Annotated in this window: 62 protein-coding genes (2 of these 62 running past the window's edge); 37 read left to right on the forward strand and 25 right to left on the reverse strand. The window is 72.4% G+C overall.

Going from position 1 to position 52,347, the window contains the following annotated elements:
* From ACZ6C1_RS07440 to ACZ6C1_RS07485, 10 genes are all read left to right on the forward strand, one after another.
* Window positions 1-222, forward strand: partial view of a DUF6284 family protein gene (locus tag ACZ6C1_RS07440; RefSeq protein ID WP_469238735.1) — the 3' portion only. The gene continues 45 nt to the left of window position 1, outside the view; only the last 222 of its 267 coding nucleotides appear in the window; the start codon falls outside the window, past its left edge; its stop codon occupies window positions 220-222.
* 20 nt (window positions 223-242) lie between these two features.
* Complete coding sequence (locus tag ACZ6C1_RS07445; RefSeq protein WP_469239079.1) at window positions 243-665, forward strand: Pycsar system effector family protein; 423 nt, start codon at window positions 243-245, stop codon at window positions 663-665.
* Window positions 662-1,510 (forward strand): protein spdB, encoded by an 849-nt coding sequence (locus tag ACZ6C1_RS07450; RefSeq protein ID WP_469238737.1) that lies wholly within the window; start codon window positions 662-664, stop codon window positions 1,508-1,510. Before ACZ6C1_RS07445 ends, ACZ6C1_RS07450 begins: the two co-directional genes overlap by 4 nt.
* The gene (locus tag ACZ6C1_RS07455) at window positions 1,510-1,845 is read left to right on the forward strand and encodes an RRQRL motif-containing zinc-binding protein (RefSeq protein WP_469238739.1); all 336 of its coding nucleotides are present in this window, start codon (window positions 1,510-1,512) and stop codon (window positions 1,843-1,845) included. The genes ACZ6C1_RS07450 and ACZ6C1_RS07455 overlap by 1 nt, the downstream gene beginning before the upstream one ends.
* Window positions 1,846-1,862: 17 nt before the next feature.
* Window positions 1,863-2,240 carry a DUF6251 family protein gene (locus ACZ6C1_RS07460; protein WP_469238741.1) on the forward strand — a complete coding sequence of 126 codons (378 nt, stop codon included), beginning with the start codon at window positions 1,863-1,865 and terminating at the stop codon, window positions 2,238-2,240.
* A 75-nt stretch (window positions 2,241-2,315) separates the two neighbouring features.
* The gene (locus ACZ6C1_RS07465; RefSeq protein WP_469238742.1) at window positions 2,316-2,513 is read left to right on the forward strand and encodes a hypothetical protein; all 198 of its coding nucleotides are present in this window, start codon (window positions 2,316-2,318) and stop codon (window positions 2,511-2,513) included.
* A 6-nt stretch (window positions 2,514-2,519) separates the two neighbouring features.
* Window positions 2,520-2,693, forward strand: coding sequence for a DUF6257 family protein (locus ACZ6C1_RS07470; protein ID WP_469238743.1), 174 nt, complete (start codon window positions 2,520-2,522; stop codon window positions 2,691-2,693).
* Between the two features lie 24 nt (window positions 2,694-2,717).
* A complete protein-coding gene (locus tag ACZ6C1_RS07475) occupies window positions 2,718-2,879 on the forward strand; it encodes a hypothetical protein (RefSeq protein ID WP_469238744.1) in 162 nt (53 codons plus the stop codon).
* A gap of 93 nt (window positions 2,880-2,972) precedes the next feature.
* Window positions 2,973-5,045 (forward strand): cell division protein FtsK, encoded by a 2,073-nt coding sequence (locus ACZ6C1_RS07480; RefSeq protein WP_469238746.1) that lies wholly within the window; start codon window positions 2,973-2,975, stop codon window positions 5,043-5,045.
* Between the two features lie 151 nt (window positions 5,046-5,196).
* On the forward strand, window positions 5,197-5,421 hold the full coding sequence (locus ACZ6C1_RS07485; RefSeq protein WP_469238748.1) for a hypothetical protein: 225 nt from the start codon (window positions 5,197-5,199) through the stop codon (window positions 5,419-5,421).
* A 149-nt stretch (window positions 5,422-5,570) separates the two neighbouring features.
* Here ACZ6C1_RS07485 and ACZ6C1_RS07490 read toward each other — a convergent pair whose 3' ends face one another.
* The gene (locus ACZ6C1_RS07490) at window positions 5,571-5,861 is read right to left on the reverse strand and encodes a hypothetical protein (protein ID WP_469238750.1); all 291 of its coding nucleotides are present in this window, start codon (window positions 5,859-5,861) and stop codon (window positions 5,571-5,573) included.
* On the opposite strand from ACZ6C1_RS07490, the gene ACZ6C1_RS07495 reads away from it, so the two are divergent.
* The 6 genes from ACZ6C1_RS07495 to ACZ6C1_RS07520 all read left to right on the forward strand — a co-directional run bounded on the left by ACZ6C1_RS07495 (window position 5,860) and on the right by ACZ6C1_RS07520 (window position 10,631).
* Window positions 5,860-6,540: a class I SAM-dependent methyltransferase gene (locus ACZ6C1_RS07495; RefSeq protein WP_469238752.1), complete on the forward strand. Its 681-nt coding sequence runs from the start codon at window positions 5,860-5,862 to the stop codon at window positions 6,538-6,540. The genes ACZ6C1_RS07490 and ACZ6C1_RS07495 overlap by 2 nt on opposite strands.
* Before the next feature lie 20 nt (window positions 6,541-6,560).
* A complete protein-coding gene (locus tag ACZ6C1_RS07500; protein WP_469239083.1) occupies window positions 6,561-7,430 on the forward strand; it encodes a bifunctional DNA primase/polymerase in 870 nt (289 codons plus the stop codon).
* On the forward strand, window positions 7,427-7,783 hold the full coding sequence (locus ACZ6C1_RS07505) for a hypothetical protein (protein ID WP_469238754.1): 357 nt from the start codon (window positions 7,427-7,429) through the stop codon (window positions 7,781-7,783). Before ACZ6C1_RS07500 ends, ACZ6C1_RS07505 begins: the two co-directional genes overlap by 4 nt.
* Entirely contained in the window at window positions 7,780-8,979 is a 1,200-nt protein-coding gene (locus ACZ6C1_RS07510; protein WP_469238756.1) for a DUF3631 domain-containing protein, read from the forward strand. The genes ACZ6C1_RS07505 and ACZ6C1_RS07510 overlap by 4 nt, the downstream gene beginning before the upstream one ends.
* 176 nt (window positions 8,980-9,155) lie before the next feature.
* Complete coding sequence (locus ACZ6C1_RS07515; protein WP_469238758.1) at window positions 9,156-9,368, forward strand: helix-turn-helix domain-containing protein; 213 nt, start codon at window positions 9,156-9,158, stop codon at window positions 9,366-9,368.
* Window positions 9,369-9,437: 69 nt separating this feature from the next.
* On the forward strand, window positions 9,438-10,631 hold the full coding sequence (locus tag ACZ6C1_RS07520) for a site-specific integrase (protein WP_469238763.1): 1,194 nt from the start codon (window positions 9,438-9,440) through the stop codon (window positions 10,629-10,631).
* A gap of 370 nt (window positions 10,632-11,001) precedes the next feature.
* Here the strand turns inward: ACZ6C1_RS07520 and ACZ6C1_RS07525 are convergent, their stop codons facing one another.
* Window positions 11,002-11,625 carry a histone deacetylase gene (locus tag ACZ6C1_RS07525; RefSeq protein WP_469238765.1) on the reverse strand — a complete coding sequence of 208 codons (624 nt, stop codon included), beginning with the start codon at window positions 11,623-11,625 and terminating at the stop codon, window positions 11,002-11,004.
* A gap of 141 nt (window positions 11,626-11,766) precedes the next feature.
* Here ACZ6C1_RS07525 and tdh point away from each other — a divergent pair, with 141 nt between their 5' ends.
* Genes tdh through ACZ6C1_RS07540 form a run of 3 tightly spaced genes read left to right on the forward strand, consistent with a single transcriptional unit; the run spans window position 11,767 to window position 14,941 of the window.
* A complete protein-coding gene (gene tdh, locus ACZ6C1_RS07530; protein WP_469238767.1) occupies window positions 11,767-12,795 on the forward strand; it encodes an L-threonine 3-dehydrogenase in 1,029 nt (342 codons plus the stop codon).
* 22 nt (window positions 12,796-12,817) lie between these two features.
* Window positions 12,818-13,999 (forward strand): glycine C-acetyltransferase, encoded by a 1,182-nt coding sequence (locus ACZ6C1_RS07535; RefSeq protein WP_469238769.1) that lies wholly within the window; start codon window positions 12,818-12,820, stop codon window positions 13,997-13,999.
* A gap of 21 nt (window positions 14,000-14,020) precedes the next feature.
* Entirely contained in the window at window positions 14,021-14,941 is a 921-nt protein-coding gene (locus ACZ6C1_RS07540) for a LysR substrate-binding domain-containing protein (protein WP_469238771.1), read from the forward strand.
* A 103-nt stretch (window positions 14,942-15,044) separates the two neighbouring features.
* Here the strand turns inward: ACZ6C1_RS07540 and ACZ6C1_RS07545 are convergent, their stop codons facing one another.
* The 5 genes from ACZ6C1_RS07545 to ACZ6C1_RS07565 form a co-directional block, all read right to left on the reverse strand.
* A complete protein-coding gene (locus ACZ6C1_RS07545) occupies window positions 15,045-16,847 on the reverse strand; it encodes a vWA domain-containing protein (protein WP_469238772.1) in 1,803 nt (600 codons plus the stop codon).
* On the reverse strand, window positions 16,844-17,905 hold the full coding sequence (locus ACZ6C1_RS07550; protein WP_469239085.1) for an ATP-binding protein: 1,062 nt from the start codon (window positions 17,903-17,905) through the stop codon (window positions 16,844-16,846). Before ACZ6C1_RS07550 ends, ACZ6C1_RS07545 begins: the two co-directional genes overlap by 4 nt.
* A 146-nt stretch (window positions 17,906-18,051) precedes the next feature.
* The gene (locus ACZ6C1_RS07555; protein ID WP_469238774.1) at window positions 18,052-19,404 is read right to left on the reverse strand and encodes an amino acid permease; all 1,353 of its coding nucleotides are present in this window, start codon (window positions 19,402-19,404) and stop codon (window positions 18,052-18,054) included.
* A 66-nt stretch (window positions 19,405-19,470) separates the two neighbouring features.
* Entirely contained in the window at window positions 19,471-21,573 is a 2,103-nt protein-coding gene (locus tag ACZ6C1_RS07560) for a phage holin family protein (protein WP_469238776.1), read from the reverse strand.
* 19 nt (window positions 21,574-21,592) lie between these two features.
* The gene (locus tag ACZ6C1_RS07565; protein ID WP_469238778.1) at window positions 21,593-21,997 is read right to left on the reverse strand and encodes a hypothetical protein; all 405 of its coding nucleotides are present in this window, start codon (window positions 21,995-21,997) and stop codon (window positions 21,593-21,595) included.
* Between the two features lie 95 nt (window positions 21,998-22,092).
* Between ACZ6C1_RS07565 and ACZ6C1_RS07570 the strand changes: the two genes are divergently transcribed.
* Together ACZ6C1_RS07570 and ACZ6C1_RS07575 are read left to right on the forward strand one after the other, a co-directional pair.
* A complete protein-coding gene (locus ACZ6C1_RS07570; protein ID WP_469238780.1) occupies window positions 22,093-22,875 on the forward strand; it encodes an MBL fold metallo-hydrolase in 783 nt (260 codons plus the stop codon).
* Window positions 22,872-23,501, forward strand: a complete 630-nt coding sequence (locus tag ACZ6C1_RS07575; protein ID WP_469238782.1) for a DedA family protein — start codon at window positions 22,872-22,874, stop codon at window positions 23,499-23,501. The genes ACZ6C1_RS07570 and ACZ6C1_RS07575 overlap by 4 nt, the downstream gene beginning before the upstream one ends.
* Before the next feature lie 49 nt (window positions 23,502-23,550).
* Here the strand turns inward: ACZ6C1_RS07575 and ACZ6C1_RS07580 are convergent, their stop codons facing one another.
* From ACZ6C1_RS07580 to ACZ6C1_RS07590, 3 genes are all read right to left on the reverse strand, one after another.
* Window positions 23,551-24,630: an MBL fold metallo-hydrolase gene (locus ACZ6C1_RS07580; protein WP_469238784.1), complete on the reverse strand. Its 1,080-nt coding sequence runs from the start codon at window positions 24,628-24,630 to the stop codon at window positions 23,551-23,553.
* Between the two features lie 13 nt (window positions 24,631-24,643).
* Entirely contained in the window at window positions 24,644-25,879 is a 1,236-nt protein-coding gene (locus ACZ6C1_RS07585; protein ID WP_469238786.1) for an aminotransferase class I/II-fold pyridoxal phosphate-dependent enzyme, read from the reverse strand.
* Window positions 25,880-25,991: 112 nt separating this feature from the next.
* The gene (locus ACZ6C1_RS07590; protein WP_469238788.1) at window positions 25,992-26,714 is read right to left on the reverse strand and encodes an ANTAR domain-containing response regulator; all 723 of its coding nucleotides are present in this window, start codon (window positions 26,712-26,714) and stop codon (window positions 25,992-25,994) included.
* A 92-nt stretch (window positions 26,715-26,806) separates the two neighbouring features.
* On the opposite strand from ACZ6C1_RS07590, the gene ACZ6C1_RS07595 reads away from it, so the two are divergent.
* The gene (locus tag ACZ6C1_RS07595) at window positions 26,807-27,955 is read left to right on the forward strand and encodes a PAS domain-containing protein (RefSeq protein ID WP_469238790.1); all 1,149 of its coding nucleotides are present in this window, start codon (window positions 26,807-26,809) and stop codon (window positions 27,953-27,955) included.
* Here the strand turns inward: ACZ6C1_RS07595 and ACZ6C1_RS07600 are convergent.
* Window positions 27,933-28,727: an RNA polymerase sigma factor SigF gene (locus ACZ6C1_RS07600; RefSeq protein ID WP_469238791.1), complete on the reverse strand. Its 795-nt coding sequence runs from the start codon at window positions 28,725-28,727 to the stop codon at window positions 27,933-27,935. The two genes, ACZ6C1_RS07595 and ACZ6C1_RS07600, sit on opposite strands and share 23 nt — an antisense overlap.
* A 288-nt stretch (window positions 28,728-29,015) precedes the next feature.
* Between ACZ6C1_RS07600 and ACZ6C1_RS07605 the strand changes: the two genes are divergently transcribed.
* The 4 genes from ACZ6C1_RS07605 to ACZ6C1_RS07620 all read left to right on the forward strand — a co-directional run bounded on the left by ACZ6C1_RS07605 (window position 29,016) and on the right by ACZ6C1_RS07620 (window position 32,781).
* Window positions 29,016-30,818 carry a thiamine pyrophosphate-requiring protein gene (locus ACZ6C1_RS07605; protein ID WP_469238793.1) on the forward strand — a complete coding sequence of 601 codons (1,803 nt, stop codon included), beginning with the start codon at window positions 29,016-29,018 and terminating at the stop codon, window positions 30,816-30,818.
* 505 nt (window positions 30,819-31,323) lie between these two features.
* Window positions 31,324-31,698, forward strand: a complete 375-nt coding sequence (locus ACZ6C1_RS07610; protein WP_469238795.1) for a DUF2795 domain-containing protein — start codon at window positions 31,324-31,326, stop codon at window positions 31,696-31,698.
* An 86-nt stretch (window positions 31,699-31,784) separates the two neighbouring features.
* A complete protein-coding gene (locus ACZ6C1_RS07615; protein ID WP_469238797.1) occupies window positions 31,785-32,219 on the forward strand; it encodes a CBS domain-containing protein in 435 nt (144 codons plus the stop codon).
* Window positions 32,220-32,238: 19 nt separating this feature from the next.
* Window positions 32,239-32,781 (forward strand): type 1 glutamine amidotransferase domain-containing protein, encoded by a 543-nt coding sequence (locus ACZ6C1_RS07620; protein WP_469238799.1) that lies wholly within the window; start codon window positions 32,239-32,241, stop codon window positions 32,779-32,781.
* Between the two features lie 98 nt (window positions 32,782-32,879).
* On the opposite strand, the gene ACZ6C1_RS07625 is transcribed toward ACZ6C1_RS07620, so the two are convergent.
* A complete protein-coding gene (locus tag ACZ6C1_RS07625; protein WP_469238801.1) occupies window positions 32,880-33,467 on the reverse strand; it encodes a TIGR03086 family metal-binding protein in 588 nt (195 codons plus the stop codon).
* A gap of 144 nt (window positions 33,468-33,611) precedes the next feature.
* Here ACZ6C1_RS07625 and ACZ6C1_RS07630 point away from each other — a divergent pair, with 144 nt between their 5' ends.
* A complete protein-coding gene (locus tag ACZ6C1_RS07630) occupies window positions 33,612-34,772 on the forward strand; it encodes a baeRF2 domain-containing protein (protein ID WP_469238803.1) in 1,161 nt (386 codons plus the stop codon).
* 374 nt (window positions 34,773-35,146) lie between these two features.
* The gene (locus tag ACZ6C1_RS07635; protein WP_469238805.1) at window positions 35,147-36,655 is read left to right on the forward strand and encodes a phosphatase PAP2 family protein; all 1,509 of its coding nucleotides are present in this window, start codon (window positions 35,147-35,149) and stop codon (window positions 36,653-36,655) included.
* A 10-nt stretch (window positions 36,656-36,665) separates the two neighbouring features.
* On the opposite strand, the gene ACZ6C1_RS07640 is transcribed toward ACZ6C1_RS07635, so the two are convergent.
* The 10 genes from ACZ6C1_RS07640 to ligD all read right to left on the reverse strand — a co-directional run bounded on the left by ACZ6C1_RS07640 (window position 36,666) and on the right by ligD (window position 41,891).
* Complete coding sequence (locus tag ACZ6C1_RS07640) at window positions 36,666-37,427, reverse strand: hypothetical protein (protein WP_469238807.1); 762 nt, start codon at window positions 37,425-37,427, stop codon at window positions 36,666-36,668.
* A gap of 144 nt (window positions 37,428-37,571) precedes the next feature.
* Window positions 37,572-37,847: a gas vesicle protein K gene (locus ACZ6C1_RS07645; protein WP_344365240.1), complete on the reverse strand. Its 276-nt coding sequence runs from the start codon at window positions 37,845-37,847 to the stop codon at window positions 37,572-37,574.
* Window positions 37,844-38,071, reverse strand: coding sequence for a gas vesicle protein (locus ACZ6C1_RS07650; RefSeq protein WP_469238809.1), 228 nt, complete (start codon window positions 38,069-38,071; stop codon window positions 37,844-37,846). Before ACZ6C1_RS07650 ends, ACZ6C1_RS07645 begins: the two co-directional genes overlap by 4 nt.
* Window positions 38,068-38,865 carry a GvpL/GvpF family gas vesicle protein gene (locus ACZ6C1_RS07655; RefSeq protein WP_469238810.1) on the reverse strand — a complete coding sequence of 266 codons (798 nt, stop codon included), beginning with the start codon at window positions 38,863-38,865 and terminating at the stop codon, window positions 38,068-38,070. Before ACZ6C1_RS07655 ends, ACZ6C1_RS07650 begins: the two co-directional genes overlap by 4 nt.
* A complete protein-coding gene (locus tag ACZ6C1_RS07660) occupies window positions 38,862-39,182 on the reverse strand; it encodes a gas vesicle protein (RefSeq protein ID WP_469238813.1) in 321 nt (106 codons plus the stop codon). The genes ACZ6C1_RS07655 and ACZ6C1_RS07660 overlap by 4 nt, the downstream gene beginning before the upstream one ends.
* Complete coding sequence (locus ACZ6C1_RS07665; protein ID WP_469238815.1) at window positions 39,179-39,415, reverse strand: gas vesicle protein GvpG; 237 nt, start codon at window positions 39,413-39,415, stop codon at window positions 39,179-39,181. The genes ACZ6C1_RS07660 and ACZ6C1_RS07665 overlap by 4 nt, the downstream gene beginning before the upstream one ends.
* 14 nt (window positions 39,416-39,429) lie before the next feature.
* Window positions 39,430-40,146, reverse strand: a complete 717-nt coding sequence (locus ACZ6C1_RS07670; RefSeq protein ID WP_469238817.1) for a GvpL/GvpF family gas vesicle protein — start codon at window positions 40,144-40,146, stop codon at window positions 39,430-39,432.
* Entirely contained in the window at window positions 40,143-40,553 is a 411-nt protein-coding gene (locus ACZ6C1_RS07675) for a gas vesicle structural protein GvpA (RefSeq protein ID WP_469238819.1), read from the reverse strand. The genes ACZ6C1_RS07670 and ACZ6C1_RS07675 overlap by 4 nt, the downstream gene beginning before the upstream one ends.
* A gap of 18 nt (window positions 40,554-40,571) precedes the next feature.
* A complete protein-coding gene (locus ACZ6C1_RS07680; RefSeq protein ID WP_469238821.1) occupies window positions 40,572-40,913 on the reverse strand; it encodes a gas vesicle protein GvpO in 342 nt (113 codons plus the stop codon).
* Between the two features lie 66 nt (window positions 40,914-40,979).
* Window positions 40,980-41,891: a non-homologous end-joining DNA ligase gene (ligD, locus tag ACZ6C1_RS07685; protein ID WP_469238823.1), complete on the reverse strand. Its 912-nt coding sequence runs from the start codon at window positions 41,889-41,891 to the stop codon at window positions 40,980-40,982.
* 82 nt (window positions 41,892-41,973) lie between these two features.
* Here ligD and ACZ6C1_RS07690 point away from each other — a divergent pair, with 82 nt between their 5' ends.
* Window positions 41,974-42,534, forward strand: a complete 561-nt coding sequence (locus tag ACZ6C1_RS07690) for a GNAT family N-acetyltransferase (RefSeq protein WP_469238824.1) — start codon at window positions 41,974-41,976, stop codon at window positions 42,532-42,534.
* Window positions 42,535-42,781: 247 nt separating this feature from the next.
* Here the strand turns inward: ACZ6C1_RS07690 and ACZ6C1_RS07695 are convergent, their stop codons facing one another.
* The 3 genes from ACZ6C1_RS07695 to ACZ6C1_RS07705 all read right to left on the reverse strand — a co-directional run bounded on the left by ACZ6C1_RS07695 (window position 42,782) and on the right by ACZ6C1_RS07705 (window position 47,246).
* Window positions 42,782-44,653: a transketolase gene (locus ACZ6C1_RS07695; RefSeq protein WP_469238826.1), complete on the reverse strand. Its 1,872-nt coding sequence runs from the start codon at window positions 44,651-44,653 to the stop codon at window positions 42,782-42,784.
* A gap of 1 nt (window position 44,654) precedes the next feature.
* The gene (locus ACZ6C1_RS07700) at window positions 44,655-45,977 is read right to left on the reverse strand and encodes an NAD(P)/FAD-dependent oxidoreductase (protein WP_469239087.1); all 1,323 of its coding nucleotides are present in this window, start codon (window positions 45,975-45,977) and stop codon (window positions 44,655-44,657) included.
* 222 nt (window positions 45,978-46,199) lie between these two features.
* On the reverse strand, window positions 46,200-47,246 hold the full coding sequence (locus ACZ6C1_RS07705) for an SDR family oxidoreductase (protein ID WP_469238828.1): 1,047 nt from the start codon (window positions 47,244-47,246) through the stop codon (window positions 46,200-46,202).
* A 156-nt stretch (window positions 47,247-47,402) separates the two neighbouring features.
* On the opposite strand from ACZ6C1_RS07705, the gene ACZ6C1_RS07710 reads away from it, so the two are divergent.
* The 8 genes from ACZ6C1_RS07710 to ACZ6C1_RS07745 all read left to right on the forward strand — a co-directional run.
* Window positions 47,403-48,209 (forward strand): class I SAM-dependent methyltransferase, encoded by an 807-nt coding sequence (locus ACZ6C1_RS07710; protein ID WP_469238831.1) that lies wholly within the window; start codon window positions 47,403-47,405, stop codon window positions 48,207-48,209.
* A gap of 268 nt (window positions 48,210-48,477) precedes the next feature.
* Entirely contained in the window at window positions 48,478-48,825 is a 348-nt protein-coding gene (locus tag ACZ6C1_RS07715) for a VOC family protein (RefSeq protein WP_469238832.1), read from the forward strand.
* 96 nt (window positions 48,826-48,921) lie between these two features.
* The gene (locus tag ACZ6C1_RS07720; protein WP_469238834.1) at window positions 48,922-49,251 is read left to right on the forward strand and encodes a gas vesicle protein GvpO; all 330 of its coding nucleotides are present in this window, start codon (window positions 48,922-48,924) and stop codon (window positions 49,249-49,251) included.
* A gap of 44 nt (window positions 49,252-49,295) precedes the next feature.
* Complete coding sequence (locus ACZ6C1_RS07725; RefSeq protein ID WP_469238835.1) at window positions 49,296-49,751, forward strand: gas vesicle structural protein GvpA; 456 nt, start codon at window positions 49,296-49,298, stop codon at window positions 49,749-49,751.
* Window positions 49,752-49,757: 6 nt separating this feature from the next.
* Window positions 49,758-50,471: a GvpL/GvpF family gas vesicle protein gene (locus tag ACZ6C1_RS07730; protein ID WP_469238836.1), complete on the forward strand. Its 714-nt coding sequence runs from the start codon at window positions 49,758-49,760 to the stop codon at window positions 50,469-50,471.
* A gap of 14 nt (window positions 50,472-50,485) precedes the next feature.
* Window positions 50,486-50,737 (forward strand): gas vesicle protein GvpG, encoded by a 252-nt coding sequence (locus ACZ6C1_RS07735; protein ID WP_469238837.1) that lies wholly within the window; start codon window positions 50,486-50,488, stop codon window positions 50,735-50,737.
* A gap of 22 nt (window positions 50,738-50,759) precedes the next feature.
* Complete coding sequence (locus tag ACZ6C1_RS07740) at window positions 50,760-51,401, forward strand: hypothetical protein (RefSeq protein WP_469238838.1); 642 nt, start codon at window positions 50,760-50,762, stop codon at window positions 51,399-51,401.
* A protein-coding gene (locus ACZ6C1_RS07745; protein ID WP_469238839.1) for an SRPBCC family protein crosses the window boundary here: on the forward strand, window positions 51,398-52,347 show its 5' portion. Its footprint extends 265 nt past the window's final position; only the first 950 of its 1,215 coding nucleotides appear in the window; its start codon is at window positions 51,398-51,400; its stop codon lies off the right edge, out of view. Before ACZ6C1_RS07740 ends, ACZ6C1_RS07745 begins: the two co-directional genes overlap by 4 nt.

Consider the following 52,347-nt stretch of genomic DNA (forward strand, 5'->3'; position numbering starts at 1 on the left):
GACTGGATCGAGCCGACGAACGCGGAGCTGGACGCGATCGAGCTGGAGATGCCCGCGATCCTCGCGGACGTGGACCTGATCGACGCGCAGATCGTCACGCTGGACCGCACGCCGTGCGAGCTGGACGCCCGCCGGATCCGCCGGGCCCGCCGCCGGGTGCTCGCGGAGCGGCTGGCGTTGGCCAACCGCACCGCCGCAGTACTGCCTGGGGGTGTCGCGTGAGCACCATCGACCGGAACCTGATGGCCGCGCACGCCGAGGTGAAGGCGGAGATCGCGCGGACCGACACGAAAACCGCGCTGCTGCTGGCGTTCGTCGGCGCGGTGCTCGTCGGCGCGTGGTCGCTTGCTCGCGACCTGCCCATGAACCCGGCCGCCTACGTTGTGGGCGGGTTCGGGTTGGGGCTGTTGGTGGCGGCGGCCGGGCTGCTGTTGCGGTCGACGCGGCCGAACCTGAGAGGTCGGCACGGCTTCCCTCTGTGGGCAACTCTCACTCCCGAGGAGGTCACCGCCGCTGTGGCGGTGGACCTGGCTGCCGACGTCGCCGGCCTGTCCCGGCTGGCGGTCGCCAAGTTCACCGGTCTGCGCCGCGCGGTGGACCTGACCTGCGCCGGTGGGGCGCTGCTCATCGTGGCTGTCCTGCTCGCCGTGGGCGGTGCGGTATGAAGGCGAAGACTGTGCTGCCCGCTGTGGCGATGACGGCCGTGTCCATGGTCCTGACCCTGGCCGTGGTCGTGATGTGGCTGGGGGCAGCGGTGCCCTGGCCCATCGCGCTGGTCGTCGGTCTGGGCATCGACGGGGGATGGCTGGCCACCCTCGCCTACGAACGCCGCCTAGCCGCCCAAGGCGACCACAACCCTGCGGTGACCGGTGTCGGCTGGTGCTTCGGCCTCATCGCAGCCGCCGTCCTGTTCGCTCACGCGCTGACATCCGAGGAGTCGGCCGGGGCGTGGCTGGCTGTGGCGTGGCTGCCGGTGGCGGCCAAGGCCCTGTGGCTGGTGCACGGCCTGTGGGAGCGGACCGCGCTCACCCCCGGCGCGCTCGGCGCGATCCGGGGGATTCAGCAGGAGGCGCGGGATGAGGCGGCTGTGGCCCGCGCCCGGCTGCGGGCTGAAGCTGTCACGGAGGAGACGCGGTTGACGGCCGTCACGGCGGCCGGGGCGCGGGTCGCACGCGTCCAGGCCAAGACCGCCCGGACTCTGTCCAGGGCGTGGTCGACGCTGGAGACGGCACGGCAGGGCGAGGGGGCGCTGACCAGCGTGACGAACCGCGTCACGCCCGGGGTCACACCCCGCTGGGAGCTCCCCGTCTGGGGCCCCACCGAGCCCGTCCCGGCCCTGGAGTCGGCCCCCGCCCTCACCGACACCGAGCTCGACACGCTGGTCGACCGGATCCGACACAGCGAGACACCGGCCCTGTCCTACCGGGAGATGGCCACCCGCTTCCGGGCCGCCGGTCACTCCGCCTCTGAAGTCCGGCTGCGGGCCGCGTGGAAGCGCGTGGCGGCCTGATGGGGGCGCTGCCGGTCTTCCGGTGGCGCCTGGCCCCGGACGGCTACGCCACCCGCCGCCAACTCCGCACCCGAAGTCTGCGGCCCGGCGGTCAGGACGTGGCGGCTCAACTCGAACGGCCACGCCGCCGCCGTGAACCGCTCATCGCCTACCTGTACCGCGTCGACCTGGCCAAGCCGGTCCGGCCGATGACACCGGCGAAATGGGCGGCACTGGCCAAGGCCAACACCGCCCGCCGCACCTGCCCCGAATGCGAGCGCGACGCCGGATACGTCATCCCGCCCTCGCTCGGCATGTGCCCCACGTGCGCCTACCCGGACCAGGCCGCTGCCTGACCTTCAAGGAGTCCGCCATGGAATCTCTGTCTGAGCTGCCTCGTGTGGTGCAGCTCCCGGATGGCCGCTACGTCTACGCCGATGCGGCCAGCATCCTCCCCCCTCAGCAGGCCGGCCCGCAGATCGTGCACCAGCACATTCACCAGGCGCCGCCGGACCGCACGGTGCAGCGGGTCGCGCTCGGCTCCGGTGTCGGTGCCGGTGCGGTGGCCGCCGGGGTCTACTTCGGCCCGCTGCTGGTCGGCGCACTCACCGCCATCGCCGCCAATCTGGCGATCCTCGCCTTCCTCGCTGTCGCGCTGACCTGGGGGGTCGTGAACGTCGTCCGGTCGGTCGGCGGCGCCGATGGGGCCAGGGCGGCGAAGAGCGTGCGTCGGGGGCGCCGTCGGCGTTGACGGCTGCCTGTCCACCCGGGCCAAAAGCCGGGGCGGGTGGGGAGCCGGACAGACCGGCCCCAGAAGGGACCCGTCATGGGCCTGTTCACCAAGAAGCCCGAACCCGGTGCCGCACGTCAGTCCGCCGCCTTCGGCATGCACCGGGCTGGCGAGAAGGTCGCCGGCTGTACCGGCGTCAAGCTCGCCAACGCCCTGTCGGACCTGCTCTTGGGCGGCCACTGGGAGGTACGTGACGGCTGCCCCGACTACGACGACCAGACCAGGAAGGGCTGACCGCCCATGAGTGACCCGAAGCTCACCGCCGCTGAAAAGGCCAAGGTCGCGTACTACGTGGCCCGGATGTGCAAGCGCAGCATCGCCGGCGAGGCCGTCCACCAGGCCGACCTGAAGCGCAAGGTCGACCGCGTCATCGACGGCGCCCGCAAGCGCGAGGCGAAGAACCGCAGCAAGTGACCCGACCCGAAGGGACCACTCCCCATGCCGAACATCTTCCGCATCAAGCACCGCATCGCCGTGGACGGCACCTACGGCAACTACACCGGCTGGCGCTGCACCTGTGGCGTGCGGGGCCGCGCTTACGGCGGCGCGTACGAGGCCAAGCGGCGCGGTGAGGAGCACGCGCGCAAGTACCGCGCCTGACTTCGCCCCGGGGCGGCCGTCACCCGGCCAAGGAAGCCGGCCGCCCCGGGTCCATCCCCGTCCAGCACCAGGCCAGACAGGAGTACCCCCAGCTTGACCGACCCCTCCCGCCCTACGCACCTGCACCCGGTGCCCGACGTCGACGACGACGCCCCGGCCGTCCCGGTACCGGTGGACAACCCGAACCTTCCCGAGCCGAAGGTGACCGTTGAGAAGCGCAAGCCGGTGCTCGCCGGGTGGCTGACCAACCGGCGTGACTTCCTGGCCACCGCCCGCCACGCCGGCGCCAATCTCGGCTACGCCAGCCTGTATCACGGCGTGCGCTTGCCGGTGTATGCCGGACGCCTGGCCCTGATGTCCCCGCGGGGCGCGTGCCGGTTCATCGCCTCCACCAACCGGTGGGTGTGGGACCGGGAAGCCGCGCCCTTGCGGGAGTTCGCCGTCCGTACCGAGGACGTTGAGGAGTACATGCGCCTGGCCCGGCTGCGGGCCGGCCGTATCCGGTTGCGCGGCCTGGTCACCCTGGTGGCGGCCGTGTTCGGGCTCGGGTTCGCCCTGTGGCTCTACGTCCTCGCGCCCGCCTACCTGTACGCGTTCGCCGCGGGCGGCGTACTGCTGCTGGGGTTCGCCGGCCAGCAGCCCGACGCGCCGGTTGTCGGCCCCGCCGTGCTGAAGACCGAAGTCCAGAAGCTCACCGGCAGCATCGTGCTGCGGGGGCTGGACTCGATCGGCAACGCGAAGATCTCCGCCGCCATCAAGAAAGGCGGCGACATGAACGGTCTGCGGTTCGTCTCCGAAATCGTCCGGGACGGGCCCGGCTACCGCGCCGACCTCGACCTGCCGTACGGGGTGACGCCGGAGGACATCATGGAGGCCCGCAAGCCCCTGGCCTCCGGTCTGCGCCGGAAGGTCGGCTGCGTATGGCCCTCGCCCGACCCGACCGAGCATGAGGGGCGGCTGATCCTGTGGGTGGGGGACAAGCCGATGAACGAGACGACGAAACCGGCGTGGCCGCTGCTGAAGTCGGGGCAGGTCGACCTGTTCAAGCCGGTCGTATTCGGCAACGACCAGCGCATGCGCGACGTCGCGGTGACGCTGATGTTCGCGGCCGTCGTCGTCGGCTCCATCCCCCGCATGGGCAAGACCTTCCTCATGCGGCTCCTCCTCCTGATCGCCGCACTCGACCCGCGCGCCGAGCTGCACGCGTTCGACTTCAAGGGCACCGGCGACTTCGGCGCCCTGGAACCGGTCTGCCACCGCTACCGCGCCGGCGAAGACCCCGAGGACATCACCTACGTCCTGGACGCCCTGCGGGAACTGAAAGAGGAACTGCGCCGGCGGGCGAAGGTGATCCGGGAGCTCCCGCGCACGCGCTGCCCGGAGTCGAAGGTCACGCCCGAGCTGGCGAGTGACAAGAGCCTGGGGCTGCACCCGATCGTGGTCGGGCTGGACGAATGCCAGGTCGCCTTCGAGCACGACGAGCACGGAGATGAGATCGAGGCCATCTGCACCGACCTGGTCAAGCGCGGCCCCGCGCTCGGCATCGTCGCCATGTTCGGCACCCAGCGCCCCGACGCCAAGTCCCTGCCCACCGGCATCAGCGCGAACGCGGTCCTGCGGTTCTGCCTCAAGGTCATGGGCCAGCCCGCCAACGACATGGTGCTGGGCACCTCGATGTACAAGGCGGGATACCGGGCCACCATGTTCTCCCGCTCCGACCGGGGCATCTGCTGGATGGCCGGCGAAGGCGACGACCCGCGCATCGTTGCCTCCGCGTTCGTCGACGCGGTCGCCGCCGCCCAGGTCGTCGCCCGGGCGCGGAAACTGCGCGAGGAGTACGGCAACGTCACCGGCCACGCCATCGGCAAGGGCCCGGAGAAGACCACCAGCACCGACATCCTCGCCGACGTCCTGGACGTCATCCCCGCCAGCGAGAAGGCCGTGTGGTGCGAGCGGATCGCCACCCGTCTCGCCGCGCTGCGGCCCGAGACGTACGCGGGCTGGAAGGGCGAGAACGTCACCGCCGCACTCAAGCCCTGGGGCATCAAGCCCGGACAGGTCTGGGGCCAGACCGACACCGGCGAGGGCAAGAACCGGCGCGGCATCGAACGCACCGCGATCACCACCGCCATCACACGCCGTGACGCCGACCGGGCCGCCGCCTGACCCGAGCAGCGCTGCTAGACCTAGCACCCACGACTGCTAGGTCTAGCAGCCCCGCTAGCAACCGAAACAGCCACTGATCAGCCAACTAGCGTCTAGCGGCCCACCTGCAACCACCCCCGAAAACCACCCTGGAAGGGGAGGTCACCCCGTCATGCTCACCACTAGCGCCCTCATCCTCGCCACGCTCGCCGGTTACGCACTGTTGTGTGCCGTCAAGCCGTTCGGACCGTGCCGCAAGTGCCAGGGCACCGGCATCCGGGAGGTCCGCAAGGGCATCAAGGCCTGCCGCCGCTGCCACGGCGACCGCTACCGGCTGCGCGTCGGCCGCCGGCTGCTCAACGCCAGTCGCGAGATCCACCGCACCGGCAACCGCTGATCAATGTCATGGGACCGGTGATCACCCGCCTAACGGCAGCCTCGCCGTGCAAGGGCTCGCCAGCGCAACCACCGGTCCGTGTCCCCAAGCTTGCGAGCACCCGGGGCCCGCGCAGCCTACCCAGCCGCCTCACCCAGCCGTCAAAGGAGTTACGGCATGGCCGTGACCGTCTCGCTCGTCGCCCTCTTCGGACTCGTCATGTTCTTCCTGCTGCGCTCCCACAGCCTCAGCGCCGGCAGCGCCTTCACCGCAGCCGGATTCGGCTTCTTCCTCGCGGCGCGGCCGAACCCATCAACCGGCTCGTCGCCGCACTCGTCGACGCCATCCCGGACATCTGAGGCACCGACTACCAGCAACGCCAAGGGCGGCCCGCTTCTCGCCAAAGTCCCGGGCCGCCCTGCTCTCCAGTCCACGAGTAGACCTATGGAGGTCTCCAGCATGACTCATCCCATCCCCATCCGGCGAGACGGCGCCCGGCCGCGTCTGCTGGACGCGTTCTGCTGCCAGGGCGGCGCCGGCATGGGCTACCACCTTGCCGGGTTCGACGTGACCGGCATCGACACCAGCCCCCAGCCCCGCTACCCCTTCACCTTTGTCCAGGGTGACGCGGTCGACTTCATCCGTGAGCACGGCGCGGAGTTCGACTTCATCCACGCCTCCCCGCCCTGCCAGTTCTACAGCGACACCCAGCGCCTGATGGGCAACGCTCACCCGGACCTGATCGCCCCCACCCGGGCTGCCCTGGAGTCCACGGGCCGCCCGTACGTCATCGAGAACGTACGGGGCGCTGTGCCTCACCTGAAGGCGCCGGTCATGCTGTGCGGCGGCATGTTCGGCATGGCGACCTACCGGCACCGCTGGTTCGAGGCCGGGCTGTGGACGCTCACCATCCCCGAGCACCCGGTGCATGCCGCGCCGGTCGCCAAGATGGGGCGCCCCATCCCGCCCGGCCACTTCGGGCAGTTCGTCGGCAACTTCTCCGGAGTCGCCCACGCCCGCCGCGTCATGGGCGTGGAGTGGATGAACCGCGACGGCATCCGCGAGTGCATCCCCCCGGCCTACACCCAGCACATCGGCGCTCAGTTCCTCGCCCGCATCCACGTGGCGGTGGCAGCGTGAACGACCTGCTGAACGCCGCCATGGACGCAGCCTCACGCGGCTGGCACGTCTTTCCACTCCGTCCCGCCGGCAAGCGACCTGCCCTCCACGGCGAGGACAACTGCCCCCGCACAGGGCAGTGCGCTGACGGCCACAGCAAGTGGGAACAGCGCGCCACCACCGACCCCCACCGCATCCACCAGGCGTGGGACAACCGGCCGTTCAACATCGGGATCGCCACCGGCCCCAGCAGACTGCTGGTCGTCGACCTCGACATGCCCAAGGCAGAAGACAAGAGCAGTACGGACACGCCTAGCGGCGTGACGACCTTCGAGGCGCTCTGCGAGCGCACCGGGCAGGCCATCCCCACCACCCGCACCGTGCGGACTGCGAGCGGCGGCAGGCATCTCTACTTCGCCGCCCCGCCCGGGGTTCGGCTGACGAACACGGCGGGCGCCCTCGCCCCGCTGGTCGACACCCGAGCCTGGGGCGGGTACGTCGTCGCCCCGGGCAGCATCACACCCACGGGCGCCTACGACGTCCTGGACCCCGCGCCGGTAGCTCAAGCCCCGGGATGGCTGCTGGAGGCCCTCAAGCCCACACAGCGCCCCGCACCACCCCTCTCCCTCCCCGTGCCCGGATGTGCCACCCGCCGAGCCCAAGTCGTCCTCGAACGCGAGACGGCGGCCGTCGCATCGGCTCAAAAGGGCAGGCGTGAGGCGGAGTTGTTCCGGGCGGCACGCGCCATGGGGCGGTTCGTCGCGTGGGGCGACATCCCCCGCCACGTGGTCGAGGAGGCCTTTCAGGCAGCGGGGGCGGCAGCCGGACTCAAGCCGTACGAGTGCCGCTCCACCCTCCGCAGCGCCCTGAACTGGTCCATCCGCACCTGCCGGCCCCGGGAGGCAGCATGACCACCCCCGGCCGCCCCAGCCTGAAAAGCCACACCAGGTCCAGCGACCAGCCGCACACCGCCACCCCGCCCGCGCTCCACACGGCTGTGGGCGGCCGAAAGAGCGTCACCGAAGGCGTCCCTTCTGCTCTTCGCCCTGACCCGCACCCGGACGACGGACGGCGGCCGGTCGGCTGGCTCCACATCACCGCACCCGGACGCGGCGCCATCCCTTCCGCCCGCTCCTGGTGCGCATGCGGCCGCGACCGCTTCACCACCGGACAGCAGCGTGTCTTGGCCCTGATCGCCGACCACACCACCCACCGCACCCACTGCCCCCAGCACACGGCCAGCCAGGAAGGACAGGCAGCATGACCAACCCGACACTGCCCACCAACGGGCCCGCCCTGCTCGCCGAGGTGGAAGCCTTCCACCGCCGGTTCAACGTCTTCCCTCGCGAAGCCGCCTACGTCGCCGTCGCCCTGTGGGACGCCCACACCCACCTCCTGGACGCGTTCGACTCCACCCCGCGTCTCGCGTTCCTGTCCCCCGAACCGGGGTCAGGCAAGTCGCGGGCCCTCGAGGTCGTGGAAACCCTCGTCCCGCGCCCGATGCTGGCGGTGAACGCCCGTGCCGCCGCGCTGTTCCGGTCCGTCTCCGACCCGGCCGGCAGGCCCACGATCCTCTTCGACGAAATCGACACCGTCTTTGGTCCCAAGGCCGGGGACAACGAGGAACTGCGCGGCTTCCTCAACGCCGGCCACCGCCGCTCCGGGGTCACCTACCGGTGCATCGGGGACGGCGGGAACCAGACCGTGGTGGAGTTCCCCTCCTACACCGCCGTCGCCGTTGCCGGACTCGGATACCTCCCCGACACCATCACCACCCGCTCGATCATCATCCGCATGCGCCGCCGCGCCAGGAACGAGAAGGTCGAGCCGTTCCGGGCCCGGCTGCACGAGGCGGAAGGCAACAAGCTGCGCGACCAGCTCGCCCAGTGGGCCGACCAGGTCCGCGATGACGTGACGGGCCGGTGGCCCGAGATGCCCGAAGGCGTCACCGACCGCCCCGCCGACGTGTGGGAACCGCTTCTCGCCGTCGCGGACGCCGCCGGCGGTGCTTGGCCCGAGCGCGCCCGCCAGGCGTGCGTGGAGCTGGTCAACGCCTCCCGAGCGGACGACAAGGGCAGCCTCGGTATCCGGTTGCTCACCGATCTGCGAGACCACGTCCTGGGCGGCATCGACCGCCTGCCGACCGTCGCCGTCCTGGACCGGCTGTGCGCACTGGACGAAGCACCATGGGCAGACATGAGCGGCCGGCCGCTGGACTCCCGCACCCTGGCCAAGATGCTCGCCGAGTACATGACCAGCGACAACACCCCCATCAAGGCCCGCAACATCAAGACCGCCGGGACCGTCCTGAAGGGCTACTACGCGACCGATCTGCACGACGCCTGGCAGCGGTACTGCCCCCCACCCCCCTCCAGGGCCGCTACCTCCGCTACCTCCGCTACCTCCCAGGTCAGCGAGCCGGAAACGGTAGCGGAAGGGCTCTTCACGTCTGCTACCTGAGCGCTACCGGCCCCGCGCCCGCAACGGCCGGGGCCGGTAGCGGCTGCATCCGCTACCGCTACCCCCATCCGCTACCTCAATCCTGCCCTTGACCAGGGCGGTAGCGGAGGTAGCGGAGGTAGCGGACCTGACAGCAAGGGGCCTACCCCTCCGTTTACGACGAAGGAGACACAGGCATGGACACGCCACCGGCCTCCGCGGCACAGCGCCGCCTCCACCGCGTCGAAGCCGCCGCCGAGCTCCTGGGAGTGAAGCGGTCTACGGCATACGAAGAGATCCGTCTCGGACGGCTCCGTACCGTCCGCATCGGGCGGCGCCGCCTCGTACCGACCGAATACATCAACGACTACGTCGAACTGCTCAAGTCCGAGGCTGAGTCAGCGGCATAACAGCAGCAGAACGTCAGCGGAGTCACGCCAACGCACCGGCGTGACTCCGCTGTTCTTTGGAAGGCACATATGACCGAGGAGACCGCGCGTTCCCGCAAGGCGGCAAACGGAGAAGACTCGATCTACTGGGACAAGTCCAAGAACAGGTACATCGGCGCCGTATCACTCGGATACACACCCTCCGGAAAACGCAACCGCGTGAAGGTTTCCGGCAAGACGAAGACTGAGGTTCGGCAGAAGCTGCGAGAGGTCAAGAGAGAGCTCGAAGTCGGAGTCAGGAGGCCAGCCAACTACACGGTGGAGTTGGCAGTCCAAGACTGGCTGACCCGAGGGTTGCGAGGCCGGGACGTCGAGAGCCTGAAGACCTATCGCAGCCTGGCAAAGAACCACGTCATCGCTGACCTAGGCAGGGCCAAGCTACGTGACCTACAGGCGGAAGACCTCGACGACTGGCTACAGGGGAAGGCCCAGGTACTTTCTCATCAATCGTTGAGGATGGTTCGCTCGATCCTCCGTCGTTCCATTAAGCGTGCTCAGCAGACGGGCAAGGTCACACGCAACGTCGCCGAACTCGTCGAACTGCCTGAAGGCCGGCCCGGGCGACCGAGCAAGTCACTGACGCTGGAGCAGGCTGAGAGAGTCCTCCGCGCGAAGGAAGGAACGTGGATCCACACCTACGTCGTGCTGGCTCTACTAGTCGGCATCCGCACAGAAGAGGAGCGGGCGCTGACCTGGCCGCACGTGCACACTTCAACGGAGGATGGGACGCGGCCGCACCTGGATGTGTGGCGATCAGTACGTCGCAGAGGTGAGACAAAGACCAGGCTCAGCCGTCGCTCGCTCGCCATGCCCCAGCAAGCAGCGGCCGTGCTCGATGCCCATCGAACCCGACAGCAGCAGGCGTGTGCCGCTGCCGGCATCGACTGGCCCAAGGATGGGCTGGTCTTCCCAGACGACAACGGTGAGCAGCGGACGTCGCCGAACGTACTGCACCACCTGAGATTGCTTCTGAAGGAGGCCGGATGCGAGAACCCGAGGCACTGGACGACCAGAGAGCTGCGAACCAGCTTCGTCTCCCTACTCTCGGACCATGGCATGCCGATCGAGGTCATCGCGCGCGTCGTCGGCCATAGCGGCACAATGACGACCGAACGCGTCTACAGGAAGCAACTGCGCCCGGTCATCACCCAGGGAGCGGAGGCCATGGACGACATCTTCGGCCCAGGCGTGTCCGACGAGGGAGAGCGCGACCACGGGGCCTGATTTCCGGTGCCGTGGCTCCCTGTTTGGCTCCCGACTTCATAGTGGCTCCCGTGCCCACCGGCTCTGAGCTGCACGAAAGCCGCTGTGGGCGGGAGCCATGCCGTTACCGCAGGGGTAATGCGGCAGGCCCGCCGACGGCCGGGCGCCACCGATCCGCGGCGGTGGCCGGTCCACCGGAGCGAGGCGTTACGGCGGTCGGCGTCGTCCACGATCTTGGCGATGCCGACTTCACCGTCCCGATCGACGATGAAGTGATCCGGCACAGGGACTTCCAGCTGTTCGCCGAGCAGGTGACCACGCCCGCCGAGCTCCAGTCGGCCTGCTACCGGTTCGCCGCGGCACTCCACCGGGCCCCGCCGTAGCGGCCTGATCAGCTTCCGAGCAGGTCCCGGACGCTGCGCTCGGTCCAGTGGCCCGCCGCTCCGGGGCAGGCGGCGAGGTACGCGGCGACGGTGGCGGCGTCCCAGGCGCCCGCCGCGAGGAGGCCGGCGGCGAGGTGGCGGAGGTAGTCGGCGGAGGGGCTGTTCCACTCGACGTCGTGCATGCTCCAGGGGGCGGTGAAGGTGAGCATGGGCAGCCCGTCGAGGGTGCCGGGGCGGACGAGGGTTTCGTAGCGGCCGTCGCCCAGCACCGCCCGGCCGTCATGGAGGACGTCGGTCAGGTCGAGGTCGGTGTCCGGGCCGGGCTCGCGGTACATCTCCTGGGCGGCGATGTCGGAGAACTGCTCCGCGGTGATCCGGTGCGCCCGGGCCAGGACGCGGCCCTCGGCGTCCGGGTCGTAGAACGCCCGGCCGCCGGTCCACACCGGGGACTCGGTGGCGAAGTACAGGGCCCCCTCCAGCTCCACGGGGACGGACGCGGTCGGCAGGCGGCGGTCGCGGCAGCCGGGGTAGGTGCGGGCCCCGCCCGGGGGTGTACCGCCGACGATGTAGTGGGCCAGGCGGTCGACGTGCGTGTTGGAGCCGTAGGACGTGTACCAGACCTCCGTCGTCATGCGTCGAACGTAGCGGGCGCGGCGCGTGAAGCTGCGCTGTTGACCCGCTTAAGAAAACCTCGATGGACGCGGCGGGCGCGGGTCGGCAGATTGGTGCGCGTTCACGATCTCCACCGAACCCTGCCGCCTGGAGCCGCACTCATGAAGGCACTCGTCAAGCACAAGGCCGAGCCCGGTCTCTGGCTCATGGACGTCCCGGAGCCCGAGACCGGCCCCGGTGACGTGCTGATCAGGGTGCTGCGCACCGGGATCTGCGGTACGGACCTGCACATCCGCTCCTGGGACGGCTGGGCCCGGCAGGCGGTGTCGACGCCGCTGGTGCTGGGGCACGAGTTCGTCGGTGAGGTCGCGCACGTCGGTGCCGACGTGTCGGACATCGCGGTCGGCGATCTGGTCAGCGGTGAGGGACACCTGGTGTGCGGCAAGTGCCGCAACTGCCTGGCGGGCCGCCGGCACCTGTGCCGGGCGACGATCGGCCTGGGCGTCGGGCGGGACGGCGCGTTCGCCGAGTACGTGGCGCTGCCCGCGTCCAACGTGTGGGTGCACCGCACGAAGGTCGACCTGGACGTCGCCGCGATCTTCGACCCGTTCGGCAACGCGGTGCACACCGCGCTGTCCTTCCCGCTCGTCGGCGAGGACGTCCTGATCACGGGCGCCGGCCCGATCGGGATCATGGCGGCGGCGGTCGCCCGGCACGCGGGTGCCCGCAATGTGGTGATCACCGATGTGAGCGACTCGCGGCTGGAGCTGGCCCGCAAGGTGGGCGCGACGCTCGCCGTGAACGTGGCGGAGAGCAGCATCGGCGAGGCGCAGCGGCAGCTCGGCCTGCGCGAGGGCTTCGACATCGGCCTGGAGATGTCCGGCCGGCCGGAGGCGATGCGGGACATGGTCGCCAACATGACGCACGGCGGCCGGATCGCGATGCTGGGCCTGCCCGCCGAGGAGTTCGCCGTCGACTGGTCGAAGATCGTCACCTCGATGATCACGGTCAAGGGCATCTACGGCCGGGAGATGTTCGAGACGTGGTACGCGATGACCGTGCTGCTGGAGGGTGGTCTCGACCTCAGCCCGGTGATCACCGGCAGCTACGGCTACCAGGACTTCGACGCCGCGTTCGACGAGGCGGCCACCGCCCGCAGCGGCAAGATCATCCTCGACTGGACCGTCTGACCCTCTTTAGGAGCTATCCCTTATGTACGCGTCCGTCCGCGACGAGCTGCGCGCCACCCTCGACGAGATCCGCGACGCCGGTCTCTACAAGCCGGAGCGGGTCATCGGCACCCCGCAGAGCGCCAAGGTGTCCGTCCCCTCCGGTGACGTGCTGAACTTCTGCGCCAACAACTACCTGGGCCTGGCCGACCACCCCGAGGTGATCGCCGCGGCCAAGGAGGCACTGGACCGCTGGGGCTACGGCATGGCGTCCGTGCGGTTCATCTGCGGTACGCAGGACGTGCACAAGGAGCTGGAGCGGAGGCTGTCGGCGTTCCTCGGGCAGGAGGACACGATCCTGTACTCCTCCTGCTTCGACGCCAACGGCGGTGTCTTCGAGACGCTGCTCGGCCCGGAGGACGCGGTGATCTCCGACGCCCTCAACCACGCCTCCATCATCGACGGCATCCGGCTGTCCAAGGCCCGCCGCCACCGGTACGCCAACCGTGACATGGCCGACCTGGAGAAGCAGCTCAAGGAGACGCGGGACGCCCGGCGGCGCCTGATCGTCACCGACGGCGTGTTCTCGATGGACGGCTATGTGGCGCCGCTGCGGGAGATCTGCGACCTCGCCGACCGGTACGACGCGATGGTCATGGTCGACGACTCCCACGCGGTCGGGTTCGTGGGCCCGGGCGGGCGGGGCACCCCGGAGCTGCACGACGTGATGGACCGCGTCGACATCATCACCGGCACCCTCGGCAAGGCGCTCGGCGGCGCGTCCGGCGGCTACGTGGCGGCGCGCGTGGAGATCGTCGCGCTGCTGCGCCAGCGGTCGCGCCCGTACCTGTTCTCCAACTCCCTCGCCCCGGTGATCGCCGCCGCGTCGCTGAAGGTCCTGGACCTGCTGGAGTCCGCCGGTGACCTGCGGGAGAAGCTGGAGGCCAACACCAAGCTGTTCCGTACGGAAATGACGGAGGCGGGCTTCGAGATCCTGCCCGGTGACCACGCGATCGCCCCGGTGATGATCGGTGACGCGGCCGAGGCGGGCCGGATGGCCGAGCTGCTGCTGGAGCGGGGCGTGTACGTGATCGGCTTCTCGTACCCGGTGGTGCCGATGGGGCAGGCCCGCATCCGGGTGCAGCTGTCGGCGGCGCACTCGACCGAGGACGTTCGGCGGGCGGTGGCGGCGTTCGTCGACGCGCGGGCCGCGATGGCCGGCTGACGGCTGAGGGACAATGGCTGGGTGATCGACCCCCGGCGACTGCGCGTCCTGCGGGCCGCGGCGGACCACCGTACGGTGACCGCCGCGGCCGCGGCGCTGTACCTGACCCCGTCCGCCGTCTCGCAGCAGCTCGCCGCGCTGGAGCAGGAGACGGGGCACGTGCTGCTGACCCGCAGCGGCAAGGGCGTACGGCTGACGGCGGCCGGCGAGATCCTGCTGGAGCACGCGAACGAGGTCCTCGCGCAGCTGGAGCGGGCGGAGGCGGAGCTCGCGGCGTACGCGAGCGGAAGCACGGGCGAGGTGACGGTCGCCGCGTTCGCGACCGGGATCGCGGAAGTGCTGGCGCCCGCGATCGGGCGGCTGGCCGAGGCGCACCCCGGCATCCGGGTGCGGGTGCGGGACGCGGAGGGCGACGAGTCGCTGCCTCTGGTGCTGGACGGCGAGGCCGACGTGGCCGTGGCGGTGGAGTACCGGGGCGCGCCCCGCGAGGGTGACCGGCGCCTCGCGCGCGTGCCGCTGTACGCGGAGCCGTTCGACGCGGTGCTGCACGCGGGGCATCCGCTGGGGCAGGAACCGGAAGTGGCGCTGGCGTCGCTCGCGGACGCGGACTGGATCGCGCCCTACCCGGGCAACCCGTGCCACGACATGGTGCTCCTCGCCTGTGAGCTGGCCGGCTTCGACCCCCGGCTGGTCCACTCCTCGGACGACTTCCGCGCGGTGGTCGCCCTGGCCGGCGCGGGCGCCGGTGTGGCGCTGGTGCCGCGCTCGGCTCTGCGGGGCATCGAGCTGAAGGACGTGGTGGTCCGCCCGGTCGCGGGCCCGGCGGCGTTCCGGCGCGTGTTCGCGGCGGTGCGGCGGGGCGCGGAGGACCACCCGCTGATCCGGCCGGTGCTGGACGCGCTGGCGGGCGCGGCGCGGGGGTTGTCGACACGGGGCGGGTGACGGGCGCGGCCCGGCGTGCGGTGACGGCGAGCCCGGTCATGCGGGTCGGGGGCGTTCCTTGGCCGTGACCGGGCGTGCGGTGCCCCTCCGGCCCGAGAACCCTTCAGCGGAGCCGGAACACCGGGCCCTGCGCGGTGAACGGCAGCCTCGCGCCGTCCGGGACGAGATAGGCGTGCTCGCGGCGGACGCGGAGCGTGTCGCAGTACCCGTCGGTGATGATCAGCACGGGTGCCGTGGGCGGGAAGTCCTCGGCGCGGTGGATCAGGTCCACGCCCGGCTGGAGGACCGTGCCTCCGCGGCCCCGGACCCGTACCCGCCCGGCGATTTCGGTGGGCGGCAGGTATCCGGCGTCATAGGGGGCCGCGTCGCAGAACACCACCCGCGCCGCCGGTACGTCCCGGGCCTCCGCGTACGAGGCGATCGCGCCGAGCGCCTTGCCCAGCAGCCGCCGGTCCATGGAGCCGGACGTGTCGAGGACGACGCCGAAGGTGCACCGAGCGATCTCCTCGGGCGGGAAGTACCGCCCGGCGCGCGGGATGTCGGGCGTGGACGCCTGGCGGCGGGCCGGCCGGGCGTAGCTGCGCACCGGCTCGGGGCGGGGCACGAACTCGTCGAACCAGCGCGCCAGTCGGGCGTCCCACGGCACGGGCGGGTGCGACAGTGCCCGGATCTCCTCCACGAGGCCGGCGGGCAGCAGCCCGCGCTCACCGTCCACGTGCAGGTCGAAGCCCTGCACCAGGCCACGCCGGTAGAACTCGTCCAGGTCGACGTAGTCGCGGACGCGCCCGCCGAGCGACTCGCCCAGCACGTCGCCCACGCCCTTGCCGCGCAGCGTGGCCAGGCGCCGCGTCCGGCGGGCGTCGGTGACGATCCGGTCGTACACCTCCTCCGCGGACAGGCCCTTGAGGTCCGGGTCGTACAACAGCCCTTCGGGCATGGTGCCGACGCGCATCTCGACGAGCCAGCCGTTGATGACGTAGTCGGCGGCGACATTGAACAGGTACGGGTCGCGGGCGCCGCGCCGGTCACCGTGACGCAGCGCGGCGTGGAGCATCTCGTGCGCGAGGACGAACCGCCACTCCTCGTCGTCGTACCGCCGCAGCGGGTTGAGGTAGATCTCGCCGAGCGTGGGGTCGACGGCGGCGATCGCGATGCCGTGGGCGCGGGCGAGTTCGGCGTCGGCGACCAGGGTCATACCGGCCGCGATGCCGCCGAGCAGCGGGTAGGAGGAGACGAACCAGCTCAGTGCCCGGTCCCAGGGCTGCTTCGGCCGGATCTCGCCGGTGAGCGCGTCGCGCCGGCCGCCCGCGACGTCCATCGCGGCGGAGACGGTACGGGTCAGGGCGTGCGCGAAGGCGAGCTGCCAGTCGGGCGGGGTGTGCCAGGTCGCCCACGGGACGAGGACCTGGTCCGGCTGGTCGCCCGCCGTCCCGTGCCGGGCGAATGCGTCGGGGACGCCGCTCTTGCGCCATCGCGCGGCGAGCTGCTCCTCGTCGCCGTCGGGGTAGCTCGTGGGCAGGTCCTCGGGTGCGCGGCCGACGTGGAGGGTGAGCAGGAAGCGGTTGACGACGGTGCAACGGGCGGCGAGGTCACAGCGGTCCGGCTGCTCGCGCCGCCTGGCACGGTCGGCGGGCACGTGGCCGAAGCCGAGGTGGAGGAGGCAGTGGGCGAGGGCCCAGGCCCAGTCGGCCGGGTCGGCGCGGCGGTCGGGGTGGGCGTGGACGCGGCCGTTGGAGTCGACGGCGGCCAGGCCGTGGCGGGGGCCGAGGTCGCAGTCGCGGCTGCGGCAGATGTCGGCGTCCAGTGCGGCGAGCGCCGGGTTGCGTTTGACGACGGCGAGCCCGGCGAGGAAGGCCTCGGCGGCCGGGTCGTTGCGCTTCTTCTTGGCGGACGGCGCGGGAGTCACCGGCGGGCCTCGACCAGCCGCGGCATGTCCCGGGCGGCCTCGACGAGGAACCACGCGGGCAGCACGGGCTGTCCGTCGGCGTCGTCGGCGATGACGGTCTGGGCGACCTCGACGGAGATCTCGGCGAGCTGCACGAGCAGCGACTTCGCACGGTGCGCGGCCTGCCGGAGGGCGGGCGGGACGTGGCTCTTGTCGGCGGGGAGTTCCTTGATGAGGCGGCCGCGGAAGGCGTCGGCCAGGTAGTAGAGGAGGTCGCGGTCCTCGACGCGGTTCGGCCAGGAAGCGTCGCCCTTGATGATGGCGTCGATGCCGTACGCGTGCCGCACGATCTTGGCGTATCCGCAGAAGGAGACGGCGTGCGCGGGCGTGAGGGTGCCGTGCGCGACGATCTTCAGCGTGTCCTCGTCCAGCGTGGGCCCGAAGGAGTGCAGCGCGTCGGAGAGCATGTGCCAGGAGCGGGGGGTGGAGAACGGCTCCTCGGTCTTGGGCGGCTGCGACCAGAGGTGGTGGGGGCGGTCCGTGAGGTAGTCGGTGACCCACGGGTGGATGCCGCTCTCGCCCGCCCACACGAGCCAGTCGGCGGCGGACGCCCGCAGGTGGACGTGGGTGAGACGGTTGACGAGCGCGGAGGCGATGGGGCGGGCCAGCGCGTTGTCGGTGGCGCGGTTGCCGGCGCCGATGACGATGGACCCGGCGGGCAGCTCGTAGTTCCCGATGCGCCGGTCGAGGATGAGCGAGTAGAACGCCTTCTGCACGTCGGGGGTGGCGGCGTTCAGCTCGTCGAGGAAGAGGCAGTAGGGCTCGTCGCGCGCGATGGCCTCGGGCGGGCAGAACACGGACTTGCCGTCGCGGATCTGCGGGACGCCGATGAGGTCCTCGGGCGCGAGCTGGGTGCCGAGCAGGCTGACGCACTCCAGGCCGAGGGACTCCGCGAACTTCCGCACGAGGGACGACTTGCCGATGCCGGGCGCGCCCCACAGGAACACGGGGCGTACGGTCGCGAGGCCGAGCAGCAGCTCGGGGATCCGGGCGGGCGTGACGGTGACGGCGGCCTGCAGGGTGTGCTCCTGGGTGGGCGGGGTCCGGTGCGTTGCCCGACCGGATTGCCGGGCCCGCCCAGTGTGGGCGCCCGCCCCCGCCCGGCGCAGCCGATTTTCCGGTGGGCGGCGCCGAGGCCCACCCGCCCGCGGCGGGCTTGCCGGGGTTACGCGCGGTGTTTGCGGGCGGACATCCAGGCGTAGACCAGTACGCCCGCGAAGAGGAACAGCACACCCTGGTAGACGGCCGCGTAGCCGGAGCCGGCGACCAGCCACATGGAGAACGCGAAGGCGACGATCGCGAGGACGGCGTCGCGGACGAGGCGGGGCCGGTGGACGCGGTCGGACCGGCCGGAGGCGAGGAAGTAGATCTGCGCGGCGGTCGACAGCAGGTAGGGCACCGTGGCGGTGAAGGTGGTGACGAGGACCAGGATCTCGAAGACGCCCTCGGAGCCGGCCGTGTAGTTGTAGACGGTCAGCAGGGAGGCGAGGACGACGGTGACGAGGACGCCGTACGTGGGGACGCCGCGCCGCTTGTGCGTGAACATCGTCGGGAACAGGCCGTCCTTGGCCGCCGCGTACGGGGTCTGGGCGCTGAGCAGGGTCCAGCCGTTGAGGGCGCCGACCATGGAGACGAGGGCCATGCAGGCGACGGCCGTTCCGCCCCAGGAGCCGCCGAACATGGTGTTGACGGCGGCGGAGAAGGGCGCGCTGGACTCGACGAGCCGGTCGTGGGCGACCAGGCCGAAGACGGAGAGGGTGCCCAGCAGGTAGATGACGGCGGCGCCGAGCGTGCCGAGGATGGTGGCGCGGCCGACGTTGCGCTGCGGGTCGCGGACCTCGCCGGCGCTGACGGCGGCCGACTCCACGCCCAGGTAGCTGAAGAGCAGGATGGCGGCGGACGCGGACACCGCGCCGACGGCGCTGGAGTCGCTCGCCTGGAAGGGCCCGAGGTTGGCGGAGTCGAAGAAGAACAGGCCGCCGACGGCCACCAGCAGGAGCGGGACGAACTTCAGCACGGTCGCGACGATTTGGACGGCGCCGACGTATCGCGTGCCGGCCAGGTTCGCGAGGGCGGGCAGCCACTGGAGGGCCAGTGCGGCGGCGATGGTCGCGGCCGTGGAGTCCTGCACGGGGACGAGGACGTCGAGGTAGCCGACGGCGGCGACGGCGAGTGCCGCGTTGGAGACCCAGGTGGTGATCCAGTACGACCAGGCGGAGAGGAAGCCGGCGAAGTCGCCGAAGGCCTCGCGGGCGTAGATGTAGGGGCCGCCGGTGAGGGGGTGCCGCCGGGCGAGCCGGCCGAAGACGAGCGCGAGGGCGATGGCGCCGACGGTGAGGACGGCGAAGGCCACGAGGCTGATGGTGCCGTAGGGGGCCACGGAGGCGGGGAGGAGGAAGATCCCCCCACCGATGATGTTGCCCATGACCAGGGCTGTCGCGATGGGCAGTCCGAAGCTGCGGGCGTGCTTGGACCGCTCGTCGGGGGTGGGGTCGGTGATCATGGGGGTGGTGCTCATGGGGGGTGGTGCGCCTTTCGCCGTACAAACCTGAACATGGTCAGGTACGGCGAACGCTGCACCAAATCACCCGTGTTTGTCCGGCACGACGCGGTCCACAACCGGAAATGCTTCTTCCGGCTGGGGGTGCGACGGGGATTCCTGCACGGGTATCTGCGGGCCGTGGGCCTCCCGCAGCCAGCGCCTCAGTACCCGGTGGACCTCTTCCGCACCCGTGGGCGGGGTGCCGTCGGGGGACGGCGCGGACAGGGTGACCGGCCAGAGGAGGAACGCCTCCGACTGCTCCCCGCCGAGGCCGCCGTGGGAGCCGATCTGCTCCTCGAAGGCGTGCACGGTGCCGGTCCGGGGGTCGTACCGGGAGTTGACCATGATGTCGGCGACGTGCGGGAAGGAATCGGTGCGCCGGACGGCGTCGGCGGCACCCGGGCCGTACGGGGCCAGCGGGCCGTCGTCGGTGAGGTCGTCGACCGGGACCTCGGCCCCGTCCGGGCCGAGCACCACCGAGCCGTGCCGCTCGCTGCGTACCAGCAGGAAGCCGATGCCCGGGTGGTCCGCGAGGGTGCGCAGCAGGCCGGGGTGGCGGCGCTCGATCTCCTCGCGGGACATGCGGTAGGGCACGTCGGGGAACGAGATCAGGCCCAGGTTGCCGGAGGCCAGCACGATCGGGCCGGAGGTACGGGCCGGGCGCTCCTCACCGCCCTCCTCCACCGGCAGGTGCACGGCGCTGCGCAGGGCGTCCCGTGCCTCCGCACCGCTCGGGCTGTGCCGGGCGCGGCGGGGTACGGGCAGTCCGCAGCCGGCCCGGACCAGGTCGCGCAGGGTCAGCCCGTAGGCCGATGCGAAGGTCTCGCCGGGGCTCTGGCCGTGGTCGGAGAGCAGCACGATCCGGTAGGGGCGCGGGGCGTGTTCGGCGACCGTGGCGATCAGGGCGAGGGACCGGTCGAGCCGTTCGAGCACCTTGAGCGCGTCGCGGCTGTGCGGACCGGAGTGGTGGGCCACTTCGTCGTACGCGACGAGGTCGGCGTACACGGCGGTGCGGCCGCCCAGGATGTCGCCCATGACGGCCGAGACGACCACGTCCCGCTCGACGACGGTCGCGAAGGCCCTGATGAAGGGGTACAGCCCGCCCCGGCCGACCCGTGGGGTCTCCTTCGCCAGGCGGGACCGGGTGGACTGGCCGATTTCCCGGCCCACCTCGGCGACGAAGGAGATGGCGGTGCGGACGGCGTTGGCGGGGTCGCGGAAGTAGGCGAAGTACCCGGCGCGGGAGCGGTTGCGGCGGCCCCGGCGTGCGGAGACCGACAGCACCAGGGCGAGCTGCTCGGCGCCGCCGCTGAACAGGTTGCCGCGGCTGGCGCCGTCGAGGGTGAGCAGCCCGCCGTCGCCGGTGCGTTCTATGGCGCGGCGCTGCAGTTCGACGGCGCCGGCGGGCCGGTTGCTGACCATGAGCCGGCCGGTGTCCTTCTCGTACCAGCGGAAGGCGGGTACGTCGTGGTTGGAGCCGTGCAGGATGGCAAGCTGGCTGGCGCCGGTCTGGCTGGACCAGTCGGTGCGCCAGGGCGTGAGGCGGTGGCTGGAGCCCAGCCAGGCGGCGACGGTCGGCATGACCCCGTCGGCGACGGCGTCCCGCAGCACCCGGTACCCGACGCCGTCGAGCTGGAGGAACACCGTGCCCGGCGGGCTGACCGGGCCGGGCGCCGGGGGCCCGGACCGCCGCCGCCCCGTGAGCCGGTACAGGCGCCGCCGGTAGGCGTTGTCGTCGCGTACGGCCAGGGCGGTGGAGGTGGCGGACGCGACGGCGGACATCACGGCGGCCACCACGACGGCGTTCTCCGGGTCGGCCTCGCCGCGCCCGTCGGGGATGATCCAGAGCGCGATCAGCAGCAGCGAGCCGTTGAGGAAGAAGGCGAGGAAGCCGAGGACCAGGGCGGGCACGAGCAGCAGGGCCCGGACGACCAGGGGCCACACCAGGGCGCTCAGCAGGCCGAACGCGCCCGCGGCCCAGGCGGCCGTGACGGCGGTGCGGGTGATGCTGTCACCGTCGTCGGACTGGAGCTGGAAGTCGGGCAGGAGACCGGCGAGCGCGAGCATCGTGAGGGTGGACACCGCCCACACCACGACGACCCGCAGCAGCGCACCGCCCGCCGTACGCCATCCGCCCTGGACCACGCCGCTCGCTCCCGCCGTCTCAGCAGCCGTCGTAGCCCGCCGTCGGCATGGAGAGCCGGCGGTGCACATGGGCCTTCATCTCCGCGTCGTACGCGGGTTCGTCGAGCCCGGCCGTCTCCAGGCGCACACCCCGGCGCTCGCACTCGGCCGTGAAGTCCCGCGCGGACGTCAGCGCCCGGTCCAGGACCCGTTCGTTCGGCGCGACGAACAGGTCGACCGCCCCGGCCTCGATGTCGGCCCACAGCATCCGGTGGTCCGGCCGCATCCCGTAGAACAGGAGTTGCCGGCTGACGACGTAGCCCTTGTCGGCCGCCCACCGCTCGCACATGGCGTGCTGGCTGCGGGTGTCGACCAGGAAGGGGTCGCTGTCGAGCTCCTCGAGCGGCGTCAGGCTGGCGATCGCCGCCACGCGTACGTCGTCCATACCGCCGACCCTACTCCGATCCCCTCCGGCCGAGGAGGCGCGCATTTACGCTCGTAAGAGCTCGTACGGGCACTACGGGAGCGAGGAGGGCGGGCGTGCCGGTGGAGGTCACGTGGTGGGGTCATGCCACCTGTACGGTCCAGGACTCGGGAGTGCGGGTGCTGACCGACCCGCTGTTCGCGCGCCGCCTCGCCCATCTGCGGCGGCGGCGCGGCGCGCTGCCGCCGGCGGCGGCCGCGCGGGCGGAGGTGGTGCTGATCTCGCACCTGCACTCCGACCATCTGCACCTTCCGTCGCTGGCCCGGCTCGCTCCGGGTACGCGGTTGATCGTGCCGCGCGGCGCGCCCCGCGCGGTGCCCGCGCTGCGGAGGCTGAGCTCGGTGGTCGGGCTGCGGATCACGGAGGTGGCCGCCGGGGACGAGGTGAAGGTGGAGGAGCTGGTCGTCCGGGCGGTGCCGGCGCGTCACGACGGGCGGCGGCTGCCGGTGGGGCCGCACCTCTCCCCCGCGCTCGGGTATGTGATCTGCGGTGCGGCGCGTACGTACTTCGCCGGGGACACCGGTCTGTTCGAGGGGATGGCGGCGGCCGTGGGAGAGGTGGACGTGGCGCTGCTGCCGGTCGGCGGGTGGGGGCCGTTCCTGGGGCACGGGCACCTGGACGCGGGCCGGGCGGCCCAGGCGTTGGCGGCGCTGGCGCCGCGCGCGGCCGTTCCGGTGCACTACGGCACGTACTGGCCGATCGGGCTGGACGGGGTGCGGCCGCACGAGTTCCACGCGCCGGGCGACGAGTTCGTGCGGCACGCGGCACGGCTGGCGCCGGGGGTGGCCGTGCACCGGCTGGGGCACGGCGAGAGTGTCCGGCCGGAGGTGTCCGGATGATCGACGCCTTGGTGGGTCAGCTGCCGGCCGAGTCGACCCAGCAGGCGGTCGGCTATCCGGCGTTGTTCCTGCTGGTGGCGTTGGGGGCGCTGGTGCCGGTGATCCCGACGGGGGCGATCGTCAGCTCGGCGGCGGTGGTGGCGTTCCATCAGACGTCGCCGGGTGCGCTGCTGGTGGTGTTCCTGCTGGCGGCGGGGGCGGCGTTCCTGGGTGACGTGGCGCTGTACTGGCTGGGGCGGCGGGGGGTGCGGTCGAAGAACGGTTCGCGGTGGCTGGAGGCGCTGCGGGGGCGGGCGGCGCCGGACCGGCTGGAGCAGGCGCAGGCCAAGCTGCGGGAGCACCGGGTGTCGGTGCTGGTGCTGTCCCGGCTGGTCCCGGCCGGGCGGATACCGGTGATGCTGGCGTGCCTGCTGGCCCGGATGCCGCTGCGCCGTTTCGTCCGCGGCAACCTCCCGGCGTGCCTGGCGTGGGCGCTGACGTACCAGCTCATCGGCATCCTGGGCGGCTCGCTGTTCGCCCGTCCCTGGCAGGGCGTCCTGGCGGCGGTCGCGCTGACGGTGCTCGTCGGGGCGGTGCCGTCGGTGTGGCGGTGGGCGCGGCGGGTGCGGCAGGTGCGGCGGGCCTAGGTCGTGTCGTTCGGATCCCGCCGGGCGGAGCCGGCCGGGAGGACACGCCCTAGAGCAGCCGCGAGGCGCCGACCGGGAGGTCCCACAGGTGTTCGCGGGGCAGACCCGCCTTCTGCCAGGCGGCGCGGACGCGGGTGAGGGGTTCCATGACCGGTTCGGAGGAGAGGACGAACGTGGCCCAGTGCATGGGGGCCATGATCCGGGCGCCGAGGTCCTGGAAGGCCTGGACGGCCTCCTCCGGGTCGGTGTGGACGTCGCGCAGCCACCAGCGGGGATCGTAGGCGCCGATGGGGAGGAGGGCGAGGTCGATGCCGGGACGGCGGCGGCCGATCTCCTTGAACCAGTGGCCGTAGCCGGTGTCGCCGGCGAAGTACACGCGGTGTCCGTGGGGGTCGCCGATCACCCAGCCGCCCCACAGGGAGCGGCAGGTGTCGGTGAGGGTGCGCTTGGACCAGTGGTGGGAGGGGACGAAGTCGAAGCGCACGCCCCGCAGTTCGGCGGTCTCCCACCAGTCGAGTTCGGTGACGCGGGTGAAGCGGCGGCGCCGGAACCAGCGGCCGAGGCCGGCGGGGACGAAGACGGGGGTGTCGCGGGGCAGCCTTCTGATGGTGGGTGCGTCGAGGTGGTCGTAGTGGTTGTGGCTGATGACGACGGCGTCGACCGGCGGCAGGTCCTCCCACCGGACGCCGACGGGTGTGATGCGGGCGGGCGTGCCGAGGATGCGGCGCGACCACACGGGGTCGGTGAGGACGGTGAGCCCGCCGATGCGGACGATCCAGCTGGCGTGGCCCGCCCAGGTGACGGCGACGGTGTCCGGCTCCACGGCGGGCAGCGGCTCGGGGGCGAACGGCAGGTGCGGGATGTCCCGGAGCCCCTCGGCGCTCGGCCGCACCGCCCCCTCGCGCGCGAGCCTGGCCATGGCACGTACGCCGGGGAGCGGAGCGGTCAGCCGGTCGGCGAAGGATCTCGGCCAGGTGCGGGGCCGGCCGAGGGGGCGTGGGCCGCCGGCCGCGGTGTGCTCGGGGCCGTCGGTGCGGCCGGCCGGGTCCTGGTGCCGGTCCCGGTCCCGGTCCCGGTCCCGGTCCCGGTCCACGGGAGGCTGCTCGGTGGGTGCCGTTCGTTCCGTCATCTGCCAGCTCCGTTCACCGTGGTTCGTACGGTTCGTGCAGTTCGTGAAAAGCAGCGGCGAACCTCTTCAACGCTTGTGCCACATGCGGCGATTCCAGCGGCTCCGCCGCCGTGAGGGACTCCGCGCGCTCCTCGGGGGTTGCTCCGAGCAGGGGCCGGGTCTGCAGGCGTACCCGCAGCGCGCCGAGCTCGTCGCCGAACCGGTGGCCTCCGGGGACGAGGGCGCCCAGGCGGTCCGTCAGGTATTCCTCCAGTTCCATGGAGTCGGTCACGCCGCGCTCGGCGAGGTGGCCGCGCAGCGGGCCGAGGTCGGCGTACAGGTGCCGCCCCGCGCGGGGCGGGAGGGCGAGCGCCCCGGCGGTCAGCAGCGCGTGGTGCGCGGCGGCGGCCACGCGCGCGTGCAGGGCGGCGGCCGCCGACGCGCGGGTGGTGACCGGTTCGGGTTCGCCGAGGGCATGGGCGGCGGCCGCCGCGACGGGGGCGGCGACCTGGGCGCCGAGCGCCGTCAGCCGGTCCAGGGTGCGGGCGCGGCGCTCGGGGCCGGGCCCGGTGTGCGGGAAGCGGGCGATGGCGGCGGGCCAGGCGGCGGGGGTGAGGGAGCCGGCGAGGTCGCACAGGACGGTGACGTCGTCGGGGCACATCTCGGCGGGGCTGACGAGCACGGTGTCGTGCGGGTCGTGCAGGGTGTCGCGCCAGGTCTCGTCGCTGATGATGTGCAGGCCCTCGCCGACGGCCGCCTCGCACGCCTCGCGCACCACCTCGGGCGGGGCGACGGTGGCGGTGGGGTCGTCGGCCACGGAGAGCAGCAGCACCGCCGGGTGGCCGCCTTCGGCACGGACGCGCCGTACGGTCTCCAGGAGCGCGAACGGGTCGGGGACGCCACCGCACTCCGCGGGTGTCGGCACGTGGTAGGCGGGGCGTCCCAGGAGCCTGGCCTGTGGGGTCCACCAGGCGGGGCAGGGCCGGGGCATGAGGACGTCGCCGCCGTGGGCGGCCATGAGCGCGGACAGCAGCGGCCGCGCGCCGGGCGCGGCGGCGAGGTCCTCGGGGTGGCAGCGCAGTCCCCGCCGCCACCAGTAGCCGCAGGCGGCGTCGCGCAGCACCGCGCCACCGCCGGGCGGTTCGGGTTCGGTGCGGCCGGCGGCGGCCGCGAGGACGGCGGCCAGCTCGGGTAGCACGGGGAGGCCGGATTCCGGCGCGAGCGGCCCGTAGCGGACGGGCCCGCGCCCTCGCGTGTCCGGCTGATGCATGCCCTCACCTCCGCCGCTGGAGCTCCGCCGCTGGTGGTCCGGGGACATGTGCCCAGCCCTACAGCCCTTTATACGGAGGTTCCACACAAATCGCCGCTCCTGGCCGGAGCGCTCATCGGTCGCCCGTGCCCAGTGCCAGCCGGGCGAACTCTTTCTCCAGGCCGCGTCCCCGGGTGCGGACGACGCCCGCGGCGACGTCCGCCAGCTTGCGGTTGGTGCGCTGCGAGAGGTGCCGCAGCACGCCGTACGCCTCGTCGGCGTCGCAGCCGAGGGCGTGCATGACGATCCCGCCCGCCTGGTCGATCACGGGCCGGGAGCGCAGGGCCGTGGCGAGCTGGCCAACCTCGGTGAGGGCGGCGCGGTACCGGCGGTCGCGGGCGAGGCCCGCCGTGATCTCCTCGCCGAGGGCGGCGACGCAGCCGTGCGTGGCGTGCTGGAGGGAGCGCGGGCGGAAGCCGTACAGGTTGAGGGTGATGTCCAGGCCGGCCCGGTGGAAGGGGAGCGTGACGCTGGCGCGTACGCCGGAGCCGAGTGCCATCGCCCGGTAGTCCGGCCAGCGTTCCTCGGTGAGCAGGTCCTCCGCGTCGACCGGTTCGCCGCTGTCGAGGGCGGTGGGGATGGGGCCGTCGCCGGAGTCGAGCTGAACGGCCACCAGGGCCGCGAGGTCGGGGTGGGTGGCGCTGGTGCGGCGTTCGGCGGCACCGTCGCCGTCGCTGAGGGTCGCGACGGCGCCGCAGCAGGCGGGTTCGGAGCGTACGCACTGTTCGGCCAGCTTCTGCAGTCTGCGTACGGTGGAGGCCGGTTCCGGGCCTTCGCATTCCGCTTCGGGAAACATCGGCGCGCTCTCCTCTCTGGCTGCGGCTGCCCCGTGCCGGGGGCGGGAAACAGCCGTACCCGCCTGCTCCGCGCTCCGGTTACGGTGCATTCATGACGCAGACGGACGAATTCGGCGAGGATCTCGCGGATTTTGTACGGCGGGTCGCCGAGCTGCGCTCCGCCCGCGCTCTGCCGCCCGGCGAGCAGCAGGGCGTTCTGGACGCGGCGCTCTTCGAACTCCAGCATGCGGCAGAGTCGCTCTGGCCGCGCTACGAGCGGCTCGCGGCCCGTGCCCCGCACGGCACGTCGGCCGACCGGCAGGAGCGGCAGTTGCTCAGGACGCTGTTCCAGCGGCTGCCGCTGCCGGTCGTGCTGGTCGACCGGGACACGGTCGTACGGCGGATGAACTTCGCCGCGACGGGGCTGACCGGTGTGCGGGCCGGTTACGCGACCGGCCGCCCGCTGGCCGGGCTGCTGGCCTCCGGCGACCGGGGCCCGCTGCGGACGCAGGCGGCGGCGACGGCACGCGGCGAGGGCTCCCGGAGCCTGACCGTACGGCTCCAGCAGCGGCCGCACGAGCCGGTGCGGGCCTCGCTGGTGGCCCTGCCGCTGCCGGGTGAGCCGCAGCCCACCGTGCTGGTGGTGCTGCAGCCGGGTGTGGCGGGGACGGCGGCGCCGACGGCCGCCGGGGCGGTGGGGCGCCGGCTGCTGCCGCCCGACCTGGCGGAGGCCACGCAGCGCGCCGCGGTGATGGACCTGGTGGACGCGATGGCGTGCGCCCTGCTCGCGTGCCCGCCGGGGGACGTCGACGCGGTGCTGCGGGCGGCCGGGCGGGTCCTGCACGGCCGGTTCGCGGACTGGGTGGTGGCCGACACGGCCGGGTCGGGGCCGCCGCGCCGGGCGCTGGTGCTGGGACCCGCGGGTGAGGCGTACGCGCCGCTGGTGGCGGCGGTGGCTGAGCAGGACCCGGAGGGCTGCCCGCTGGTGGTGGACGTCGCCCGGGGCGGCTCCGCCTCCCTGCAGGTGCGGCCCGAGGACATCCTCGCGTTCGGCGAGGACGCCTCGGGCGCGTCGGTCCTGGTGCGGGCCGAGGTCAGCTCGCTGCTGTGCCTGCCGCTGGTGCGGGAGGACGGCAAGGTGCTCGGTGTGCTGACGCTGCTGCGTACGGGCGCGAGGCGGGCGTTCTCGATGGCCGAGGGGCAGGCCGCCGATGTGATGTCCCGCCACATCGCGCTCGCTATGCGGCGACGTCCCGCATGATGTCCTCCCGCATCTGCGTGCAGCAGCGGCTGATCAACCGGGACACGTGCATCTGGGAGATGCCGAGGTCCTCGGCGATCCGGCTCTGGGTCATGTCGCGGAAGAACCGCATGTAGAGGATCTTCTGCTCGCGTTCGGGCAGGTCACGCAGGCGCGGCTTGACCGATTCGCGGTCGATGACGACGTCGAGGGCCGGGTCGGGGCCGCCGAGCGCGTCGACGAGGGTGTACCCGTCCTCGGTGCCGGGCAGCTCCGCGTCCAGGGAGAGGGCGGTGAAGCTGTCCAGGGCCTCCAGGCCGGCCATGGCCTCTTCCTCGGTCATGCCGGCCTTCTTGGCGATCTCGGACACGGTGGGAGCGCGGCCTCCGACCGAGTGCGAGAGTTCCTGGTAGGCGGCGCGGACGCGGCCTCGCAGGTCCTGGACGCGGCGCGGGACGTGGAGGGTCCACATGTGGTCGCGGAAGTGGCGCTTGATCTCGCCGGTGATGGTGGGGACGGCGAAACTCTCGAAGGCCGCGCCGCGTTCGGGGTCGTACCGGTCCACGGCTTTGACCAGACCGAGCGCGGCCACCTGCTTGAGGTCCTCCAGGGACTCGCCACGGTTCCTGAACCGGCCGGCAAGCCGGTCCGCCATGGGGAGCCAGGCCCGGACGATGTCCTGCCGGACGGCTTCCCGTTCCTCACCCTCGGGCAGGGTGGCCAGGCGCTGGAACGCCTCGGCGGTGTCGGGGGCGTCGTCGTGCGGATGCTTCGTGTGAGCGAGGGTACGCATTGCTTTTCAGCTCCCTGAACGGTGCTGACGGTTGGCTGTCACCCCGAGGAGAGCTCCTTTCTCCGGGCAGGGGACACGCCCGGAACGGATCGCCGCTCCAACGGACGTGCCTCCGGTCCGAAGCACGAGATGCGCATGCCCGGGGCGGACCCCGGCAAACTCCTGATTCCATGCTGGCCGCCTTCCGGCGTTTTCGCTCTTCGGGGGCGCGGTACCCGGGCCCGTACTGCCGGAAAGCGAGACGACTACCGACCGGTAAGAACCGGTCGGAGGCCAGGAGGACAGCAGATGAGCAAGGATGTCGCCGACCAGATTCTCGCGCGGCTGCGCGACTGGGACGTCGAGTACGTGTTCGGCTATCCGGGTGACGGGATCAATGGGCTGATCGCCGCCTGGGGCCGCGCCGAGAACCAGCCCCGCTTCATCCAGGCCCGGCACGAGGAGATGGCCGCGTTCGAGGCGGTCGGGTACGCCAAGTTCGGGCACCGGCTCGGGGTGTGCGTGGCGACCTCGGGGCCGGGCGCCATCCATCTGCTGAACGGCCTGTACGACGCGAAGCTCGACCACGTCCCGGTGGTGGCGATCGTCGGCCAGACCGCCCGGAGCGCCATGGGCGGCTCGTACCAGCAGGAGGTCGACCTCCACTCGCTGTTCAAGGACGTCGCCTCCGACTTCATCGCCACGGTGAACGTGCCCGAGCAGCTCCCGAACGTCCTGGACCGGGCGATCCGCACGGCGTACGCCCGCCGCTGCCCCACCGTGGTGATCGTGCCGGGCGATGTGCAGGAGCTCGAATACAGCCCGCCCACCCACGAGTTCAAGATGGTGCCCTCCAGCCTGGACCGCAGCGCCTGGACGGCCGTGCCCGCCGACGACGCCCTGGAGCGGGCCGCCGAGGTCCTGAACTCCGGCGAGAAGCCCGCCATCCTGATCGGCCAGGGCGCGGCGGCGGCCCGCGCCGAGGTCGAGGAGGTCGCCGAGCTGCTGGGCGCGGGCGTCGCCAAGGCGCTGCTCGGCAAGGACGCCCTGTCCGACGAACTGCCCTACGTCACCGGGTCGATCGGGCTCCTGGGCACCCGCCCCTCCTGGGAGCTGATGCAGGGCTGCGACACCCTGCTGACGATCGGCTCCAGCTTCCCCTACAGCCAGTTCCTGCCGGAGTACGGGCAGGCGCGCGCGGTCCAGATCGACATCGACCCGCACATGGCCGGGATGCGCTACCCGTACGAGGTGAACCTCATCGGCGACTCTCGCGCCACGCTGCGCCGCCTGATCCCGCTCCTGCGGCGGAACAGGAAGCGCGGCTGGCGGGAGAAGATCGAGAAGTCGGTGCGGCGCTGGGAGGAGGTCATGGAGCGGCGGGCGGCGGTGAGCGCCGAGCCGCTGAACCCGGAGCACGTCGCGCGGGCGCTGTCGCCACTGCTGCCGGAGCGGACGCTGCTGACGTCCGACTCCGGTTCGGTCGCGAACTGGTACGCGCGGCACATCGCCATGCGCGGCGACATGCGCGGCTCGCTGTCCGGGACGCTGGCCACGATGGGGTGCGGTGTGCCGTACGGGATCGGCGCGAAGTTCGCGCACCCGGACCGGCCGGTGGTGGCGCTGGTGGGGGACGGGGCGATGCAGATGAACGGGCTGGCCGAGCTGATCACGGCCGCCAAGTACCGGCATCAGTGGGACGATCCGCGGCTGGTGATCGGCGTGTGGAACAACCGGGACCTCAACCAGGTGACCTGGGAGCTGCGTGCCATGGGCAACGCACCGTCGTTCCTGCCCTCCCAGGAGCTGCCGGACGTCCCCTACGCGCTGTTCGCCGAGTCCATCGGACTGACCGGCCTCCGGGTGGAGAAGCCCGACGAGGTGGAGAGCGCCTGGCGGATGGCGCTGGCGGCGGACGGCCCGGCGGTCGTCGAGTTCGTCACCGACCCGTCCGTACCGCCGATCCCGCCGCATGCGACCTGGCAGCAGCTCGAGTCGACCGTCGCGGCGCTCGCGAAGGGCGACGCCGAGCGTGCCGCGGTCGTGAAGCAGGGGCTGAAGGCGAAGGTGCAGGAATTCCTGCCGGGCGGGAAGCCGGGCCGGAAGTCGTGACGGTGCCGGTCGTCTCCCCCGGGACCTCGGGCCCGGGCTCCGGCCCCGGCAGCATGAGTTCCTCGTAGCGCCCCATCACCACGATGACGCCCAGCATCGCGGGCGGCAGCAGCAGGGGAAACAGTACGGATAGCAGTCCCATCGGCCCGGTCCTTCCGTCAGGGGCCGGGTCTCCCCCGTGACGGAAGACAAACCCAGGGTCAGGGGGCGGCCCCACGCGGAGTGCGGTGGGTCGCGGGCGCCTGCCATGGGGCCGGGCCCGTGCCGGGGATGGCGGGGCGCCGTGCCACGGATGAGGGGCGCCGTGCCACGGATGGCGGGGCGCCGTGGAAAGCCTTCGGGCACGGACCGCCGTCCGCGCCCGAGACCCTTTTTCCTCCCCTGTCACCCCTGGCCGCTCGGCCTCAGCCGGAGTCCCCCGCTCCCCCACCCCCAAACCCGGGTTTGCCTCGGCCCCGCCGGGTACCCGCCCGGCGACCGCACACGCAAGATCGTGGAGGGCGCCATGCAGCGAGGCAGCGACCGGCTCAGCCGCCGCCAGGACGATGAGATGAAGCACCAGCTCAAGGGGCTGCTCAGGTCCGGGCACCCGACGAGGACCGAGGAGTGGCACGACCCGGAGCCGGTTGCCGAGGACGACCCGGAACTGGCACCGCCCCGGGTCCACACCGACCCGTTCGAGGCGCTGCGCCTGGAACTGGGCCGGCATCTGGCCCGTACCCCGTTCCCCGCACACCGCGGTGACCTGCTGCGGATCCTGCGGGAGCGGCACGCGCCCGATCCGCTCATGGAACGGGTGGCGGAGCTGCCCGGCGACCACACCTACCGCAGCGTGCAGGACGTGGCCGTGGCACTGGAGCGGCCACCGCACCCCGCGTAACCGGGCATGAAGGAGCCCGGGCACGGGTACCCCGGGCGGCGTCGCACGAAGGGAAGAAGCGGGAAGAGGCAGGAGGACGGACGGTCATGGCACAGCGGGTGAGGGACGTCATGACGCCCGGCGTGGCGGCGGTGCGCCCAGACGCGTCGCTCGTCGAGGCGGCGCAGCTCATGCGCGCCCAGGACATCGGAGACGTCCTGGTGGCGGACGGCGACCGGCTCATGGGCGTGGTCACCGACCGCGACATCGCGCTCCGCGCGGTCGCCGACGGCGCCGACCCCCTCACCGTCGACGCCGCCTCGGTGTGCACGCCGGACCCGGTGTGCGTCGCCCCCGACGACGAGGTCACCGACGCCGTCGACCTCATGCGGCGCCACGCCGTCCGCCGGCTGCCCGTCGTGGAGGGCGGCCGCCCCCTCGGCATGGTCAGCCTGGGGGACCTGGCCGTGTCGCGGGACCCGCGCTCCGCGCTCGCGGACATCAGCCGGGCGGAGCCGAACACCGACACCCGTCCCGGATGACAGCCAGAAAGGAACCACTGTGCAGATCGCGTTTCTCGTGGCGCCCGAAGGCGTCGAACAGGTAGAGCTCACCGACCCCTGGCAGGCGGTGAAGGACGCCGGTGACACACCCGTCCTCGTCTCCACCGAACCCGGCAAGATCCAGGCGTACAACCACCTCGACAAGGCGGACACCTTCCCCGTCGACCGCGCCGTCGCCGACACCTCGGTCGGGGACTACGGCGGCCTGGTCCTGCCCGGTGGCGTCGCCAATCCGGACTTCCTCCGGATGGACGAGGACGCCGTCGCGTTCGTCCGGGGCTTCTTCGAGGCCGGCAAGCCGGTCGCGGCGATCTGTCACGGGCCGTGGACGCTGGTGGAGGCCGATGTGGTGCGCGGCCGCACGCTCACGTCCTGGCCGAGCCTGCGGACCGACATCCGCAACGCCGGAGGCGAGTGGGTCGACGAGCAGGTGAAGGTGTGCACGGCGCGGCCCGCCACCCTGATCACCAGTCGCAAGCCGGACGACCTCAAGGCGTTCTGCGAGGCCTTCACGTCGGAGTTCGCCAAGACCCCGGGCTGAGTCGTACGCCCGGACCGGCTCCTCGTCCCGCGCGGCGGACGAGGAGCCTGGTCGTGCGTGGGCCCTCGTTACGCGGCCCGGTCGTGCGTGGGCCCTCGTTACGCCTCGCGTCCGACCATCGCCAGCAGCTTCGTCTGCTCGTCGGCGCCGGGCGGCGGCTTCAGCCGCGCGCCGAACAGGCCGCTCCCTGCCAGGCTGTCGGCGTACGGGGACACCTCCCGTACGGTGAAGTCGACGAGGTCCCGGGGCAGCCGCTCGTCCGCGCCGATCGCCCGCGACAGGTCCCAGGCGTGGATCACCAGGTCCGAGATCATCTGCGAGCAGTACGCGGTCGCCGGCGTCGGCCCGTACGAGAGGTGGACCGTCCGGTCGAGGGCCCCCTTGTCCAGGAACGCCTCCCGGGCCTCGGCCGCCGACCGGTCCCAGACGGAGACCGGGTCGTCGCCCAGGACGTCGCCGTCGAAGGCGTCACCGATCTGCTCGATGGTGCGCCGCTCCCGTACCAGCGGCACCACCCAGAGCTGTTCGGCGGTGAGGTGGTTGACCAGATCGCGTACCGACCACTCGGTGCAGGGCGTGGGGGCGTCCCACTGGTCGGCGCGGATGGCGTGCACCCGCTCGCCGAACAGGTCGAGCGCCTCGCCGTGCCGGGCGAGGAGCGTGCTGGGCACATGGGGGTTCGGCACCGGGGGTCACCTCCGTGGATCCACTGCTGTCACCCGCTCCACTCTTCCCGGCCCTGGCGGCAGACGCCACGCGAGTGAGCTGTGTGGCCGATGGTGTGTCGGGTACCCGTCGGTGACGCACATTCCGGCCTCCGGGAGGGAGCCATGCAACTCGCCTTTCTGACCAGCCTCTTCGACCGCCCCGGGCCGTGGGCCAGCGTCTATCTGGATACGTCCAGGGTCGACGAGTCCACCCGGGAGCGACTGGAGCTCCAGGCCAGGGACGCCTGCCGGTCGCTGACCGCCCAGGGCTGCGATCCGGCCACCGAACGGGCCGTGTACGAGGCGCTGACCGACTGGCCTCGGCCGCCGGGCGAGGCCGGGCGTGCGGTGTTCGCGACGCACGGCGAGGTCGTCCTCGACCCTCCGCTGACGCGCCGCCCCCTCGCGCCCGCCGACGTGACGTGGGCCGCGCTGCCCCGGCTGACCCCGCTGCTGGACCTGGCGGCCCAGGAGCCGGTCTGCCTGGTCGCGTACATCGACCGCACGGGCGCCGACCTGGAGCTGCGCAGCCCCCTGGGCGGCAGGCCGGCCGGGCATGTGGAGGGGCGCGACTGGCCCATGCACCGCACCGGTTCGGCCGACTGGTCCGAGCGTCATTTCCAGCTCAGCGTGGAGAACACCTGGGAGGAGAACGCGGAGCGGATCGCCGAGGCCCTCGCCGAGTGCGAGGAGGAGACCGGCGCGGATCTGATCGTGCTCGCCGGTGACGTCCGCGAACGGCACTCCGTGCACGAGCGGCTGCCCGCCGAGGTCCGGCCCCTGGCCGTGGAGAGCGAGCACGGTGGCCGTGCCGCGGGTTCGGGCGTGAAGCTGCTCGACGAGGACGTCGAAGCGGCCCGGCAGGAGCACCTGCGGCGGCTGACCGAGCAGGAACTGGACCGGTTCCGCGCGGCCCGCTCCACCGGCGGCGGCGCCCCGTCCGCCGCCGAGGGCGTGCCCGCGCTGGTCGAGGCGGCCCGCGAGCACCGGATCGCCGAGCTGCTCATCCGGTCCGAGGGGCCCGACGCGCACCGTGAGGTGTGGGTGGGCGCCGAACCCGACCAGATCGCGCTGCGCCGCAGCGACACGCACTACCTCGGCGAACGGGAGCCCCTGCCCGCCCGCGCCGACGACGCGCTGCTCCGCTCGGCCGTCATGACGGGCGCGGAGGTGCTGCGCGTGCGCCCCGAGACGGAGGACGACGTCCCCGTCGGCGGCCTCGGCGCGCTGCTCCGCTGGCCGTACGCGGAGAAGGAACGCGAGAGGGAGGCGGAACCCGCCTGAGCACCGCGGCAAAGGGCCGCCCGTCCCGCCCCTGCGGGACGGGCGGCCACCGTGCGCCCGCGTGCCGCCCTCAAGGGCGCGGCGGGTGCGTTCCCGGGCAGGCGCATTTCCGCACGGGGCGCCGAACGCGGGTCCCCGGGCGGGCGGACCTCGGGCACGCGGCGCCGGTGCGGAGGCCGGGCGCCGAACGCGGATCCCGGGCAGGCGGACCTCGGGCACGCGGCGCCGGTCCGGAGGCCGGGCGCGCGCACCGCGCGGGGGCACCGCCAGGTGGGTGATTCCGCCGGGCGCCGGACCCCGCGTGCCGCGGGCCGGCGTGCGGGTCACCGGGTCGGGGACGCGTGGGGCGGGGCTCGGAGGGGTACGCGCGGGGCATGTCCGATTCCCACGGCGTGCAGCCGGCCGAGACCGTCCGTGACCGTGTGACCGCCCGGTTCAGCGCCTGGGACCGGGAGGTCTTCCATCGGGTCGCCACCCGGCACTGGCCGGGGGGCGACCAGGTGCTGCCCCGGCTGAGCCACGCGGCGAACCACGGGGTGCTGTGGTTCGGCGCGGCGGCCGGGATGGCCGTCCTCGGGCGGGGCTCCCGGTCGCGGCGCGCCGCCGTGCGCGGTGTGGCGTCGCTGGCACTGGCGTCCGCCGCCATCAACACGATCGGGAAACGGTCCGTGCGCCGCGCCCGGCCGGTGCGGGACGCCGTTCCGATGGTGCGGCAGCTGAAGAGGCAGCCGTTCACCACGTCCTTCCCGTCCGGCCACTCCGCCTCCGCCGCGGCCTTCGCGACGGGGGTCCTGCTGGAGTCCAGGGGCTGGGGCGCCGCCGTGGCGCCGGTCGCCGCGGCCGTGGCGCTGTCCCGGGTCTACACGGGCGTCCACTACCCGAGCGACGTGCTCGTCGGCGCGGCGCTCGGGGTGGGCGCGGCCTTCGCGCTGCGCGGGGTCGTGCCGACCCGGTCGCAGTTGCCCGCGCCGGGCCGCCCGCACGCCGACGCGCCCGCCCTGCGTGGCGGCGAGGACCTCGTGGTGGTCGCCAACCGGGGCTCCGGCTCGGGGGACATGACCGCCCTCGTGCGGAACGCGCTGCCGCTTGCCGAGGTATTGGAGTGCGAACCGGACGAGATACCGCACGTGCTGGAGAAGGCCGCGGAGTCCGGGCGGTGCCGGGCGCTGGGCGTCCTGGGCGGGGACGGCACCGTCAACGAGGCCGCGGCGGTGGCCGCCCGGTACCGCCTGCCGCTCGCGGTGTTCCCGGGCGGCACGCTCAACCACTTCGCGTACGGCCTCGGCATCGAGTCGGTCCACGACACCTGTCGCGCGCTGGCGTCGGGCGACGCGGTCCGCGTCGATCTGGGGCGGTTCGCCCCGGGCCCGGACGGCGCGCCGTACGGGTACTTCGTCAACACCTTCAGTCTGGGCGTGTACCCCGAGCTGGTACGGCTCCGGGAACGCTGGTCGCCCCGCATCGGCGGCTGGCCCGCCGGGGTCCTGGCGGCGCTGGAGGTGCTGCGCGGTGAGCATCCGCTGGAGGCGGAGGTGCACGGCCGGCGGCGCCCCTTGTGGCTGCTGTTCGCCGGGAACTGCGTCTACCGGCGCATGGGGCCCACACCGGGCCGTCGTCACGACCTGGCGGACGGTCTGCTGGACGTCCGGGTGGTGCACGCGGGCCGGTTCCCGGGACTGCGGCTGCTGGCCGCCGCGCTCGCCGGGCCGCTCAGCCGGTCGCCGGTGCACGCGGCCGGACAGCTGCGGCGTGTGCGGGTCTCGGGTCTGGCGCCGGGGACACCGCTGGCGTACGACGGTGAGGTGACCGAGGCTCCGCCGGAGTTGTTCATCGACAAGGACGACGAGGCGCTGACGGTCTACCGCCCCACGCCCGCTCTCTGACCCGGCCGGGTCACCGGCCGAGCGTCCCCACGTCCCCCATCACGATCACCGGTTTCTTCGCCGGGTCCAGGGCGAGCAGCAACTGCCGCATGTCGTCCCGCCGGAGGGAGATGCAGGCGCGGGTCGGTCCGCCGTGGTCGACGTGGATCCAGACGCCGCCGCCCTTGCCGAGCCCGAGCGGGCGGACCTTGTTCAGCGGTGACGTGCCGGGGACGCGGTTGTAGTCGATGGCCACGACGTGGTCGAAGGAGCCCTCCAGCGGCTCGCCCAGGAAGCCCGTGCCGGACAGGTTGAACTCCTGGCTCTCGTCGTAGGGCAGCCGGGTGCCGGGGTCGGGCAGGGCTCCTCCGGCGTCCCCGAGGGCGAACACCCCGATGGGTGTGCGCAGGTCGCCGGCACGGTGGTGGGCCGTCCAGCCGCGCAGCGCGTTGTGTGCGGGCCACGGCTGGCTGACCGCCTTCCACCCGGTCGCCGGATCGCGCTCGTACAGGACGGCGGTCGACTCGTGGGAGTGCGGCCCGTCGCCCTTGACGACGAGTGCCTGGCTGCTGGTGCCGGGGATGTGCGAACGAGTGGCGGGCCCGAGGCCGGGGATCACGGCGGGTGCGACGGACGCGGGTGCTCCTGGGGCGGGGGCCGCGGCCGCCGCCGTCTTCTTCGCCTCGCCGGCAGGTCCCTGGGCCGCCCGGGGGCCCCCGCAGCCCACGAGGAGGAGTCCGGCGCACACCGCGCCGGTGAGCAGGCGGCGTCCTGCGTTGTTGACGACGGGCATGTCGGAGCCTTTCCGTTCATCGCCGGCGGCCGGGCGGCGTGGACTTCGACCACATGGCCGATGATCTGCTGATCCGGCCGCCCTGGCGCGGCGGTGACGGGGCGACGCGCGCGAAGTTCCCCCGGTCCACCTAGCGCCGGCGGGTCACAGCAGGGGTCCGAGCGGTCCGAGGTCGAGGTTGAGGTCCTCGGGTTCGAGGCCGAACCGTGTGCGCAGGAGCTCCATGCGGTCCTCGAGCAGCATCAGCGTCAGGCCGATCCGCTCCTCCTGCTCCTCGGTGAGGTCACCGCCCTCCACCCGCCGGAGCGCCTGGCGCTCCATGAGCTGCCGGAGCAGTTCCACGACGGTCAGCACGAGCCGGGCCAGGTCGCGTTCCACGGTGTCGGGGTCGAGCTCCACCTTGCGGCGCGACGCGGTCACGGGCTCACCTCGCGGGCCGTCTCCCACGGTGAGGGGACGTCCTCGCTCACCGAACTGATGAGGGCCTTGAGGTCGACGCGTACGAGATCGACGTCGGCGATCCGGAGGGTGAGGTCGCCGGTGAGCACCACGCCGCCCGCCAGGAGCCGGTCCAGCAGGTCGACCAGTGCGATACGGCGCTCGGCGAGGGGCTGCGGGGTGGCGGGGGCTGCCGGGACGGTCATCGCGCGGCCTCCCGGGTCTCGTGGACTTCTTCCTCCGCGATGCCGGCGAAGGAGTACGGGGCCCAGGGTCCGGTGAGTTCGACGCGTACGCCCGGCTCGGACACGGCGTCGACCAGCTCCACGAACTGCTGGCTGCGGGTGCGGTCCACCAGGTAGGCGGCGTTGAGCACGTTGACGCCGGCGGCGCCGGAGAGCCGGGCGTCCTGGGGCGGGTGGACGGTGCCGGCCTCCGCGTGCCGGGAGAGTTCGCCGTGCAGGCGGCGGCAGACGGCGTCGGCACGCTGCCAGTCGCCCTCGCGGCTGCGGCGGGCGTGCAGCCGTCGGCGGAGGTAGTCCCGGCCGCTCGCCCCGGTCCCGGGGGACGCCGGTTCGGCCTCCTCGGCCGCCTGGGGCTCGGCGTACACCTTGACGCCCCACTCGACCCGGCCGTCGAGCCGTTCCAGGGCCCGTACGAAGCGGTCCCGGCCGTCCTCCAGGAGGCGCCGCACGCCGCTGTCGTCGCGGCACACGGTCGCGAGCCGCAGCGGGAGGGGGCAGGTCACCGTGGAGAGGGCGGCGACGACGGCGTCGTGGGCGCGTGCGGTGTCGGCCAGCCAGTCGAGGTCCTCCAGCCGGGCGCGCAACGGCGCCTCGTCGAAGTCCTCGGCCGGGACGGCACCGGTGACGGCGACCAGGTCGCCGTGGCGCAGGAGGCGGGGCGGTTCGCCGCCGATGCCGTGGGCCCCCTCGGGCAGGACGCCGTCGAACGGTCGCGTGACGGCGTAGACGTAACGCAGCCGGTCGGTGGTGCTCATGCGGTGCGTCCCTCCAGTTCGGCGATGCGGCGCTGCAGTTCGGCGTTCTCGCGGGCGAGTTCGCTGCCCCGGGCGCGGGAGGAGAGCGCCGGGTCGCTCTCCCACCAGTCGATGCCCATCTCCTTGGCGCGGTCGACGGACGCGACCACGAGGCGCAGCTTGATGGTCAGCAGCTCGATGTCCAGCAGGTTGATCTTGATGTCGCCGGCGATGACGACGCCCTTGTCGAGGACGCGTTCCAGGATGTCGGCGAGGTTGGCGCTGCTGCCGTCGGAGGCGTACGGACTGGGCAGACCGCTGGGTCGTGGGGTGCTCATGTCTGTCTCGGGCCCTTCTCCAGGCGGTCGAGGAGCTCGTCCTCCCGGCGGTCGAATTCCTCTTCGTCGATCTCGCCCGCCTCCAGCAGTTGGTTGAGGCGGGCGAGTTCGCGTTGTACGGCGGCGGGGTCGTAGTACTGCCGCTCGGCCTCCGCCACCACCTGGCGCAGCACCCAGGCGGTGCCGCGCAGGGGCGCCGCCGGCAGGAGCAGCAGTTCTCCCAGCAGGCCCATGCTCGGTCCCTCCTCTATTCGACGAAGCTGTAGGGCGGCAGCGGGCCGTTCACCTGCAGCACGAGGTGGTGGTGTGTCTGCTGGAACTTGTCGATCGCGGCGACGAAGCCGTCGGCGCGGTCCCGTTCCACCAGGAACGAGATGTTCGCCAGCCAGCCGCCGCTCTCGGGTCCGGGCCGGATGTCCGTGGCCTCGGTCTGCAGCGACTCCTGGATGAGCACCGCGTCGCTCGCCTCGCGCTGCTGGACGGCGGCGGCTACGCGTTCGCCGAGAGCCAGCTTCTGTTCGTAGGTGCCGCCGCCCGCGGCACGGTTGGCCTCGCTGAGCTTGCGCAGCTCGGGGTTGTCGGCGAGCACCCGGTGGAGGACGGCTTCTTCGTCGTGGCTGGCCTTCACGTTGTACTCGACCTTGTCGTCGAGGGCGCGCAGCCGCTCCAGGTAGTGCTCCTCGCGTTCGCCGAGGACGGCGAGCACGGCATCGTCGTCGGGCGAGACGCCGCCGAAGCGCATGGGGAGGACCGCGCCGGCCGCGCCCGCCTCGGCGAGCACGTTCTGGTGGGCCATCAGGTCGCGCCGCTTGGGCCTGAGGTCCTCGGGCGCGTCGCTGACGAGCGCGGCGAGGGCGCCGTGCTTGAGGACGCGGACGGCCTGCGGCGGGTCGCCGATGCCGCCCATCTGGTCGGGGAGTCCTGGGTGTGAGCTCCGCGCGATTCCGTAGACGTACGTGCTCACTCCTGCTCCTCCTTCTTACGGGACGACGAGCGGCCGGACGAGCCGCTGGACGAGCCGCCGGACGAGCCCTTCAGGGCGTCGGAGATGGTCTCGGCGGCGCCGGAGAGTGCCCCCTTGGACTTGCCGCGGGCGCCGGACTCGGTCAACTCACCGACCAGGTCGGGCAGACCCGGGTTCTTGCGGGGGCCCGCTTCCAGGTCGAGGCGGTTGCACGCCTCGGCGAAGCGGAGGTAGGTGTCGACGCTGGCGACGACGACCCGGACGTCGATTTTGAGGATCTCGATGCCGACCAGGGACACGCGGACGAACGCGTCGATGACGAGTCCGCGGTCCAGGACGAGTTCGAGGACGTCGTACAGGCCGCTGGTGCCGCCGCTTCCGCCTTGCTGTGCCGGAACAACGGTCATGGTGGGGTGCCTCCCTCCCTAGGAACGGTCCGACCGGCCGCGCTCGTAGCGGCGGACTCGCCGGTAGCCGCTGAGCTCGCCGTTGGCGTCGAGTTCGACCTCGTACGAGGCGAGCAGGCTCATCGTGTCGGGGACACGGGCCAGTTCGAGGACCTCGACGTTGAGGGTCCAGCCGTCCTCGGTGCGTTCGAACGAGGACACGGACTCGGCTTCCATGCCGGTGAGTTCGGCGAGCTGTGCGCATGCGCCGCGCAGCACCTGCATGGGGCTCGGCGACTGTTCCTGGGGCTGTTGTTGTGCCCGGGCGCTTTTCGCCCGGGCGTTGCTGTCGTTCTGGGTGTTCTCGGATGTGTTCGCCATGAATGCCTCGCTCTTCGGGTTGCCGTGACTCGGGTCCGCAAACCCTTGGCCCTGGCTGTGTGGTCGTCAGCTCAGTGCGTCGAGGCGCCGACGGGCCGGGCCGAGGGCGCGGGGACGGGCCGCGGAACCGTCCCAGGGGGTACTGCGGGCCTGTTCGAGTACGGTGGCGACGGTCCAGCGGCGGGCGTGCGTGGCCGGGTCGTCGAGTTGCTCCCACCGCAAGGGTGTGGCGACGGGGGCGCCGGGCCTGGCGCGTACGGAGTAGGGCGCGACGGCCGTCTGCGCGTACCCGTTGCGCTGGACGTCGAGGTAGAGGCGGTCGCCGCGGGCCTGTTTGCGCGGGGCGGTGGTGAGTTCGTCCGGGTGGGCGGCCGCGAGCGCCTCGGCGACGTCGTGCGCGAAGGCGCGTACCTCGTCGAACCCGCTGTGTCCGTCGAGCGGGACGATGACGTGCAGGCCCTTGGATCCGGTCGTCATGAGGGTGGAGGGCAGCCTGAGCGCGTCGAGGAGTTCGCCGAGGAGGTGGGCCGCTCGGCGCACGGCGTCGAAGTCGTCCTCGGGCGGGTCGAGGTCGAACACCATGCGGTCGGGCCGGTCCGGCCGGTCGGCCTTCGACTGCCAGCGGTGCAGCGTGACGCACGCCTGGTCGGCGAGGTGGACGAGGGTGGCGGTGTCGTCGCACACGGTGTGGGTGACGGTGCCGCCCTCCTTGCGGACCTCGACGCGGTGGACCCAGTCGGGGTAGCCGGCGGGTGTGTCCTTCTGCATGAAGCGGGGTCCGTCGATGCCGTCGGGGAGCCGTTCGAGCATCAGGGGCCTGCCGCGCAGGTGCGGCAGCATGAAAGGCGCGACGGAGCGGTAGTAGTCGGCCAGTTGGGCCTTGGTGATCCCGTCGTCGGGGAACAGGACCTTGTCGGGGCGGTGGATGTCGACGGTCCGGCGGCCGGCTCGTACGGCCCTGGTGCTGCTCGTACTCATCGTGAGCGCATACCCGGACGGTTCGTGGCCACACCCGGAATTCCGTTGCGCGGCGGCGGGCGCGGCCGCAGGATCCGGTGCCATGAGTGTGTTCCTGGAAACACCCCGGCTGGTGCTGCGGACGGTCACCGAGCAGGACCTCGACGAGGTGGTGGCGCTGGACAACGACCCCGAGGTCATGCGGTACATCAACGGCGGCCGGCCCGTGTCGCGCGACGAGGTGCGGGACGGGGCGCTGCGGCGGCTGATGGGGCGGGGGTTCTGGGCCGCGGAGGCGCGCGGTTCGGGTGAGTGGCTGGGCTGGTTCTCGCTGGAACCGCTGGCATCCGCCTTCGGGGAAGGGGCGGTGGAGCTGGGGTACCGGCTGCGCCGCTCGGCGTGGGGCCGGGGCTACGCGACCGAGGGCTCCCGGGCGCTGGTCGACAAGGGGTTCGGTGAGCTGGGCGTGCGGCGGGTGGTCGCGCGGACGATGACGGTCAACTCCGGGTCGCGGCGGGTGATGGAGAAGTGCGGGCTGACGTATGTCCGGACGTTCTTCGAGGAGTGGCCGGACGTGATCGACGGGTCCGAGCAGGGGGACGTGGAGTACGCCCTGACCCGGGACGTGTGGCTGAAGGGGCGTGACGTGCACTCGGCCGAGTGACGTCGGTGCGCATCGCCACGTGCCCGGCCCGGCGGCGGGAGGGACGTCATCGAACCCGCGCTCATCGGTCGGGAATGGCGCGGGGCCTCGGGATGCTCGTCGTGCACGGAACGTGCTGGGACTCGGACAGCACGCCGGGCTGCCGGCCGTGGACGCGGGCGATCCGCAGGCGCACATGGGAAGGCCCCGGTCCGCCGCCTGTGAGGCGTACAGGCCCGGGGCCCGCGTTTCCGTGCCCGCGCTCACCTCACGGGGTCACGACCCGCTCCACCAGCAGTTGCACGGCCGCCACGATCGCCTCGGCGTCGATGCCGGCCTTCCGCAGCTGTTCCTCGGGGGTCGCCGACGCCGGCATGTCCCGTACCGCGAGGCGTGCCATGCGCGGCGCGGGCCGGCCGTCGGAGAAGGCCTCGGCGACCGCGTCGCCCAGGCCGCCCTCGGGGTGGTGGTCCTCCACGGTGAGGAGGCAACCGGTGGCACCGGCCGCTTCGTCGAGCGTGTCGGTGTCGACCGGCTTGACCGAGTACAGGTCGATCACCCGCACGGGGATGCCGTATTCGTCGAGCAGGTCGGCGGCCTTCAGCGCCTCGTGCACCGTGACGCCGGCCGCGACGATCGTGGCCCTGTCGTCGTCGCCGTGGCTGCGCAGCACCTTGCTGCCGCCCACCGGGAAGGTGTCGTCGGGCCCGTACAGGACCGGCAGGTCGCCGCGCGAGGTGCGCAGGTAGCGCACGCCCTTCAGGTCGGCCATCGTGGCCACCAGCTTGGCGGTCTGGTTGGCGTCACACGGGTACAGCACGGTGCTGCCGTGCACCGAGCGGAACATCGCCAGGTCCTCCAGGCCCATCTGGGAGGGCCCGTCCTGGCCGATGGCGACACCCGCGTGGGAGCCGACCAGGTTGATCCCGGCGCGGCTGACCGCCGCCATGCGGACGAAGTCGTACGCCCGGGTGAGGAAGGCGGCGAAGGTCGACGCGTAGGGGACGTATCCGCGCGTCTGGAGGCCCACGGCGGCGGCGACGAGCTGCTGTTCGGCGATGTAGCACTCGAAGTACCGGTCGGGGTGGGCCTTGGCGAAGAACTCCGTACGGGTGGAGTCGCTGACCTCCGCGTCCAGCGCGACGATGTCGGCGCGTGCCGAGCCGAGCGCCTCCAGGGCGTGTCCGTAGGCGGTGCGGGTGGCGACGGTGTCACCGATGTCGAAGCGCGGAAGCTCGGGCCCGTGCGGCTCGCCGTCGCCGTTCGCGCCGGTCACGGCGGTCTTGCGGCCACCGCCCTCCGACGGCTTCTGGACGTCGACGTGGAGGGAGCGCGGGCCGCCGAGTTCCGCGACGGCGGCCTCGGCGTCCTTGACGGGCTTGCCGTGGAAGCCCTCCAGGTCCTCGACGGCGGCGACGCCCCGCCCCTTGTGGGTGGCGGCGAGGATCGCCGTGGGCTGCCGGATGGTGGAGCGGGCCTCGGCGAAGGCGCGGTCGAGGGCTTGCACGTCGTGGCCGTCGACCTCGATGGTGTGCCACCCGAAGGCGTGCAGCCGCCGTTCGTACGCGGCCAGGTTGTGCTCGTGCCGGGTCGGGCCGCGCTGCCCGAGCCGGTTGACGTCGACGATCAGGGTGAGGTTGTCGAGGTGGTTGTACGCGGCGTGCTCGACGGCCTCCCACACCGAGCCCTCCGCCATCTCGCTGTCGCCGGACAGGACGTACACGCGGTACGGGGCCTCGTCGAGGCGCTTGCCGGCCAGGGCGATGCCGACGCCGACGGGCAGGCCCTGGCCGAGGGAGCCGGTGGCGACGTCCACCCAGGGCAGCCGGGGGGTGGGGTGCCCTTCGAGGCGGCTGCCGAGCTTGCGGAAGGTGAGCAGCTCGTCGTCGTCGACCGCCCCGGCGGCCTTGTACATGGCGTAGAGCAGCGGGGAGGCGTGTCCCTTGGAGAGCACGAACCGGTCGTTGCCGGGATGCTCGGGGTGGCCGAAGTCGAAGCGCAGGTGGTGGGCGAGGAGGACGGCCGCGATGTCGGCCGCCGACATGGACGAGGTGGGGTGCCCGGAGCCGGCGGCGTCGGCGGCGCGTACCGCGTCGACGCGCAACTGCTGCCCCAGGGTGGCCAGTTGTTCGTGGTGCATGTCACTCCTTGCCGTTTCCGTCCCCGCGTGCGGGTCCGGCCGGGATGCGGGCCAGTTCGGGCGAGGCGGTGTCGAGGGGCACCTGCCAGGAGCGGAGCAGGCCGAGCTGCACGGCCTGGCGTGGCAGGGCGGCGTCCAGCAGCCAGTCGGCGGCGACCCGTACCCGGTTGCCGGGCATGGCGGCCAGGTGGTAGCCGCGGGTGACGGCACCGGCGACCGGGCCGGACAGCTTCACCCCCATCGGGTTGGCGGCCGCCTTGACCCCGCCGAGGTCCACGGCGAAGCCCAGGTCGTGGTGCCGGTACGGAACGGATTCGCCGTACCCGAGGGACGCGGCGACGTTGCGGGCGGCGACCTTGCCCTGGCGGGACGCGTGCTGCGCCGTCATGGGTGTGAACTCGCCGGGCCGGGTCAGGTCGGGTACGGCGGCGGCGTCACCGCACGCGAACACGTCGGGGTGGCCGGGTACGCCGAGTTGCGGGGTCACCACGAGACGGCCGCGTTCGACGGGGAGCCCCAGCTGGGAGACGAGCGGGTCGGGGCGTACGCCGACGCACCAGATCAGCGACCGGGTCTCCACGAACTCGCCGTCGTCCAGCAGGACTCCGTCGGCCGTGGACTCCTTGACGGAGGTCTTGGTGCGCACGTCGACGCCCCGGCCGCGGAGCACTTCGTCGGCGGTGCGGGACAGCTTCTCGTCGAGGCCGGGCAGGACGCGGTCGGCGACGTCGAGGAGCATCCAGCGGGGCCGCACTCCGGCGGGCCAGGCGGGCTGTTTGCGTACGAGCGCGTCGGTGAACATCTTGCCGTGCGCGGCCAGTTCCGTGCCGGTGTAGCCGGCCCCGACGACCACGAAGGTGCAGCGGGAGGTGCATTCGGCGGGGTTGCCGGAGGCCGAGGCGAGCTCGATCTGCCGGGTGATGTGGTCGCGCAGGTAGAGCGCCTCGGGCAGGCCGCGGAAGCCGGTGGCGTTCTCGGCGACGCCCGGGATGGGCAGCAGTTTGCTGACGCTGCCGACGGCGAGGACGAGCCGGTCGTAGGTGAGGGTGCCCTCGGTGCCTTCGGGGTCGGTGTAGTGGACCGCGCGCCCGTCGAGGTCGACGTGGTCGGCCTGGCCGAGCACCAGCCGTACGTGGCGGAGCGTACCGGGCAGGGACACGGTGATCCGGCGTGGTTCCAGGACCCCCGCGGTGACCTGGGGCAGCAACGGGAGGTAGAGGAAGTAGTCGGTCGGGTTCAGCAGCACGATCTCGGCGCGCCCGCGCAAGCTGCGGGAGAGGTTGCGGGCGGTCTGGTATCCGGCGAAGCCGGCTCCGACGATCACGACGCGCGGCAGGGCGCGCGATCCGCCGGGTTGGCCGGAGGGGCCGGGAAGCGGGCCGGACGGGCTGACGGACGGGGTCACAGGGCCTCCAGCGTCATGTCTGCGTAACGGCACGGCCGCGTGTAGCGGACGGACCTTCCCGGTGCCCCGGAGCCTGCCTGCCAAACGCGGCATTGCGGTCATCACGGGGCCGCCCGGCGGCGCCGTCGGGTGGCATTGCGGTCATCGCGGGGACGCCCGGCGTCGCCTTCGCAGCACCGCCGCGGCCGCGGCACCGGCAGCCAGGGCCCCGGCGGCCAGCGCGGCGGGGTGGCGCAGCAGCACGGTGTCGGCGTACAGGTCGTGGGACGTGTCGTCGAAGCGGCCGTGGGCGCCGAAGTCCCGGCCGAGGGCGCCGTCGACCGGTGCCCAGAGGTTGCTGGGCGCCGGTTCGTCGGCTGCGGCGCCGCCCTCCCGCTCCTCGGTCTGGGCGGCGTACATCGTCCGGGCGAGGTAGCGGTCGAGCAGGCCGGGCGCGAGGGCGTTCGCGACGAGGGTGGCGGCCGTGGCGGCGCCCACCCGGTACTCGCGGCGGCCCGGGTGGCCGGCGGCGTGGACGACGGCCCGGGCGGCGACCTCCGGCTGGTAGACGGGGGCGACGGGCCGGGGGCGGCCGGGCAGCCGGGAGAGCACCCAGTCGAACTGCGGCGTGTTGAGGGCCGGAAGCTGGACCATGGTGGTGCGCACGTTGCTCCCGGCGTGCAGCAGCTCGCAGCGGACGGACTCGTTCCATCCCTGGATGGCGTGTTTGGCACCGCAGTACGCGGACTGGAGCGGGATGCCGCGGTAGGCGAGGCTGGAGCCGACCTGGACGACGGTCCCGCTGTCGCGGGGGACCATACGGCGCAGGGCGGCGCGGGTGCCGTTGACGTACCCGAGGTAGGTGACCTCGGTGACACGGCGGAATTCGTCGGCGCCGATCTCGGTGAAGGGCGCGAACACGCCGATGAAGGCGTTGTTGACCCAGACGTCGATGGGGCCGAGTTCCGTCTCGACGCGTTCGGCGGCACGCTCGACGGCGTCGGGGTCGGCGACGTCGACCGGTACGGGGAGCGCTTCACCGCCCGCGTCCCTCACCTCGGCCGCCGCGCCCGCGAGACCCTTCTCACCGCGCCCGAGCAGGGCCACGCGGTCGCCGCGCGCCGCGAAGGCGCGGGCGGTCGCCCTGCCCATGCCTCCGCCGGCTCCGGTGATGACGACGGTGCGCGGCTGCCGGAGGTTCACGTCCATGGGGCGGCGGGTACCCGGCGGCCCGCCGGTGTAACGCCCGCGCCGGGGTGCCGCGAACCCTGGCGTGTATCACTATTCGAGAAGCGCGTATCAGCATGCGACACGTCGGCGTACGGTGGTGCCACCAACCACCCGGCAGACAAAGGGAGTACGGCGATGGCCGACGCTGTCTACACGCATGGGCACCACGAGTCAGTACTGCGCTCGCACCGCTGGCGGACGGCCGCCAACTCCGCGGCGTACCTGGTGGGCGAGCTGCGGCCGGGCCTGGACGTCCTGGACGTGGGCTGCGGCCCGGGAACCATCACGGCGGACCTGGCCGCCCTCGTGACCCCGGGCGGCCGTGTGACGGCGGTCGACTCGGCCGGCGACGTGTTGGAGCAGGCCCGTACGACGGTCGGCGAACGGGGCCTGGACAACGTCCACTTCGCGGTCGCCGACGTCCACGCCCTGGACTTCCCGGACGACTCGTTCGACGTCGTCCACGCCCACCAGGTGCTCCAGCACGTGGGCGACCCGGTGCGGGCGCTGCGCGAGATGCGCAGGGTGTGCCGGCCCGGCGGTGTGGTGGCGGCACGCGACAGCGACTACGCGGCGTTCGCCTGGTTCCCGGAGCTCCCGGTGCTGGACGAGTGGCAGCGGCTGTACCAGCGGGTGGCGCGCGCCAACGGCGGCGAACCGAACGCGGGCCGCCGACTGCTGTCCTGGGCCCGGCAGGCCGGGTTCACCGACATCACCGCCACCGCCGGCACCTGGTGTTACGCCACACCCGAGGAGCGGGTCTGGTGGAGCGGGCTGTGGGCGGACCGTACGACCGCTTCGGTGTACGCGAGACTCGCGATGGACGGCGGACACGCGACCGAGAGGCAACTGGCGGCGATCGCCGACGGCTGGCGGGAGTGGGGACGGCAGGAGGACGGGTGGTTCCTGGTGCCGCACGGCGAGGTGTTGTGCCGGGTGTGACACCCGGGCGTTCACACCGAGCCCGACCGGCCACGGGGCCGGACAGGGGTCCGGACAGGGGTCCGGCTCGGCCGGCCACGGACCCGGACGAGGGGCCGGTTCGGCCGGTCACGGGCCCGGACCAGGAGCCGGTTCGGCCGGTCACGGACCCGGACCAGGAGCCGGATCGGCCGGTCACGGACCAGGACCAGGGGCGGCCGTCGGCGCCGGCCGACCACTGCGGGCGAATGGATCTCGCTCCCCCGCACCGTCAACTACCCTCACCGGTATGGAGATCCTCGGCACCACGCTGCGCGTCTGCGTCGACGACCTGGAGACCTCGGTGGTCTTCTACGAACGGCTCACCGGCAGCCGCGCGCTCCGGTTCGAGCGCGGCGGCGTGTCGGTGGCCGCCATCGGCTGCTTCCTGCTGATGAGCGGCCCCGAGCCCGAGCTGGAGATCCTGCGCAAGGTGGCGGCGACGATCGCGGTCGAGGACGTGGACGCCGCCCACACCACCCTCACCGAGGCGGGCGCGAAGGTGCTCGCGGGCCCCGTACCGACGCCCGTGGGCCGCAATCTGATCGCGGTCCACCCCGACGGATCGGTCTTCGAGTACGTCGACCAGCGCCGCTGACACCGCTCGACCCGGGACACCTTCCGTCCGTCCTATATGATTGCTTCAATGTGTTATGGCACCTATGTCCGTTATGACGGCAGGTGAGTATCAGGTATGCCTTCGGAACGACAGGGCGACGGACCACGACGCGAACCCCGCGGTGGCGGGGACGGTCGCCCGCGCCGGATGTCCGCACCGAAGGCCATGCGCTCCGCCGCCCAGCAGTTGGAAGAGCTGCTGGGCAGGCCCCCGGAGTCGATTTCCGCGCTCCGGCCCACCGATGACGGATGGGAGGCCGAGGTGGAAGTGCTCGAGCTCGAGCGGATCCCCGAGACGACCAGTGTGCTGGCCAGCTACCGGGTGACGCTCGACGCGGAGGGAGAACTCATGGCGTACGAACGAATCCGGCGCTACACGCGCGGGCAGATCGACCGGCGCGCCTGAGGCCTATCCGGACCGCCGATCAGGCGTCCGTGAGAGGAGGCACCATGACGGTGGTGCCACAAGGAGGCGGAGGCCCTGTCGCCCGAGGGGGAGGCGGCGGATCCTCATCATCGTTGTACGACGTACTGGAACTGATCCTCGACCGCGGACTCGTCATCGACGTCTTCGTCCGCGTGTCGCTGGTGGGCATCGAGATCCTCAAGGTCGACGCCCGGATCGTGGTGGCGAGCGTGGACACCTACCTGCGCTTCGCAGAGGCGTGCAACCGGCTCGACCTCGAAAGCGGGCGCAAGGCCCCGACGCAGCTGCCCGAACTGGTGGGGGAGATGACGGAGGGCGGGGCGAAAGGGAAGAGCAAGGGAGCGCTCACGGGGGCGGTGGAGGCCTTCTCCGACTCGTTCCGCAAGGGGCGTGACGACGAGGACGAGGAAGAACCCGAACCGGTAGAGGAGCGGGAGAGGTCACGGCCGCGCCGTCCTCCCCGGCGCCGGGAAGAGTGAGCAGCCATGGCGGTCTACGTGTACGCGATCACGCCCTCGACCCATCCCCTGCGTCTGGACGGGGTCACGGGTGTCGGTGAGCCGGCGGAGGAGCTGCGTGTGGTGACGGAGGGCGATCTCGCCGCCGTCGTCAGTGACGCCCCCGACGGCCTGCGGGCGAAGCGCCGTGACGTCCTCGCGCACCAGACGGTGCTGCAGGAACTCCTGGGACAGGCGGGTGTACTGCCCCTGCGGTTCGGCGCCCTCGCGCCCGACGACGACGCGGTGCGCGACGCCCTCAAGGAACGCGCCGACAACTACCGCGACCGGCTGACGGCCCTGGACGGCTGCGCGGAGTTCCACCTGAAGGCGTCCTGCGACGAGGACGTCCTGCTGCGTGACGTACTGCGGCAGTCGGAGGAGGCGCGGCGCATGAACGAGGAGGTTCGCAGCGGGCGCGGGGGGCAGGACCTGAAGATCTCGCTCGGCGAACTGGTCGCGGCCGAGGTCGCCGCCCGCCGGGAGGCCCTGGCCGCCCCCGTCATCGACGCCCTGCGCCCCCTGGCGCGGGAGATCCGGGAGTCGGAGGCGGGCGGTGACGACTTCGTGAGCGTCTCCTTCCTCGTCGAGCGGACCCGGCAGAACGCGTTCCTGGAACGGGAGGCGGACCTCGTCGAGGAGTACGGCGACGACTTCTCCTTCCGGCTGCACGGGCCGCTGCCGCCCTACAGCTTCGTCTAGGGGGCGCATGGATCATGGGTCTCTTCACCCAACTGGTCACCCTCCCTCTCGCCCCCGTCCGGGGGGTCGGATGGGTCGTACAGAGAGTCACCGAAGCCGCGGAACAGGAGTACTACGACGCCCGGCCGGTCGTGCGGGCGCTCGCGGATCTGGAACAGGAACTCACATCCGGACGGATCGATCAGGAGACCTTCGACCGGCGCGAGGACGAGCTGCTGGACCGGCTCGAGGAGATCCAGCGCTTCTGGGAAGGCCGCGAACCATGATGTGCGAGGAGGACCTCCCCCGATGAACAACGCGACGACCGGTGCGGCGCTGCTGAGCGGATACGTTCTGGGCCGGACCAAGAAAGGCAAGCTCGCCATCGCCGCGGCGACGTGGATGCTCCGGAAGAAGATCAACGCCAAGGAGATCACTTCGGCGGTCACCGGATCGCCGGCCATCGACGCGCTCGGCAAGCAGATCCGCAACGAACTCGTCACGGCCGGCAAGGAGGCCGCGGCCACGGCCGTCGCCGCCCGGGCCGACCGGCTGGCCGACTCGCTGCACTCACGGACCGCCGGCCTCCGCGAAGACCTGCCCTCCGCGACGGGCGAGGAAGGCGAGGAAGGCGAGGACACCGGCAAGGACAAGGGCGAGAGCAAGAGCAAGGGCAAGGGCAGGAGCAAGGCCGAGGAGGGCCCCGAGGACGAAGACCGGCAGGAGGACGAGGACCAGCAGGAGGACGAGGACCAGCAGAAGGGCGAGGACGAGGACCGGCACGAGGACGAGGACGGGGACGGGGACGCCGAGGAGGAAGAGCGCCCGAAGCCGCGGAAGCGATCGACGAAGGCCAGGTCGGACCGGCCACGCCGTACGTCCTCGGACAAGGAAGCCGGCGCCGCGCGCGAGAAGAAGGCCACGAGCACGGCGAGGAGGTCACGGGCATGACCGACGGCAACGGCAAGGACATGGCGGCCGGTAACGGCAAGGACATGGCGGCCGGTGCGACCGACCGGCTCAAGGAAGAGCTGCGCGGTTACCTGGAGGCCCGTGCCGAGCGGGCGGTCAGCTCGCTGGGCGAGCGCCTCGGGGAGGCCACGAAGCAGCTGGGCGACCCGGGCAATTCCCTGGGCGGTGCCCTCGGCACGCTCGCCAAGGGCGGTGAGGCACTGGGGAAGGGCAAATCGCCCGGCAGCGCCGCGAGGTCGATGGCGCTCCACCACGCGGTCGGAGGCGTGAAGGACAAGGTCTCCGGACTGGTCGGCAAGATCACTGGAAAGGGAGGCAAGGGCGGCAAGGGGGAAACGCGCGGGAAGAGCGTCGTCATCATCGAGGACGTCGACGTGGGCGTCCCCGTGCGCCAGGCGTACGACCAGTGGACGCAGTACCAGGAGTTCTCGCGCTTCGCCAAGGGCGTGGTGAACGTCGAACAGGACGACGAGACCACGACCTCCTGGCAGACGAAGGTCGCCAAGTCCAATCGCAGCTGGAAGGCGAAGGTGGTCGAGCAGGTCGCCGACGAGCGCATCGCCTGGACCTCGGAGGGCCCCAAGGGCACCACGAAGGGTGTGGTGACCTTCCACTCCCTGGACGACAACCTCACCAAGGTGCTGCTGGTCCTGGAGTACTTCCCCAAGGGCCTGTTCGAGAAGACCGGCAACATCTGGCGCGCGCAGGGCAGGCGCGCCCGCCTGGACCTGAAGCTGTTCCGCAAGTTCGTCACGATGCAGGGTGAGCCCGCCGAGGGCTGGCGCGGCGAGATCCGCGACGGCGAGGTGGTCCGTGACCACGACGAGGCCGTGAAGGAAGAGGAGGAGAAGAAGGACCAGGAGGGGGAGGACGGAGACGAGGGTGGTGAGGACGAGGACCGGGACGAGGACGGATACCACCAGGA

This window comes from Streptomyces sp. NPDC041796 (genome assembly GCF_055590785.1).

Excerpts from the sequence above, each read along its gene's own strand:
- ACZ6C1_RS07630 (WP_469238803.1), top strand. The coding sequence starts at position 33,612 with ATGCAACTCGCCTTTCTGACCAGCCTCTTCGACCGCCCCGGGCCGTGG.
- ACZ6C1_RS07455 (WP_469238739.1), top strand. The coding sequence starts at position 1,510 with ATGGGGGCGCTGCCGGTCTTCCGGTGGCGCCTGGCCCCGGACGGCTAC.
- ACZ6C1_RS07555 (WP_469238774.1), bottom strand. The coding sequence starts at position 19,404 with ATGAGCACCACCCCCATGATCACCGACCCCACCCCCGACGAGCGGTCC.
- ACZ6C1_RS07660 (WP_469238813.1), bottom strand. The coding sequence starts at position 39,182 with ATGAGCACCCCACGACCCAGCGGTCTGCCCAGTCCGTACGCCTCCGAC.
- ACZ6C1_RS07465 (WP_469238742.1), top strand. The coding sequence starts at position 2,316 with ATGGGCCTGTTCACCAAGAAGCCCGAACCCGGTGCCGCACGTCAGTCC.
- ACZ6C1_RS07715 (WP_469238832.1), top strand. The coding sequence starts at position 48,478 with ATGGAGATCCTCGGCACCACGCTGCGCGTCTGCGTCGACGACCTGGAG.
- ACZ6C1_RS07565 (WP_469238778.1), bottom strand. The coding sequence starts at position 21,997 with ATGGACGACGTACGCGTGGCGGCGATCGCCAGCCTGACGCCGCTCGAG.
- ACZ6C1_RS07580 (WP_469238784.1), bottom strand. The coding sequence starts at position 24,630 with ATGACGGAACGAACGGCACCCACCGAGCAGCCTCCCGTGGACCGGGAC.
- ACZ6C1_RS07535 (WP_469238769.1), top strand. The coding sequence starts at position 12,818 with ATGTACGCGTCCGTCCGCGACGAGCTGCGCGCCACCCTCGACGAGATC.
- ACZ6C1_RS07600 (WP_469238791.1), bottom strand. The coding sequence starts at position 28,727 with ATGCGTACCCTCGCTCACACGAAGCATCCGCACGACGACGCCCCCGAC.
- ACZ6C1_RS07705 (WP_469238828.1), bottom strand. The coding sequence starts at position 47,246 with ATGGACGTGAACCTCCGGCAGCCGCGCACCGTCGTCATCACCGGAGCC.
- ACZ6C1_RS07735 (WP_469238837.1), top strand. The coding sequence starts at position 50,486 with ATGGGTCTCTTCACCCAACTGGTCACCCTCCCTCTCGCCCCCGTCCGG.
- ACZ6C1_RS07520 (WP_469238763.1), top strand. The coding sequence starts at position 9,438 with ATGACCGAGGAGACCGCGCGTTCCCGCAAGGCGGCAAACGGAGAAGAC.
- ACZ6C1_RS07730 (WP_469238836.1), top strand. The coding sequence starts at position 49,758 with ATGGCGGTCTACGTGTACGCGATCACGCCCTCGACCCATCCCCTGCGT.
- ACZ6C1_RS07590 (WP_469238788.1), bottom strand. The coding sequence starts at position 26,714 with ATGTTTCCCGAAGCGGAATGCGAAGGCCCGGAACCGGCCTCCACCGTA.
- ACZ6C1_RS07575 (WP_469238782.1), top strand. The coding sequence starts at position 22,872 with ATGATCGACGCCTTGGTGGGTCAGCTGCCGGCCGAGTCGACCCAGCAG.
- ACZ6C1_RS07445 (WP_469239079.1), top strand. The coding sequence starts at position 243 with ATGGCCGCGCACGCCGAGGTGAAGGCGGAGATCGCGCGGACCGACACG.
- ACZ6C1_RS07610 (WP_469238795.1), top strand. The coding sequence starts at position 31,324 with ATGCAGCGAGGCAGCGACCGGCTCAGCCGCCGCCAGGACGATGAGATG.
- ACZ6C1_RS07490 (WP_469238750.1), bottom strand. The coding sequence starts at position 5,861 with ATGCTGGAGACCTCCATAGGTCTACTCGTGGACTGGAGAGCAGGGCGG.
- ACZ6C1_RS07450 (WP_469238737.1), top strand. The coding sequence starts at position 662 with ATGAAGGCGAAGACTGTGCTGCCCGCTGTGGCGATGACGGCCGTGTCC.
- ACZ6C1_RS07725 (WP_469238835.1), top strand. The coding sequence starts at position 49,296 with ATGACGGTGGTGCCACAAGGAGGCGGAGGCCCTGTCGCCCGAGGGGGA.
- ACZ6C1_RS07485 (WP_469238748.1), top strand. The coding sequence starts at position 5,197 with ATGCTCACCACTAGCGCCCTCATCCTCGCCACGCTCGCCGGTTACGCA.
- ACZ6C1_RS07510 (WP_469238756.1), top strand. The coding sequence starts at position 7,780 with ATGACCAACCCGACACTGCCCACCAACGGGCCCGCCCTGCTCGCCGAG.
- ACZ6C1_RS07475 (WP_469238744.1), top strand. The coding sequence starts at position 2,718 with ATGCCGAACATCTTCCGCATCAAGCACCGCATCGCCGTGGACGGCACC.
- ACZ6C1_RS07615 (WP_469238797.1), top strand. The coding sequence starts at position 31,785 with ATGGCACAGCGGGTGAGGGACGTCATGACGCCCGGCGTGGCGGCGGTG.
- ACZ6C1_RS07720 (WP_469238834.1), top strand. The coding sequence starts at position 48,922 with ATGCCTTCGGAACGACAGGGCGACGGACCACGACGCGAACCCCGCGGT.
- ACZ6C1_RS07495 (WP_469238752.1), top strand. The coding sequence starts at position 5,860 with ATGACTCATCCCATCCCCATCCGGCGAGACGGCGCCCGGCCGCGTCTG.
- ACZ6C1_RS07605 (WP_469238793.1), top strand. The coding sequence starts at position 29,016 with ATGAGCAAGGATGTCGCCGACCAGATTCTCGCGCGGCTGCGCGACTGG.
- ACZ6C1_RS07680 (WP_469238821.1), bottom strand. The coding sequence starts at position 40,913 with ATGGCGAACACATCCGAGAACACCCAGAACGACAGCAACGCCCGGGCG.
- ACZ6C1_RS07585 (WP_469238786.1), bottom strand. The coding sequence starts at position 25,879 with ATGCATCAGCCGGACACGCGAGGGCGCGGGCCCGTCCGCTACGGGCCG.
- ACZ6C1_RS07710 (WP_469238831.1), top strand. The coding sequence starts at position 47,403 with ATGGCCGACGCTGTCTACACGCATGGGCACCACGAGTCAGTACTGCGC.
- ACZ6C1_RS07695 (WP_469238826.1), bottom strand. The coding sequence starts at position 44,653 with ATGCACCACGAACAACTGGCCACCCTGGGGCAGCAGTTGCGCGTCGAC.
- ACZ6C1_RS07460 (WP_469238741.1), top strand. The coding sequence starts at position 1,863 with ATGGAATCTCTGTCTGAGCTGCCTCGTGTGGTGCAGCTCCCGGATGGC.
- ACZ6C1_RS07690 (WP_469238824.1), top strand. The coding sequence starts at position 41,974 with ATGAGTGTGTTCCTGGAAACACCCCGGCTGGTGCTGCGGACGGTCACC.
- ACZ6C1_RS07500 (WP_469239083.1), top strand. The coding sequence starts at position 6,561 with ATGGACGCAGCCTCACGCGGCTGGCACGTCTTTCCACTCCGTCCCGCC.
- ACZ6C1_RS07505 (WP_469238754.1), top strand. The coding sequence starts at position 7,427 with ATGACCACCCCCGGCCGCCCCAGCCTGAAAAGCCACACCAGGTCCAGC.
- ligD (WP_469238823.1), bottom strand. The coding sequence starts at position 41,891 with ATGAGTACGAGCAGCACCAGGGCCGTACGAGCCGGCCGCCGGACCGTC.
- ACZ6C1_RS07470 (WP_469238743.1), top strand. The coding sequence starts at position 2,520 with ATGAGTGACCCGAAGCTCACCGCCGCTGAAAAGGCCAAGGTCGCGTAC.
- ACZ6C1_RS07650 (WP_469238809.1), bottom strand. The coding sequence starts at position 38,071 with ATGACCGTCCCGGCAGCCCCCGCCACCCCGCAGCCCCTCGCCGAGCGC.
- ACZ6C1_RS07640 (WP_469238807.1), bottom strand. The coding sequence starts at position 37,427 with ATGCCCGTCGTCAACAACGCAGGACGCCGCCTGCTCACCGGCGCGGTG.
- tdh (WP_469238767.1), top strand. The coding sequence starts at position 11,767 with ATGAAGGCACTCGTCAAGCACAAGGCCGAGCCCGGTCTCTGGCTCATG.
- ACZ6C1_RS07675 (WP_469238819.1), bottom strand. The coding sequence starts at position 40,553 with ATGACCGTTGTTCCGGCACAGCAAGGCGGAAGCGGCGGCACCAGCGGC.
- ACZ6C1_RS07635 (WP_469238805.1), top strand. The coding sequence starts at position 35,147 with ATGTCCGATTCCCACGGCGTGCAGCCGGCCGAGACCGTCCGTGACCGT.
- ACZ6C1_RS07665 (WP_469238815.1), bottom strand. The coding sequence starts at position 39,415 with ATGGGCCTGCTGGGAGAACTGCTGCTCCTGCCGGCGGCGCCCCTGCGC.
- ACZ6C1_RS07525 (WP_469238765.1), bottom strand. The coding sequence starts at position 11,625 with ATGACGACGGAGGTCTGGTACACGTCCTACGGCTCCAACACGCACGTC.
- ACZ6C1_RS07595 (WP_469238790.1), top strand. The coding sequence starts at position 26,807 with ATGACGCAGACGGACGAATTCGGCGAGGATCTCGCGGATTTTGTACGG.
- ACZ6C1_RS07515 (WP_469238758.1), top strand. The coding sequence starts at position 9,156 with ATGGACACGCCACCGGCCTCCGCGGCACAGCGCCGCCTCCACCGCGTC.
- ACZ6C1_RS07655 (WP_469238810.1), bottom strand. The coding sequence starts at position 38,865 with ATGAGCACCACCGACCGGCTGCGTTACGTCTACGCCGTCACGCGACCG.
- ACZ6C1_RS07740 (WP_469238838.1), top strand. The coding sequence starts at position 50,760 with ATGAACAACGCGACGACCGGTGCGGCGCTGCTGAGCGGATACGTTCTG.